The sequence below is a fragment of the Streptomyces sp. NPDC001663 genome, assembly GCF_042893105.1.
Taxonomy (GTDB): domain Bacteria; phylum Actinomycetota; class Actinomycetes; order Streptomycetales; family Streptomycetaceae; genus Streptomyces.
Window position 1 is genome coordinate 504289 of sequence record NZ_JBIAUR010000007.1, and the last position, 56533, is coordinate 560821.

Sequence of the window (56533 nt, forward strand, 5' to 3'; positions counted from 1 at the left end):
CGGCGAGACCGAGGACGTCACCATCGCCGACCTGGCCGTCGCCACCAACTGCGGCCAGATCAAGACCGGCGCCCCGGCCCGCTCCGAGCGCGTCGCCAAGTACAACCAGCTGCTGCGCATCGAGGAGATCCTCGACGACGCGGCGGTGTACGCGGGCCGTTCGGCCTTCCCCCGCTTCAAGGGCTGACCCAACCTGGGGTAAGCCTTAGCCAGTCGTACGTACGTCCCCGTACTCGGTCCCGTACCGTGTGCGGGGACGTACGCGCGTGTGAAAGGGGAAGCGGAGATGGCCGTGAAGGACCGGGACCGTTTCTCCACCGCGACCAGGATCAGGCTGCTCGGCGAGCAGACCGCGGCCCGTGTCTACCGCTCCCAGACCAAGCGGCAGGCCCGGCGCTCCCGGCTGACCGGCCGGGCCGCGCTGCTCGTGCTGGTCCTGTGCTCGCTCGTCGTGGCGCTCGCGTACCCGATAAGGCAGTACGTCTCCCAGCGCGCCGACATCGCGGACCTCCAGCGGCAGAAGGAGCAGGCCAGACAGCGGGTCGAGCAGCTGCGCGACCTCAAGGCGCGCTGGCAGGACGACTCGTACGCCGAGCAGCAGATCCGGCTGCGGCTGCACTATGTGATGCCGGGGGAGACGGGCTACATCGTCATCGACCCGGACGCGGCCAAGAAGGCGCGCGCCGACCACACCGCGGCCGACCGCCCCTGGTACGCCAACGTCTGGGACGGGGTCGACAAGTCCGACGCCTCCGACCAGTGAACCGACCTTTTCCTTTGAACAGACACAGCATCAGCGAGACAGCAGAGAGACTTTCGTACGGCATGGAAACGCCCCCGCCGCCCACCCCGCGCACCGAGCCCACCGACGCCGACGTCGAGGCCTTCAAGCAGCAGCTCGGGCGGCCGCCGCGCGGGCTGCGCGCCATCGCGCACCGCTGCCCGTGCGGCCAGCCGGACGTCGTCGAGACGGCGCCCCGGCTGCCCGACGGCACGCCCTTCCCGACGACGTACTACCTGACGTGCCCCCGTGCCGCCTCGGCGATCGGCACGCTGGAGGCCAACGGCGTCATGAAGGAGATGACCGAGCGGCTGCAGACCGACCCGGAGCTCGCCGCCGCCTACCGGGCCGCGCACGAGGACTACATCGCGCGCCGTGACGCCATCGAGGTCCTGGAGGGCTTCCCCAGCGCCGGCGGCATGCCGGACCGGGTGAAGTGCCTGCACGTACTGGTGGGGCACTCCCTGGCCGCCGGTCCGGGCGTCAACCCGCTCGGCGACGAGGCGATCGCGATGCTGCCGGAGTGGTGGCGCAAGGGCCCGTGCGTGCAGCCGCTGGTGGCACCCGACCCGGCGGACGAACTCCCCGGCGAGGAGGGCGTGGTCTCCGACCCCGCCGAGGTCCGCAGCGGCTTCTTCGCGAACGCCCCGCTGGTCCCCGAAGGCTTCAGCCGGGTCGCCGCCGTGGACTGCGGTACGAACTCCATCCGCCTGCTCGTCGCGGACGTGAACCCGGCGACGGGCGAACTGCTGGAGCTCGACCGGCGCATGACCATCGTGCGGCTCGGCCAGGACGTGGACCGCACCGGCCGGCTGGCGCCCGAGGCGCTGGAGCGGACGTTCGCGGCGTGCCGGGAGTACGCGCAGGTGATCCGCGAACTGGACGCCGCGAAGGTGCGGTTCGTGGCCACGTCGGCCTCCCGGGACGCCTCGAACCGCGACGATTTCGTACGAGGCGTCGTGGACATCCTCGGCGTCGAACCCGAGGTCATCTCCGGCGAGCAGGAGGCCGAGTTCTCCTTCACCGGCGCGACCAAGGAGCTCAAGGGCCGTGACGACCTCGCCCGGCCCTACCTGGTCGTCGACATCGGCGGCGGCTCCACCGAGTTCGTCGTGGGCGAGGAGCACGTCCGCGCCGCGCGCTCGGTCGACGTCGGATGTGTACGGATGACCGAACGGCATCTCGTAACGGACGGCGCGGTCACCGACCCGCCCACCGAGGAGCAGATCGCGGCCATGCGCGCCGACATCGAGCGCGCACTCGACCTCGCCGAGGAGACGGTCCCGCTGCGCGAGGCCCGCACGCTGGTCGGGCTCGCGGGGTCGGTCACGACCGTGTCGGCGATCGCCCAGGACCTGCCCGAGTACGACTCGGAACGCATCCACCACTCCCGCATCTCCCGCGCCAAGGTCCGCGAGATCACCGAGTGGCTGCTGCACTCCACCCATGCCGAGCGCGCCGCGGTCGCCTCCATGCACCCGGGGCGCGTCGACGTCATCGCCGCGGGAGCCCTCGTACTGCTGTCGATCATGGACCGGATCGACGCGGAGGAGGTTGTCGTGAGCGAGCACGACATCCTCGACGGCATCGCGTGGTCGGTGGCATAGGTCTCCTTTGCTACCGAACAGTAGCCCTCTGCTGAGCAGGTCGGATAACGTATGAGCGCGTCCGGGGGGTCGTGTCGGGGGTCGTGAAAACGCCCTCTGAAGGCCCCTCGGAGAGCCCTCTCGGACGCCCCGCCGAGAAAGTTCGTGAAGTTCTTCACAAGGAATTCGGCCCTGTCGAGGGACGAAAGTGGCCCGGTTGGCCCTTCCGGGGGTTCGAGTGGTCGGTGAACGTGTTCAAACCGGCGGGTCGAGGGCGTTTCGGAAGGGTGTTGCGCGGGGTCGTTTCGGACGGCTCGCCGGTGGTCCGGAGACCAAGAGAGGCAGCTCACGCGGCATTGACAACGGGGCGTACCGGACCCGGAGTTCCTCGCCGGATCATGACCTGCGTCACGCGGGTCGCGGAGGATAGCACACCCCCTGCAAGAGCTTGTGAAGGGGCGCACGAGCGACCCCCCTGGGGCGGGTGGATACTCGATGGCATGAGCACCACGGAGCGTCCCAGGATCCTCGTAGTAGGCGGTGGGTACGTAGGCCTGTACGCAGCTCGGCGCATCCTCAAGAAGATGCGCTACGGCGAGGCGACCGTCACGGTCGTCGACCCCCGGTCGTACATGACCTACCAGCCCTTCCTCCCCGAAGCCGCCGCCGGCAACATCTCCCCGCGCCACGTCGTCGTCCCGTTGCGACGCGTGCTGCCGAAGGCGGAGGTTCTCACCGGCCGGGTCACCACCATCGACCAGGACCGCAAGGTCGCCACGATCGCCCCGCTGGTCGGCGAGGCGTACGAGCTGCCCTTCGACTACCTGGTGATCGCGCTCGGCGCGGTCTCCCGCACCTTCCCGATCCCCGGCCTCGCCGAGCAGGGCATCGGTATGAAGGGCGTCGAGGAGGCCATCGGCCTGCGCAACCACGTCCTCGAGCAGCTCGACAAGGCCGACTCCACGAAGGACGAGGAGATCCGCCGCAAGGCGCTCACCTTCGTCTTCGTCGGCGGCGGCTTCGCCGGCGCGGAGACCATCGGTGAGGTCGAGGACCTGGCCCGCGACGCGGCCAAGTACTACAACAACGTGTCCCGTGAGGACATGCGGTTCATCCTCGTCGACGCCGCCGACAAGATCCTTCCCGAGGTCGGCCCCAAGCTGGGCGCCTACGGCAAGGAGCACCTGGAGAGCCGCGGTGTGGAGATCTACCTCTCCACCTCGATGGACTCCTGCGTCGACGGCCACGTCGTCCTGAAGAACGGCCTCGAGGTCGACTCCAACACCATCGTGTGGACGGCCGGCGTCAAGCCGAACCCGGTCCTTTCCCGTTACGGCCTCCCGCTCGGCCCCCGCGGTCACGTCGACTGCGCGCCGACCCTCCAGGTCCAGGGCACCGACTACATCTGGGCCGCCGGCGACAACGCCCAGGTCCCGGACCTCGTCGGCCGCAAGGCGGGCAACGAGAACGCCTGGTGCCCGCCGAACGCCCAGCACGCGCTGCGTCAGGCCAAGGTCCTCGGTGACAACGTGATCTCCGGTATGCGGGGCTTCCCGCAGAAGGACTACAGCCACGGCAACAAGGGCGCCGTCGCGGGTCTCGGCCTGCACAAGGGCGTCGCGATGATCGTCATGGGCAAGATGAAGATCAAGCTCAAGGGTCGTCTCGCCTGGTACATGCACCGTGGCTACCACGGTCTGGCCATGCCGACCTGGAACCGCAAGGTCCGCGTCTTCGCCGACTGGACCCTCGGCATGTTCCTCAAGCGCGAGGTCGTCTCCCTCGGCGCGATGGAGCACCCGCGCGAGGAGTTCTACGAGGCCGCGAAGCCGGCCCCGGTCGCCTCGGCCCCGAAGGAGAAGACCGAGGAGAAGGCCAAGGCCTCCTGACCTCAGGTCGTCCGACAGCCCGAAGGGGCCGCCCGCCATCCGTGGTGCGGGCGGCCCCTTCGGTGTGTCCGGGGGCGTCCGTGGCTTCCTGACCGGTCGTCACAACCCTTACGCCCGTAGGTGATGGAGCGGATACTCATCGGTGCGCTCGGTGCGGCCCAACGGGGGGTCGGGGGAGGGGGCGGCGCGGTGCCCGAAGAGCTGGACGTGATCCACAGCAGGATCCGGGACGACGTCGTCCGAGCCCTGTCCGCCATCCAGGTCCTGGCGCACCAGGCCGCCAGGATCCTGCTGCTCGACGTGTTGCGGGACGAGGCCGGACGCTCGCTCGAACTGGTCGAGACTCCGACGACGCGGCTGTGGTGCCTGTCGCTCGGCAGGACCTGTACGCAGCATTTCGGCGGGCCGTGTCTACTGCCCGAGCTCGCGAGGGCCCTGGACCAGGTGGACCCGGGCAGTTATCAGACGCTGGCCGTGCACCGGCTGGCCGACGAGTGGAACGCCGCGGGTGCCCTGGTCCTGTTCGGCCGCAAGTGGGCCTGGCTGCAAGAGAAGTTGAGCGGGGACGCCACGGACGCCGTCCGGTTCGCCACCGAGGAGCGGGTCACCGCCGCACCGCTGCACTGCGACTCGGCGTGGGACGCGCTGCTCCACCTCGTCGGGCACACAGCCCCGCCGGGAGGGGTGCCGCCGTGGATGCTGCTGATGGTGCGGCTCGGCAAGGAACTCGGCGGCGCGGATGGGCGTGAACTGTTCGCCCTCACCCGCAAGACCGCCCTGGAGAAGGAACAGAGCCCGGAGCTGGCCGCCCGGTTGGACGCCCTGGCCCCCCGCGTGCTCAGGACAGCGCACGTTCCGTCGCAGGCCAGCGACTACCTGATCATCGGTGTCACCCACGAGGACCGGTCCGTCGAAACGTATCGGGTCTCCTACTGGCTGCAGTTACCGGGCGACCCCGAGCCGATCCCCGGGCGCGGACACCGCACCGCCGACCGCGAGCATCTGGAGATAGCGGTCGACGAGGTGGTCTCGCTGGCCGAGGAGGAGGAGGGCGCCGGGCAACGCAGAGGGGAACTCCAGTTGGAGATCGTCCTCCCGTTGGAGCTGCTCAACCTCGACGTGCACGGTTGGTTCGTCGGCCGGCCCGGGCCACAGGCCGAACTCGCCGCCCACTACCCCTTCGTCGTCCGGAGTCTGGACCGGCTGCGCAACCACAGCTGGCACCGGGTCTGGCGGCAGCGCTGGGACCAGCTCGAAGAGCCGGGGTCCAAGCACAAGTTCATGGACCCGGTGGACTTCCCGCCCGGCACCGGGGATCTGACGCGGCTGGTGGCGCAGCTCAAGGAGGAGCCGTATGTCGCTGTGGTGCTGAGCGGACCGCCGGAGCACGAGCGGTCCCGCGGGTGGCGCGAGGCCGAGGCCGCCCTGCGGACCGGGACACCGGTCCTGGTGTGGCACCGCACCGAGGAGACGAACGAGGAGATCAGGAGGTACGTCCGCCGTCTGATCCGCCCCCGGCTGGCCGAACTGCCCACCAAGGTCACCGTCGCCCGCCGCAGACACCTGGCCCAGGCGCAGGACTCCCCGAGCCGCCATCTGGCCGTCCTCTGGGACGACCCCGACCGCAACCCCTACGCACCGCCGCGCACACCGTTCGCCCCCGACGACCCCCTGGGCTCGGGGGCCCTGTAGAAGGGAGCCCGCGTTGGAAGCCGAGTCCTGGTGGATGTACCGGGGAGAAGCGCAGCCGCCGGCCTCCGAGGAACGTGCGCCCTGGCCGTCGCCCCCGCCGTGGCGCCGCTTCGGCGGCGGGCCCGTACGACCCGCCCCGCCGGACGAGGACCCCGGGGCCGCCCGCTATCTGGGCGTGGGCGAAGCGGCGCCGGCCGGCCCGGACCTCGACGCGGACGGGCTCGCCGTGGTGAACGCCGCCGTCCTGCTGCGCCGCCCGCTGCTGGTGACCGGTCCGCACGGAGCGGGCAAGACCAGCCTCGCCCACCGGATCGGCCGCGAACTGGGCCTCGGCCGGGTGCTGCGCTGGTGGATCAGCAGCCGTACCACGCTGCGCGAGGGACTGTTCTCCTACGACGCGGTCGCCCGGATCTCGGCCGGTGCGGCCGGGCAGGCGGACGCCGACCCCGGGAGGTTCGTCCGGCTGGGCCCGCTCGGCACCGCCCTGCTGCCGTACGAACGGCCCCGGATGCTGCTGATCGAGGGGCTGGACCGCAGCGATGTGGCTCTCGCCGACGAACTGCAGGGCGTCTTCGAGGACGGCGGCTTCTGCGTCCCCGAGCTGCGCTCGACCCCGTCGGCCCGGGTCGCGGCCGACGACGGGCCCGGCGCCGAGGTGGCCGAAGGCCGCGTGCAGTGCCTGCAGTTCCCCGTCGTGGTGATCACCGCCGAGGACGAGGAGAGCCTGTCGCCCGCCTTCGTGGAGCGCTGCATGCCGCTGCGATTACCCGGTCCACCCGAACCCGAGCGGCTGGCCGCGTCGTGGCTGCCGCCCGAAATGGTCGAGCCGGCATGGCGGACGGCGCTTCGGGTGGTGGAGGGGATGGAACCCGGCCGGGTCCCGTCGGCCGGGGCGCTGCAGGACGCGATGTGGCTGGGAGCGGTCCGGGCCCAAGGGGGTGGCTGGAACTCGGAGGGGGAATACCCGGGGCAGGCGGCCCTTGACGCGCTGTGGCGGCGGGGCGGGGGGAGGGGCGAATGAGCGCCTGTCGGGGTCATCCTGCGGGTGGGCTGTCCGACCGGCGTGCCGTGCTGCGCGCGCTGCGTCGGTTCGCCGTCCTGCCGGGCCGCCCCGATGCCGTGGTCGTGCTGGACGACGGGCCCGCCGCCGACGTATGGCGGCAGACCGCCCGGGAGCTCACCGAACTCGTGCGCCGCTGCGGGGCGTTCGGCCGGGTCGCGCTGCGCGAGGGAGGCGACGGGCGGGCGCTGCCGGGCGGGCCGGGACGGGTGCTCCTGCTGCTGACCGACGGCTGGGGGGAGGGATGGGCGTCCGGGCGTACCCAGACCGCACTGGCCCGCTGGGCGGCGCACGGCCCGGTGGCCGTCGTCCATCTGCTGCCCCGGAGCCTGTGGGACCGGGGCGCACTCACCACCTGGCCGGCGTTTCTGCGGCCCGCCGGACGTGGCGCCCCGGCACACCGGCTGCGTTGCCGGGTTCGCGGCATCGCCCCCGACGCGGCCGGACCACCCGGCGCCGGTGCCCTGATCCCCGTACCGGTGCTGGCGCTCGACGCCGGGGAACTCGCTTGCTGGGCCCGGCTGTTGACCGCCGAGGAGACCGGCCCCGCCCCCTTCCCGGTCACCTTCGCCGGCCGCGCCGCGAGCGGCATGGCGGCCGCCTTCGCGTCCCCGGCCCCACCCGTGCCCGTGCGGCCGTACGAACTCGCCGAGGGCTTCCGGCGCTGGGCGCCGCCCGAGGTCTTCCAGCTGGGGGTGCTGCTCGCCGCGATCCCGCTGACCTGGCCGCTGATCGACCGGGTGCGAAGGCTGTGCCTGCCCAAGGCGGGGCCGGACAGCCTCGCCCAGTTGTTCGCGTACGGCCTGGTGCGGCCGGTGGACCGGGTCCGCACCGACGCGCAGCGGGTGCGCTGGGACTTCGTCACCGGCGTGCGCGAGGAGCTGCTGGCGTATCTGCGCAAGGACGAGCTGCGCCGGCTGGTGGCGACGGTCACGGACGGCCTGGGCCCGGTCTCGCGGCGGCTGTGGGAGCTGCCACGCCTGATGGCCGAACCGCACACGTCCCCGAGCGTTCGGGTCGACGAGGAGACCTTCCCGTGGCTCACCGCCCAGAAGGCCGTTCTCGGCGCTCTTTCCGGCCCGGGGCTGGAGCCCGCCGCCCGGATGGGCCAGGCTCTGGCCGAACACATGGTCGCCCGCCGGCTGCGCCGCGCGCACGTCCGGCCGCCCGAACGCAGACAACCACCGTCATCGACGCACGCGGTCACCGAGGAAAGGGGTCCGGAGATGGTCGAGGCCAGCCGCCCGCAGAGCGGTACGCGGTCCGGGAGCACCCCCGCGGTGTGGGGCAATGTGCCGCCGCAGAACGCCAACTTCATCGGCCGTGAGGACCTGCTGGACAGCCTGCACCGCCGCCTCCAGCGCGAACGCGCCACGGCCGTCCTGCCGAACGCCCTGCACGGCATGGGCGGCGTCGGCAAGTCCGCCCTGGTCGTCGAATATCTCTACCGGCAGCTCAGCGACTACGACGTGGTGTGGTGGATTCCCGCCGAACGCACCAGTCAGATCGTCCGCTCGCTGGCCGAACTCGCCCTGCGCCTGGGACTGAAGACCAGCGGCGAGGCGGGCACCGCCGTGCCGGCCGTGCTGGAGGCGCTGCGCCGCGGGGAGCCGTACGAGGACTGGCTGCTCGTCTTCGACAATGCCGAGAGCCCCGAGACCGTACGGGCCTATTTCCCGGCCGGCGGCACCGGCAACATCCTCGTCACCTCCCGCAACCCCCAGTGGTCCAGCATCGCGCGGCCGCTGGAGGTCGACGTGTTCGCCCGCACGGAGAGCATGCAGCTGCTGCGCCGCCGCACCCCCGAGCTCACCGACGACGAGGCCGGCCGGCTCGCGGGCGCCCTCGGTGACCTTCCGCTGGCGGTCGAGCAGGCGGCCGCCTGGCTGGCCGAGACCGGTATGTCGGCGGACGAGTACTTACGGCTGTTCGAGGAGAAGCGGCTGGAGCTGCTGGACGAGACCGAGTCCCCCGACTACAAGGCGCCCGTGATCGCCGCCTGGAACGTCTCCCTGGACCAGCTGGAGGCGAAGAACCCGGCCGCCCTCCAGCTGCTCCAGGTGTGTTCGTTCTGCGCCCCCGAGCCGATTCCCCGGAACCTCTTCAACATGCTCCGGGAACGCTCCATCGCGCCCGAGCTGGACCAGGCACTGCGCGATCCGATCCGGCAGGCACAGGTCATCCGGGAGATCGGCCGCTTCTCGCTGGCGCGTATGGACCACCGGGCGAACGCGATCCAGATGCACCGACTGGTCCAGATGGCGCTCCAGGCCAGGATGACCGACGAGGAGCAGGAGCGGATGCGCCGCGGTGCCCACCAGCTCCTCGTCGCCTACGACCCCTCCAACCCGGAGCACGCCGGCCACTGGGACCGCTACGCCGAGCTGACCCCGCACGTCATGGCCTCCGGCGCGGTGCACTCCGACGACCAGTGGGTGCGGGAACTGATCATCAACGAGGTCAAGTACCTGTGCCGGTGGGGGGATTACGACACCGGCAGCGAACTGGCCACCGAGGCGCACCAGATCTGGAAGGACAGGTTCGGCCCCGACGAGGAGCAGACGCTCCTGGTGGCGAAGTGGCTGGGCGTGCTGAACTTCAGCAGCGGCCGCTACGAGGACGCCGCGCGGCTCAACGCCGAAGCGCTGGAGGCCTACCGGCGCCGGCTCGGCGAGGATCACCCCGAGACCGTGGACGCCCTGGGCAACGTGGCCATCGACCGGCGGGTGCAGGGGAAGTTCGGCGAGGCCCTCGAACTCTCCGAGTCCGTCCACGAGCGCCTGGTGCGGCTCAACGGCGACGAGGACCCGGACACTCTGCGGGCGGCCCACAACGTGGGCGTGAGCCTGCGGCTGGCCGGGCTGTTCGACCGGGCCCGGCGGCTGGACGAGGACACCTGGTCCCGCAAGGTGCAGATGTTCGGGCAGGACCACGCGGTGAGCCTGGTCACCCGGCTGGGGCTGATCGTGGACATCCGCGAACTCGGCGACTACCACCAGTCGCTCACCTTCCAGGAGGACATCACCTCCCAGTGCCGTCGCGCCCTCGGGAGCGAGAACCCGCTCACCATGTCCTGCCTGCGCCACCTCGCCGTCGCCCGCCGCAAGGCCGGCCGTCACGACGAGGCCCGGCAGGCGGCGGACGGCGCCCTGCGCCGGCTGCTCTCCCGCTACGGCGAGCACGACCCGGAGTCGCTCGCGGCGAACCTGGAGGTGACGGTGAACATGCGGCACTCCGGCGAACTCGACGCGGCCTTCGAACTGGGCACCCGTATCCACGGCCAGTACGCGGCCACGTTCGGCCCGACCCACCCGCACACCGTCGCCTCCTGGGTGAACCTGGCGGTGACCCTACGGCTGGCCGGGGACCTGGAGAAGGCACGCGAGATCGACGAGGAGTCCCTGCAGCTGCTGCGTGAACGGCTCGGCGGCCGGCACCCGTTGACCCTCGTGTGCGCCACGAACCTGGCGAGCGACCGCTTCGCGCTGGGGGATGCCGAAGGAGCCCGGGACCTGGACACCGAGACCCTCGCCTGCACGGTGGAGGTGTTCGACGAGAACCATCCCTCCGCGCTGGCGTGTGCCGCGAACCTGGCTCTCGACCTGAGGGCGACCGGGGCGGTGCAGCAGGCCCAGACGCTGCATGCCGAGACCACCGACCGGCTCGGCACCACGCTGGGCTCCGAACACCCCGCCGTCCTCCAGGCCCTGGACTGGGACCGCCGGGCCAACTGCGACATCGATCCGATGCCGCTGTGACCCGGCGGCCGGTCAGTCCCGTGCCGGCCCGGCGGCCAGCGACACGAGCTCCCGGGAGGTGACACGGCCGCCCAGCTCGGCGGCGACGGCACGCATCAACTCGGGCTGGTCGAGCAGCAGTCGGGGCGCGGGCGCCCCCTGCGCCCGCAGGGTCAGGCCGAGTCCCGCCCAGGCGCTGGGGCGGGCGGTCCGGCCGGGACGGTCGAGCTCGGCGGCGTACAGCGTCTCCGCGCGCGCCAGATCGCCGGTGACCAGGGCGAGGTCGGCGGGCAACGACCCGGGCAGGTGCTCGGCGCCGTCCCGGAGCCGGCCGAAGGCCGCCGGGTCGGTGAGCCGGAGCCGGGCGAGCAGGGCGAGGACGTCCAGCCGGCACCCCTCGGGGTCGGTGCTCACCGTGGGGCCGCTTCGGCCGGCGTTCCCCGGCACGGCTCCGGAGGTGACGGCCGCGGCCGCCTCTTCGACGGCGGACCGTTCGGGACGTACGTGATACGCCCGCCAGGAGGCGCGATGGTGCACCGCGGCCAGATCGGCGAGTGCGGCGGCAGGTTCCGGTACGGGCTCCACCAGCCACGGGTCGAGCTCCTGGGTCAGGCCGTCGACCAGCCGTCGCCCTGCCGTCGTCAGCCCGGGCCGTTCCCTGAGTGTGTCCAGGACGGCCCGGGTCTGGCGCCGCCACAGGGCGAACTCGAAGTGGGCGAGCTGTCCGGCCGGCCCTTCGTCGAGCTGCCGCCGGGTGCGCCAGAAGGCCGTGACTCCCGCGAAGGCATATGCCCCGTGCAAGAGCCCGACCAGTGGGCGTGGATCGTCCCGCCACGGTGCGTGGTAGAGGTCGCCGTCCGTGCCGTCGTGCAGCGGGGCCAGTCGCATGAGTCCGTTGAGCACCGAGTGCCGGAACTCGTGGATGAGCGTGACCGCCAGCTCCGCCGCGGCGGCGGTCTCGTCGTCCGGATGCGGGGCGGACAGCACGACGCAGCCGAACGCATCGGACGACGTGGCGCTGTGCGGTCGCAACCGCTCCCCGTGCGGCAGCGGCGCCAGTGACAGCAGCCCTGCCGAGAGGGCGGCGGCACTGTCCGGATGGTCGCGCACCAGCATCGTCCAGGCCTGCTCGACGCGCAGCTCCCAGTCCGCGTACTCCTTGTCGGTGAGCCGCTCGGGAGTGCCGGTGCCACCGGTGGGCGGCCACCCCAGGTCGTCCAGGGCGACGTCCAGGACCTGACCGTCGCACCCGGCCCGTAGCCGCCGGAGCCCCGACCATCCGGGAGCGGAAGCCTCGGGGTTCGCGGGGACGCGTACGCCGCCCACCTCCAGGCCGTTCGGTCCGCCCTGCACCGCGGCCGTCGAGTACGGCTCCGTGGGCGTCAGTTCGACCCGGCCGAGGCGCGGCAGCAGCACCTGGCCGGACGCGACGGGCACCTCGATGCTGAACTCGAGACCGGCGAGTGCGGCGGCCGAGACGGCGAGCCGGTGCAGACCGCCGAACTCGACCCAGAACGGTACGGCGTCGGCCGTCTCCGCTTCCTGGTGCTGTGCCATGGCGCGCAGTGCGCGGGCGGCCCAGGCGCCGGTCTGCGGGTCGAGCAGCACCTGCCGGAAGCGCTCGGGAGCCTGTCGCTGGGCCCGGGCCAGCAGATCCCAGGCCTCCTTGCCGATCGGCAGCCGCCCCGCGGAGTCGGCCGCGGCGGCGCCCCGCTCCAGCAGGATCCTCAGCAGCAGCAGACGGCGGCTGTACTCGGCCGACAGCAGTTCCCCCACCGACGGCGCACTGTCCCCGGCCGAGCCCAACGCCTCCAAAGTCGTTGCGGACAGCCGGTGTTGCCTTGTCACGTCGGATTCAGCTTCCCTGGCTGCCTGCCACGGTACTGAGGGGACGTGCGACGTCGTGCAGCACAGCCGTGACGGCCGGCGCGACGGCCGGGTCGTCCAGGGGCGGAAGCTGGTCGAGGGGCATGTCCGAAAAGTCAGGCAAAATCGGGTCGGTGATCGACGCCGCTGCCGCCACGTGCTGTCTCGTCATGGGCGAATCGTAGAGCCCGATCCCCGGCCTGACATCAGGAGGGCGTCGACCGCCTGAAACAGCGCCTTGACCTCGGGCGCGTCCCCGGCGCAGAGGCGAACCGCCTCCACCAATTCCTGCAGCGCACCGGCGTAACGCAGACAGGTGCGGACGACGGCGAACGCCGTCAACCGGGGCGTGGGCTGTTCGGGAACCACGGCCCACAGGCCGATGTCTCCCCGGACCAGGCCGATCAACTCCTGCCTGGCGGCCGGTGAACGCCACTCGGGGACGGCGAGCAGGGCCTCCACGACGGCGCCGACCGCCGCGTTGGACGGTCGCGCCTCGGCAGGGGCCGCAGGTGTGCCCGTGGCCAGCAACTGACCCTCCGAACCGTCCCAGCCCCGTGACCACAGATGAATGGGCGTCTGCCGGGCAAACCCCCGCGCCCGCAGGTCGGTGAAGGTGTCACGGAGCGAGGCGTGCAGGGCGTCCGCGTCGGGAGGCCAGCGGGTGGGATCGGTGTCGGCGAGCAGGCGCAGTACCTCCCGGCTGAACAGGCCGGTGCGTTCACCCGAGAGGTTGAGGGCACGCTCGCCCGCACGGACGGCGAACAGGGCCGACTGGTCGTGCCGGGCGGCGGGAGAGCCCGCGGCGAAGGTGGAGCGAGGAAGCGCACGGCGGGCGCGCCGTACGTCGGTGATCGTTTGGCAGGCGTCGACCAGCCACAGCTGCCGGCGGAACGCCGCGACGGCGTTCGAACGGAAGAACACGAGTGCCTCGTCAAGATCCAGATTGACGCGGTCGCCGTCAAGGGCGTCGGAACAGAACACCCGTCGGTGTCCGGCGGCATCCACCACCCCGTGCCCGCCCCACACCACCCACAGCAGATCCCCGTCCTCCCCCGCAATCCGGCGCAGCAGCTCGCGGTGCACGGTCGCCTGGTCCGCGGGGTGCACGGGGTGCGGGCGCTGCCGCCAGACCGCCGCGTTGCGCTCGAGCGGCGAGACCAGGACGCTCACCCGGTCCGGGGGAACGCCACGCTCCAGGAACCAGTCGGCGAACCGGCGGGCGTCCTCGGCGGGCCCGTCGAGGTCCCAGTCCGGGCCGGCCTCGTAGGACTCGACGCCGACCACGATCGCGCTGGTGCGGGAGGGCGGGACGGAGAACGGCGTCACGGCAGCTCCCGGGCGAGCAGGGTGTACAGGCCGGGATGGGACCAGTAGGCGCTGTGTGCGTACGGGAACGGTTGACGGCTGTCCAGCGGGATGTCGCGAGCCTGGTCCGGAAAGAGGGGCTCGGCGACGAACGCGAGCAGGTCGCGGCGGTCGTAGACGTTGATCCACGGTGGGAAACCGGGTCGCAGCGCAGCACCGAACGGAAGGCCGGGCAGGGCGCCGATCTCGTAGAGGAACGGGGCCTGTGAGCCCACGGTCACCAGGCGGGCCACTTCCGGTTGCGGCCCGGCGGCCAGCAGGTCGACCGCCGCGATGCCGCCCAGGCTGTGACCGAGCACGGTCACCGGACCGCCTCCGTCGGCCGCGCACTGCGCGATGCGCCGGGCGAGGACGGCGCGGATGCCGTCGCCGCGGGCCAGGTAGCGCAGGATGTCGCCGGCGGCCGGATGGCCGGCGTCGGTCAGGGCGCCCCGGCGGCGTTCCACGGACCGGGCCGCACCGAGCCGGAGGGCCGTACGGGCGGTCAGGAGGCCGACCCGGGAGGCGATCGAGCGCGGCTCCGTGCCCGGCTTCGGCCCGCCCAGGGCCTCGGCGAGGGCGTCGACCAGTTCGTCACGGGCCCGGCCGTCACCCTCGACCGCACCCGCCTCCGGTGACCCCTTGCGGCCGCCCGGTTCGGCCGACAACTGCCGCGCCGCTTCGGCCACGGCCGCGCGGGCCAGCAGCAGTGGCAGCCCGGGATCGTCGGCGAGCTCGGTGCGGGCGTCCGCCCAGGAGTCCGTGTCCAGTACGGCGGCCAGGGCGTCCGGCAGCCGGTCGGTCAGGCCCGCCGTGTCCGCCAGGGTGCGTAATCGGCCCAGACCGCCGGGTGCCAGCAGCGACCGTACGGTCTCCTCGGCGTACTCCCCGGGCAGCACTGCGCCCGGTGGCGGATCCGCCGCCTCCCCGACGCCTGCGAGGCGCAGCTCGTACAGCGGATCGGCGTACAGCAGCAGCCAGGCGTCGACCGGATCGGGCTCGGCCTCCTCGTCCGGGGCGCGGGTGCGCTCGTAGTCCGGCACCGAGGCACCGCCCGCGTTCAGCCGCGCCCCTTCCTCGGCACCCCAGGAGCAGGCGGCGACGGTCACGTCCGGCCGCAACGGTGCCAGGCGCCGGGCGAGCACGTCGACCACGGCGAGTACACCTGCCTCGCGGACGCCCGTCCCATGCACGAAGAGCAGCGTCGACATGCCGCCAGTGTGCGGGTTGCGGGGATACGGGAACAGAGGGCCGCAGGACCGCGGGCGCCCGCCCGGACACGTGGCGTCTACATGTGTTTTGCCCAGCTGTAACGCCCCTGGGGGACTGCGCGGACCTCGCTTTTTTGTTTACGTGGTGTTGGACATTCCGGGATCGGTCGTCATGGAGGTGTGCGCCATGGCTGACGCCGCGCTGCGGCTGAAGAGCCTCGTCGAACAGTTGCTGGGAGTGCCGCTCCCGCTGCGCATCCGCGCCTGGGACGGTTCGCAGGCGGGGCCGCCGGGCGCGCCGGCCCTGGTCGTGCGCAACCGCCGGGCCGTGCGGAGGCTGCTGTGGAAGCCGGGGGAGCTGGGGCTCGCCCGGGCCTGGGTCGCGGGCGACCTGGACATCGAGGGGGATTTCTATCTCGCCCTCGACCTGTTGTCGGAGCTGGTGTGGGAGCGCGGGGAGGACGCCAGGAGCCTGGTCCAGATGGTGCGGGACCCGGAGGTGCGCCGGGCCGTGGGCGGGCTCGTGAAGGTCGCCGGGATTCCGCTGCCGCCCGCCCCGCCGCGCGAGGAGGTCCGCAGATCCCGTGGCCATCTGCACACCAAGCGCAGTGACAAACGCGCCATCAGCCACCACTACGACGTCGGCAACGACTTCTACGAGATCGTCCTCGGCCCGTCGATGGTCTACTCGTGCGCCTACTGGCCCACCGCCGACGCCACCCTCGAGGACGCCCAGCGCGACAAGCTCGAACTCATCTGCCGCAAGCTGGAACTGACGCCCGGTCAGCGACTCCTCGACGTCGGCTGCGGCTGGGGCTCCCTGGCCATCCACGCCGCCCGTGAGCACGGCGTGAGCGTTGTCGGCATCACGCTGTCGCAGGAACAGGCCGCGTACGCCCGCAAGCGCGTCGCCGGCGAGGGCCTGACCGACCGGGTCGAGATCCGGGTGCAGGACTACCGGGACGTCGCCGACGGCCCGTACGACACCATCGCGTCGATCGGGATGGCCGAACACGTGGGCGCGGACAAGTACTTGGAGTACGCCGAGGACCTGCACCGGCTCCTCAAGCCCGGCGGGCGGCTGCTGAACCACCAGATCGCCCGTCGCCCGCAGCGCGACGAATCCTCGTACAACGTCGACGAGTTCATCGACGCCTACGTCTTCCCCGACGGTGAACTCGCCCCCCTCGGCACCACCGTCACCCAACTGGAGCGCGCCGGGTTCGAGGTGCGGGACGTCGAGGCCATCCGCGAGCACTACGGGCTCACCCTGCGCCGCTGGGTGGCCAATCTGGAGGTCGACTGGGCGCGCGCGATGCGGCTGGCAGGGCCCGGCCGCGCTCGCGTCTGGCGGCTGTACATGGCCGCCTGCGCCCTCGCCTTCGAGCGCAACCGCATCGGCGTGAACCAGGTGCTGGCGGTGCGCACACCCGACGGCGGGGACTCCCGGATGCCGCTGCGCGCCCGCACTTGGGGTGCGTGAGTCCCGTACGTACGAAGGGGCCCCGTTCGGTCACCGAACGGGGCCCCGACTCGTGTACGGCTACTCCGACTTGATGGCCGCCAGCATGTTCAGCCTGGCTGCCCGCCGGGCCGGCCACAGGGCCGCCAGGACGCCGACCGTCGCCGCCAGGAGGAGGAAGACGGCCATCCTCGCCCAGGGCAGGACCAGTTCGTACGTCGCCATCTTCGTGCCCAGCAGCTGGCCGGCCGCCCAGCCGAAGAACACGCCCAGGCCGATGCCGAGCACACCGCCGAAGAGCGAGATGACGAGGGACTCCAGGCGGACCATCCGCTTGATGCCCTTGCGGTCGAGACCGATCGCGCGGAGCATGCCGATCTCCTGCGAGCGCTCGAACACCGACATGGCCAGGGTGTTGATGACGCCGAGGACCGCGACGATCACCGCCATGGCCAGCAGGCCGTAGAGCATGTTCAGCATCAGCGTGAACATCTTCGCGATGTCGTCGGACAGATCCTGCTTGCTCTGGATCTTGATGGCCGGGTTGGTGCCGAGGGCCTTCTCCAGCCTGTCCTTGGTCGCGCTGGACGCGCCGTCGGCCGTCTTCACCAGGACCTGCATGTCGGACGCGTCGGTCAGGTGCGGGGTGAGAGTCGTGTTGTCGAGGAGGATGCCCCGGATCAGCTCGTTGCCCTCGTAGACGCCGGAGACCGTCAGCCGGGACGACTTCCCGTCCTCGTAGTGCGCGGTGAAGCTCGAACCCGCCTTCCAGCCATAGGACTTGGCGGTGTCGTCGTCGACGACGACCTTTGTGCCACCCACCTTGAAGGTGCCGTTGTCGACCTTCAGGTCGGTGAGCTTGCCGATCGCGGAGCCGTTCACGCCGGTCAGGAACTCCGTCGTGCCGTCGATGCGCGAGGCGGCGTTGCGCAGCGGGCTGGTGTCGGTGACGCCGTCGGTGGCGTTCAGCTTCTTGTCGACGTCGGGCGAGAGGTCGTTGCCGTTCGCCATCGACACCACGTAGTCCGCGCGGATCGCCGAACTCGCCATCTTGTCGATGGACTTCTGCAGGCTGCCCGCCATCACCGTCATGCCGGTGATGAGGGTGAGCCCGATCATCAGCGCGGAGGCGGTGGCGGCCGTACGGCGCGGGTTGCGCACCGAGTTCTGGCGGGCCAGCTTGCCCGAGACACCGAAGACGCGCAGGACCGGGGCCGCGGCGGCGATCAGCGGGCGGGACAGCAGGGGCGTGAGGATGAAGACGCCGATGATGAGGAGGACCGCGCCGAGCCCCATCGGGGCCTGGCCGTCCGAGCCGTCCATCGTCGTGGCCGCCAGGACGGTCGCGACGCCGGCTGCGCTGAACAGCGCGCCCAGCGTGTTGCGCAGCACCAGCGACTTGGTCGTCGCCTTCGCGTGCACGCTGCCCATCGCGGCGACCGGCGGGATCTTCGCCGCCCGGCGGCCGGGCAGCCACGCCGCCAGCATGGTGATGACGATGCCGACCGCGAGGGCGCTGGCGACCGTGCCGGGCGAGACGACCAGCGGCCCGTCCGGGACCGTGGCGCCCAGCGTGCCCATGAGGGAGCGCAGCCCGGCGCCGATCCCGATGCCGGCGACGAGACCGCTCACACCGGCGACCGTGCCGACCACGAACGCCTCGATGAGCACCGACCGGGTGACCTGGCGGCGGGAGGCGCCGACGGCCCGCAGCAGCGCCAGCTCCTTGGTGCGCTGGGCGACCAGCATGGTGAAGGTGTTGGCGATGATGAACGTGCCGACGAAGAGCGCGATGCCCGCGAACACCAGCAGCCCCTGCTTCATCCCGCTCATCTGCGAGGAGATCATCTCGGCCTGGTCGTCGGCGAGTTGCCTGCCGGTGGTGGTCTCCACGAGCTTCGTGCCGAGCGCCTTGTCCAGCTGCGCCTTCAGCGCGGTCTGGGAGGTGCCGGAGGCGGCCTTCACGTCGATCTCGTCGTACGTGCCCGCCTTGCCGAACAGCTGCTGGGCGGTGGCCGTGTCGAAGAGGGCGAGGCTGCCGCCGGCCGCCACATTGCCGTCATCCGTCGTGAAGATGCCGGAGACGGTGGGCGTGAGGACCGGTCCGTCGACCGAGAGCCGCACCTGGTCGCCGACCTTGTACCCGGCGCGCTCGGCGGTCTCCGAGTCGATGGCGACCTGGTCCTTGCCGTGCGGCGCGCTGCCGGACTTCAGCGGGTACCGGGCGTCCTTGTCGCCCCAGTAGTTCCCGCCCTCCGAGCGGAAGCCGCCGCCGATGAGCTTGCCGTCCTTGTCGGCGATCGCGGTGAAGCCGTTGACGGCGCCCACGGCGGACGCGGCCCCCGGCACCTTGGCGCTGGTGTCGAGCATCGCCTGGGTCAACTCGGGCTTCTTGCCCACCTTGTTGCCCGTGTCGTCCTGGTACTTGGCTTCCACGGCCACGTCGACCTGGTCGAAGCCCTTGGCCGAACTCTGCTGGTAGGCGTCCGAGATGGTGTTGGTGAAGACCAGCGTGCCCGACACGAACGCGACGCCGAGCATCACGGCGAGCACGGTCATCAGCAGCCTGGCCTTGTGCGCGAATACGTTGCGCAGGGCGGTGCGGAACATCAGCTGGTGCGGCCCTTCGCGTCGAACTGCTTCATGAAGTCCAGGACCGATTCCGCCGTCGGCTGCAGCATGTGGTCGACGATCCGCCCGTCCGCGAGGAACACGACCCGGTCCGCGTACGCCGCCGCCACCGGGTCGTGGGTCACCATGACCACCGTCTGCCCCAACTCCCGTACGGAGTTGCGCAGAAAGCCCAGCACCTCGGCGCCGGAGCGGGAGTCGAGGTTTCCGGTCGGCTCGTCGCCGAAGATGATGTCCGGCTTGGAGGCGAGCGCGCGGGCGACGGCGACGCGCTGCTGCTGGCCGCCGGAGAGCTGCGCGGGCCGGTGACCGAGCCGGTCCCGCAGGCCCACCATGTCGATCACGGTGTTCAGCCACTGCTTGTCCGGCTTGCGACCCGCGATGTCCATCGGGAGGGTGATGTTCTCCAGGGCCGTCAGCGTCGGCAGCAGGTTGAAGGCCTGGAAGATGAAGCCGATCTTGTCCCGGCGCAACTTCGTGAGCTGCTTGTCCTTCAGCGAGCCCAGCTCGGTGTCGCCGATGCGCACGGAGCCGGAGGAGAAGGTGTCGAGGCCGGCCACGCAGTGCATGAGCGTGGACTTGCCCGACCCGGAGGGGCCCATGATCGCGGTGAACTCGGCCTGCCGGAAGTCGACCGAGACGCGGTCGAGCGCGACCACCTGGGTCTCGCCCTGTCCGTAGATCTTCGAGAGATCCGTGGCTCGTGCGGCCACGGTCGCGGTGGACCGGTCGGCGACGGGTGTGGTGGTCACGGAAAGGGGCTCCTCGCGGGACGACGTCTTGAAGGGACGTGTTCCATCGTGGTGTCCGTCTGCCGCCGTGTAGTCAGCCGCTGTTCCGGTTCCAGGGGCAGACTTCGGACGGACCCCTCGTCGCCGTGTCATACCTGGGGATGACGCTCACCCCTGACAACACGGGTCTGTGGCCCGGCCGTCGGGGCGGTCGTCGAGAACCGGTGGAGCACCCTCGTTCGGGCGGTGAAATTCCGTCATTCCGCATGCGCCGCCGACCGCCGCACGCAAGGCTATTGGCAAGTGCGGATGGCTCGTTCCGCGGGCTGATGCACCCTCAGACCTCAATAAAATAAGACAACATCGGTCCGCCGTTCCGCTGTTCGGGGGATGTATCCCGATAGGCTCGGAACCTCGACGCGGAGCCCATGGCCTGCCCGGATGGTGGAATGCAGACACGGCGAGCTTAAACCTCGCTGCCCCTTCGCGGGCGTGCCGGTTCAAGTCCGGCTCCGGGCACCTCCACGTCGTCGTATCCCTGCATCCTTCATTGAAGACTTCACCGCGAGACCGTTGACAGTGGCCAAGTGCGGGCGCAAACTCGCGTCCAGAAGTTGGTGAATAAAACTTCACTACACGAACAACATGCACCACTGTCGCACCGCGACTCCACGGCAACGACGCCCACCCGAAGGGAACGCCCGATGCGCACCACCGTCGGCATCATCGGAGCCGGCCCGGCCGGCCTCCTCCTCGCCCGGCTGCTCCACAACGCCGGCATCGACTCGGTCGTACTCGAGAGCCGCGACCGTGCCTACGTCGAGCAGCGCCAGCGCGCCGGGATCCTGGAGCAGGGCACGGTGGACGTGCTGCGCGCGGCCGGTGCCGGGGAGCGCATGGACCGGGAGGGCCTGCGGCACGACGGGATCGAGCTGCGGTACGCCAAGAAGCGGCACCGGGTCGACTTCCCGGACCTCACCGGCGGCCGGTCCGTGATGGTCTACGCCCAGACCGAGGTCTGCAAGGACCTCATCGCCCTGCAGCTCAAGGAGGGCGGGCCGCTGCTGTTCGAGGCGGAGGCGCTGGCGGTGGAGGGTGCGGACACCGACAGCCCGTCCGTCCGGTTCCGGCACGAGGGGCGCGAGGACGTCCTGGAGTGCGACTACGTCGTCGGGTGCGACGGCTCCTGGGGAGTGGCCAGGAAGGCGATCCCCGAGGAATTGACCAGGGTCTTCGAGCGGACGTACCCCTTCGGCTGGCTCGGCATCCTCGCCGATGTGCCGCCCTCGCACGACGAGCTCGTCTACGCCCGCCACGACCGCGGCTTCGCCCTGCTGTCCATGCGCTCGCCGTCCGTCTCCCGCCTCTACCTCCAGGTGCCCGAGGGCACGGACGCCGAGGAGTGGGGGGACGAGGAGATCTGGGACGAGCTGGAGCGCCGCTTCGAGACCGAGGACGGGTGGCGCCTCGAGCGCGGGCCGATCACACAGAAGTCGGTGACGCCCATGCGCTCCTACGTCCAGGAGCCCATGCGGTACGGCCGCCTCTTCCTGGCCGGCGACGCCGCGCACATCGTGCCGCCGACCGGTGCCAAGGGGCTGAACCTCGCCGTGGGTGACGTCGTCACGTTCGCGCGGGCGCTGACGTACCAGAAGGAGAGCGGGTCGGCGAAGCTGCTCGACGCGTACTCGGAGACCTGTCTGCGCCGCGTCTGGCAGGCCGAGCGGTTCTCCTACGACATGACGACGCTGCTGCACCGCGCCCCCGACGCCACGCCCTTCGAGGACCGGCTGCAGCTCGCCCGGCTGGAGCGGATCGCCTCCTCGCGGGCGGCCGAGACCGACCTGGCCGAGGGATACACGGGCTTCCCGCTGGACTGACATACGGACGGCGTAAGCCGGTGATCTCCGGCCGGTTCCGGACGTGTCGCAGGTTGGTCATGAATGGGCCCCCGCGGTCAGGGGAATCACCGACCCGCGTAGCGTGTTGCGCACCACGACGAGGGAAAGATCCTCCCCAAGCACTAGGGTCAATCCTTTGCCTACCTATTACTCTTGAGCCAAGGTCCACGCACCGTGGCCATGGAGGAGTGAAATGAGGAGCAGAAACCCGGTCTTCTCGCGACGGGGGTTCAGCCGCGACAACGGCTACGCGGGCTTCAACGCCACGCCGCAGGCCGGGGGCCCCGCAGTCGGTACGCAGGCCAACCCGTACGCGCAGGGCAATCCGTACGCCCAGCAGGCGGGCAACCCCTACGCGCAGAACCCCTACGCGCAGCAGGACCTTCAGTACGGCGCCCCGCCGCAGGCCCCGGCCACCACCGGCCGGATGACGATGGACGACGTCGTCCTGCGTACGGCCACCACCCTCGGAACGCTGATCGTGACGGCCGCGCTCGCCTGGGCGCTGCTGCCGGTCGACGACGCCAACATCAGCCGGTCCTACGGCTTCGGCATCGGCGCCGCGCTGATCGGCATGGTCCTGGCGTTCGTGCAGTCCTTCAAGCGCAAGGCCTCGCCGACGCTGATCCTGTCGTACGCCGCGTTCGAGGGTGTCTTCCTCGGCGTCATCTCCAGCATCGTCGACAACCGCATCGCGAGCGGCGCGGCCATGCAGGCCGTGATCGGCACGATGGCGGTGTTCGCCGGTGTCCTGGTCGCCTACAAGGCGGGCTGGATCCGCGTCAACCGCCGGTTCTACGGCTTCGTGATGGCGGCCGCGATCGGCTTCGTGCTGCTGATGATGGTGAACCTGCTGTTCGCCGTCTTCGGCGGCGGTGACGGCCTCGGCTTCCGCAGCGGCCCGCTCGGCGTCTTCTTCGGCGTCGTCGGCATCCTGCTCGGCGCGTGCTTCCTGGCCCTGGACTTCAAGCAGGTCGAGGACGGCATCGCCTACGGCGCGCCGAAGGAAGAGGCGTGGCTGGCGGCCTTCGGCCTGACGCTGACGCTGGTGTGGATCTACATGGAGTTCCTGCGGATCATCGCGATCCTCAACAGCAACGACTAGTCCGCGACGGTCGTGAAATGAAGGGCCCCGGTTCCGACCGGGGCCCTTCGTCGTCTGGCGTTCATACGCGGTGCGCGCCTAGGCGAATTTACGCGCGGCCCTCCTCAGGTCGTACTCGTGGACGATCGCCTTCGCGTGGCCGTACGCGAGGTTGTGCTCGTGGCGGAGCCAGCTGACCTTCTCCTCGAAGCGGAAGAGAGCCGGGCCTTCTTCGACGGTGCGGAGCCAGTCGGAGACTTCACGACCGGTGCAGTGGGGGATGCGGGCGAGCATGTTGCGGTGGGTCTCCTCGGAGAGGACGTGGGACATCGGCGCCTCCGGACGCAAAGGGGATGTAAGCCGGTCCTTCAGGTCACGGTGCCTGAGCGTTCGCCCGTTGGCAACAGTCCTGCGGCGCCGCGTACGCTCGTTCTGTGGTTGATACGACGCCCTTGACTCGAGCCGTGGATCACTTCGCCGACCGTTTGAGGGCGGCACCGCAGAGCCGGTTGCAGCGGGGCGCTGCCGCGGAGGCGCTGGCGTTGGCCAGGGAGTTGGCTCGGCGGGCGCAGGCTGTGGAGGAGCCCGGGGTGGAGCCTCGGGAGATGCCGGACGCCGGGATGTTCGCCGCCGCCGATCAAATCACCGTCGCCGTACACGACTTGGCCCTCGTCCTGACGGACGAGGGCCAAGTCGAAGAAGTGGTGGAACTGGTGGCTCAGGCACAGAAGCGCGCCGGGGTGTGAACCCTAGAGGGACGCTATGACCCTGTCCGCCAGGATGTAGACGTTCTCCTCGCCGCACTCGAAAGTCAGCGTGTAGGCGCCGGAGATCCCGGAACCGCCCAGCAGCACCGGCGTCTCGCCCGCCCGCAGGGCCGCGGCGAGACGTTCCGCCGTTTCGCGGTGGCCCGGGGTCATGCACAGGGTGGTGCCGTCGGCGAAGACGTAGACGTCGAGGGTGCCCAGCGGGCCCGGGCGGACGTCGGCCAGTTCCACGCGGGAGGCGGCCAGTTCCTCGAGGGTGGCCACCGTGCGCTCGTGGTCGTTCACGACCGGTGACTGGACCGGGACGAAGTCCGGGTGGGAGGGGTGGCGGCGGCGGGCCGCGGCCAGTTCGGCGGACTCTCCCGCGAACTCGTCGGCGTCGGCGCCCGTCTCGGTCACCGGCTCCAGGCCCGCGAAGTCGGCCTGCCGGGGCAGGAACAGCTCGCTGTCCGGGAGGCCGAGCAGCGAGGGTGCGTCGGAGGCGTCACGGGCCTCCTGGGCGGCCCAGAAGGCGCGCGCCTCGGCCAGCTCCCGCTCGCGCTCCTCGGCGAGCGCCTCGGCGACTGCGGCGCGTATCTCGTCGGCCTCTGAGGAGGGGCGGGCGGCCGGCACGAGACCGCGCGCGGTGCGGTTCTCGGCGAGCTGGGTGTGCAGAGCCGCGACCTCACGGCGCAGCACCATGAGCGTGCGCAGGACGGCGACGCCCACGGCACCCGTGGCGGCCGTGGTGACCAGCAAGGCGATCGGCATGGCGCTCACTGACGTACTCCCGGTTCAAAGTCGACCCCCGACTTCCTACATCAGCTTGAAGGGCGGACTAACCAGCTGTCAGTGCGTAACGTCACGAAACGGACAGGAACTTGGGTCCGGGGTTTGGTGTCGCAACGTCGCTGACCTGCGTAGTTCACTCCCGTAAGGGAGATAGGTCACATCCTGGGGGAGATTGGATCACAAAATGGCCCGGAGGCCCGAGGTTTCCCGGACTCCGGGCCATTGGCTCACGGCCTGTGCCTCGGTGGTTACGGAGGGCTCAGCTGAGGCGCTCGATGACCATCGCCATGCCCTGGCCGCCGCCGACGCACATCGTCTCCAGGCCGAACTGCTTGTCGTGGAACTGGAGGGAGTTGATGAGCGTGCCGGTGATGCGGGCTCCGGTCATGCCGAAGGGGTGGCCGACGGCGATGGCGCCGCCGTTGACGTTCAGCCTGTCGAGGTCGATGCCGAGGTCGCGGTAGGACGGGATCACCTGGGCGGCGAACGCCTCGTTGATCTCGACCAGGTCGATGTCGTCGATCGTCAGGCCGGCGCGCTGCAGGGCCTGCTTCGACGCCTCGACCGGGCCGAGGCCCATGATCTCGGGGGAGAGGCCGGAGACGCCGGTGGACACGATGCGGGCGAGCGGGGTGAGGCCGAGCTCGCGGGCCTTGGTGTCGGACATGATCACGACCGCGGCGGCGCCGTCGTTCAGCGGGCAGCAGTTGGCGGCGGTGACCAGGCCGTCGGGGCGGAAGACCGGCTTGAGGCCCGCGACGCCCTCCATGGTGACGCCGGCGCGCGGGCCGTCGTCCTTGCTGACGACCGTGCCGTCGGGGAGGGTCACCGGGGTGATCTCGCGCTCCCAGAAGCCGTTCTTGATGGCTTCCTCGGCCAGGTTCTGCGAGCGGACGCCGAACTCGTCCATGTCCTGGCGGGTGACGCCCTTGATGCGGGCCAGGTTCTCGGCGGTCTGGCCCATCGCGATGTACGGGTCCGGGACCAGGCCGTCCTCGCGCGGGTCGTGCCAGGTCGTGCCCTCCTGCTGGGCGACCTCGGCGGTGCGGGCCTCGGCCTCGGCGAACAGCGGGTTGTGCGTGTCCGGGAGGCTGTCGGAGTTGCCCTTGGTGTAGCGGGAGACCATCTCGACGCCGGCCGAGATGAAGACGTCGCCCTCGCCGGCCTTGATGGCGTGCAGGGCCATGCGGCTCGTCTGGAGCGACGAGGAACAGTAACGGGTGACGGTGCAGCCCGGGAGGTGGTCCATGCCCATCTGTACGGCGACGATGCGGCCGAGGTTGTTGCCCTGCTCGCCGCCGGGGAGGCCGCAGCCGAGGTGCAGGTCGTCGATGTCCCTCGGGTCCAGCTCGGGGACCTTGGCCAGGGCCGCCTGGATGATCGTGGCGGTGAGGTCGTCCGGGCGCAGGTCCTTGAGGGAGCCCTTGAAGGCGCGGCCGATGGGGGAGCGGGCGGTCGAGACGATCACGGCTTCGGGCATCACGGCTCCATTGGCGTACGGGGTTTTTCAGGGCAGGGCTGGTTGGGAAGTTACCCGCACGTACCTCCAGGGTCACCGGTGTAGGGGTGTGACCCTGGCCGCAATTTTCTAAGCGCTTGCTTTTTCAGATGCCGGGCGAGCGGGAGGGTGCGGACGCCGGCTTTGACGGGGCCGTCGATTCCGGTTCCTGGACCCGGCGGCGGCGCCGCCGCTTGAGCAGGGCCCATGGACCCCGTGGACCCGTCGGCATTGCCGCGGTGACCTCTGTGCCGGGCTCCGAGGCGGCTTCCGCTGCCGCGCGTGCGACCGGGAGGAAGCCCTCGCGGCGCGACACGTCGGGCCGTTCCTCTTCCGCCGGCCAGAGGGCGAGGGCCGCGCAGACCGTCGGCAGGACCGCCATCGCCGCTGTGGCGTAGCCCTCGGCGGAGGGGTGGTAGTTGTCGGGGCCGAAGAGTTCTCGGGGGTTGGCCTCGAACTCCGGGCCGAGCAGGTCGCCCAGCGACACCGTGCGGCCGCCCTGTTCGACCGCGCCGATCGTCTGGGCGGCCGCCAGCTGGCGAGAGGCGCGGCGGGCCAGCCAGCGCAGGGGCTGCTGGACCCGCTCCACGGTGCCCAGATCGGGACAGGTGCCGACGACCACCTCCGCACCGGCCGTACGCAGCCGCCGTACCGCTGCCGAGAGATGGCGGACCGAGCGGGTCGCCGGCATGCGGTGGGTCACGTCGTTCGCGCCGATCATGATCACACAGACGTCGGGTGCCCGGGAGGGGTCGGCGAGGACCAGCGCGACCTGGCGGTCCAGGTCGTCGGAGGTGGCGCCCGGGAGGGCCACGTTGTGCAGTTCCACCGGGCGTTCGGCCACCGCGGAGAGGCCCGAGGCCAGCAGCGCGCCCGGCGTCTGGCCCGCGCGGTGGACGCCCTGGCCCGCGGCCGTGGAGTCACCGAGCATCGTCAGGCGCAGGGGCGGTTCGTCGGCGGTGGAGTAGGCGTTGCCGTACAAGCCGTCCGCCACCGGGACGCGGCCGCCGGAGCCGTTGCCCACATGGCGCTTGGCCATCTGCACCTCGGCCAGCAGCAGCCCGACGGCGGCCGCCCCGGCCAGCCCGATGCCGCCACCGCCGTACGCAGCACCGGCCGCGATCCGCCGAGCCACCCTCGCCCTCGACATACTCGTCATACCTCGCCGCCACCTCCTCTAGCCGTACATCCACTCCTTGCCCCGCACGGACCGTCGCCCAATCCCAACAGCGAGTGAACGGCCGTCATGTGCCCCGTACAGGCCATAGGCTGGCGGAACCAATCACGACCACTTCTTGTGCAAGCATCCGGAGACAACGGTGCAATTCCACGACTCGATGATCAGTCTCGTCGGCAACACCCCGCTGGTGAGGCTCAACAACGTGACCAAGGGCATCAAGGCGACTGTCCTGGCCAAGGTCGAGTACTTCAACCCGGGCGGTTCCGTGAAGGACCGCATCGCCCTGCGCATGATCGAGGCGGCGGAGGAGAGCGGCGCGCTCAAGCCCGGCGGGACGATCGTCGAGCCGACCAGCGGGAACACCGGGGTCGGGCTGGCCATCGTGGCGCAGCAGAAGGGGTACAAGTGCATCTTCGTGTGCCCCGACAAGGTGAGCACGGACAAGATCAACGTGCTGCGGGCGTACGGCGCCGAGGTCGTCGTGTGCCCCACCGCCGTGGACCCCGAGCACCCGGACTCGTACTACAACGTCTCCGACCGGCTGGTGCGCGAGACGCCGGGCGCGTGGAAGCCCGACCAGTACTCCAACCCCAACAACCCCCTCTCCCACTACCACTCCACCGGCCCCGAGCTGTGGGAGCAGACGGAGGGGAGGATCACCCACTTCGTGGCGGGTGTGGGGACCGGAGGCACCATCTCCGGCACCGGGCGGTATCTGAAGGACGTCAGTGACGGCAAGGTGCAGGTCGTCGGTGCCGACCCGGAGGGGTCTGTGTACTCCGGCGGGTCCGGGCGGCCGTATCTCGTCGAGGGCGTCGGTGAGGACTTCTGGCCGACGGCCTACGACCGCACGGTCGCGGACGAGATCGTCGCCGTCTCCGACAAGGACTCCTTCCAGATGACCCGGCGGCTCGCCAAGGAGGAGGGTCTGCTGGTCGGCGGTTCCTGCGGCATGGCGGTCGTGGCGGCCCTGCGCGTCGCCGAGCGGCTGGACGAGAACGGCGTGGTGGTCGTGTTGCTGCCCGACAGCGGGCGCGGCTACCTCTCCAAGATCTTCAACGACGAGTGGATGGCCGACTACGGCTTCCTCGAGGACGAGGGCCCCAGCGCGCGCGTCGGCGACGTGCTGAGCGACAAGGAGCACGGCGCCATCCCGTCCCTCGTCCACATGCACCCGGACGAGACCGTCGGGGAGGCCATCGAGGTGCTGCGCGAGTACGGCGTCTCGCAGATGCCGATCGTGAAGCCGGGCGCCGGTCACCCCGACGTCATGGCCGCCGAGGTCGTGGGCTCCGTCGTCGAACGGGAGCTGCTCGACGCCCTGTTCACCAAGCGGGCCTCGCTCGACGACCCGCTGGAGAAGCACATGTCCGCCCCGCTGCCCCAGGTCGGTTCCGGAGAGCCGGTCGGCGACCTGATGTCCGTGCTCGGCGGCGCCGACGCGGCGATCGTCCTCGTCGAGGGCAAGCCGACCGGGGTGGTCAGCCGGCAGGACCTGCTGGCCTTCCTCGCCAAGGGCGGTAAGTAGAGGGAAACCTGCGGTGAACTGCCCGTGCCGGCGGCGAACTTCCGGTTGCCCACCGAAGCGGTGGACTTCGCGGAAGTGGTACGAGGGCGTCACGTCCACGCAGCACACGCTTAACACGGGTCCGGCACATTAGTGGGTGTCGGCAGGGCGGGAGCGGCTCCCCGCCCCGGCCGACGCCGAACGTCCAAGGACCTCCGGAGCGGCTCCCGGACCTCCATGGACGCCGGACGTCAGACCTGGCCTGACCCGGTCGACGTCCCTCGCGGGGACCGCCGTCGTCCCGCCCCCCGGCAACGGGGGTGCGGCGGTCCCCGCGCATATCCTTTTCAGCGGGAGTGCGTGCCAGTGGTCGCCCAACTCGCCAGCAGCGCCAGCCGCTCCGCCGTCTCCGAGCCCGGCTCCGGCGTGTAGACGAGAACCGTCTGGTCGCCGTCGCCGGGCACGGACAGGGTTTCGTACGGGAAGACGAGCAGGCCCGCGACCGGGTGCCGGATGCGCTTCACACCGTACGCGCACTCCTTGACCTGGTGGTCGGCCCACAGCCGGCGGAAGTCCTCGCTCTTCAGGGAGAGTTCGCCGACCAGGGAGGTCAGTTCGCGGTCGTCCTGGTGGTGGCCGGCCAGGACCCGCACGTGGGCGACGCACATGGCCGCCACCGCCTGCCAGTCCGGGTAGAGGTCGTGGGCGACGGGGTCCAGGAAGACGTGGCGCGGGATGCTGCGCTGCTCGGCTGTCGTACCGCTGTGGCCGAAGACCGCGTCGGCCAGGGCGTTCCAGGCCAGGACGGTCATACGGTGGTCCAGGACGACGGCCGGGGTGCGTTCCATGCTGTCGAGCAGGAGCTGGACGCCGGGGCGGACGCGGGGTTTCGACGGGCGCTCGGCCTGTTTGGGCGGGCGGGCCACCGCGTACAGGTAGGCGTGCTCGGTGTCGTCGAGGCGCAGTACGCGTGCGATGGCGTCCAGGACCGCGTCGGACACGCTCGGGCCGCGGCCCTGTTCGAGGCGGATGTAGTAGTCGACGCTCACTCCGGCCAGCTGCGCCACCTCCTCCCGGCGCAGGCCCGGTACGCGGCGCCGCCCGTACGAGGGCAGCCCCACCTCCTCGGGCTGGATGCGAGCACGGCGCGAGCGCAGGAAGTCTCCGAGGTCCCCGTCCATGCATTCGATCGTAGGGGAGGGACGGGATTCCAACCTGGTTCTGCCAGACCCAGGAAAAGCTCATCCCTGGGTAGGGCCTGCGGGGCGGCGCACGGTGGTGGATGTCGCCGGGAGAGCCCCGGAGACGTCCTTGCCAAGGAGCACTCATGTCGTACGAGAACCTGGCCGGCCGTACCGCCGTCGTCACCGGGGCCGCGAGCGGGATCGGGGAGGCCGTGGCCGTACTGCTGGCCGCGCAGGGGGCGAAGGTGGCCCTGCTGGCGCGGCGGCGGGAGCGGCTGGACGCCCTCGTCGAGAAGATCCGGGCGAACGGCGGACAGGCCCTCGCCGTCGTGGCCGACGTGACCGACGACGGGTCGGTGGACGCGGCCGTCGAGCGGATCCACGCCGCCTACGGGACCGTCGACCTGGTCGTGAACTCGGCGGGCGTCATGCTGCCGAACCCCGTGGACGACCGGCGGATCGACGAGTGGCGGCGGATGATCGACACGAACGTCACCGGAGTGCTGCGGGTGACCGGCGCCTTCACCGCCGACCTGGTGGGCGCGGCCGCCGAGGGTCGCCCCGCGGACCTGGTGAACATCTCGTCCATCGGCGCGCACATCGTGTTCCCGAACTACGCGGTGTACGGGGCGACCAAGGCCGCGATCACCCATCTCTCCGAGACCCTGCGTGCCGAGTTCGGGCCGCGTGATGTGCGGGTCACCAACATCGAGCCGGGGTTCACGGCGACCGAGCTGGCGCAGCACATCGACAGCGACGGGCTGCGGGAGCAGGTCGACGGGATGCTCGAGGCGGTGGGCTCGCTGTCCTCCGAGGAGGTCGCCGACGTGGTGGCCTACGTCGGCAGCCGTCCCCGGCACGTCAACCTGCGGCAGATCATGGTGCTGCCGACCCGGCAGGCGTGAGAGGTCAGTCCTCCCAGCGGTCGTCGTCCTTGGCCGACCTGTGGTGCCGGCGGCCGCTGAAGAGGCCGGGATTGGCGCGGACCGCCTGGAAGGCGTTGACGCCGACGATGCCGGCCCAGGTGACGAACAGGCCGGGCAGGTGGGCGATGCCGCCGCCGATCGCGGACAGCGGGATCGCCAGGACCATCGAGACGATGCCGAAGCCGAATCGGTCGCCCCAGGTGTCCGTCGGCTTCGGCGTGCGGGAGCCGCGGGCCACCACCATCTGCTGCTCGGCCATCTGCCGGCGCACCCGGCGCTCCACCGCGCCGTCGATGCGCTGGTCGACCTTCTCCAGGAACGAGTCGACCAGTGCGGACTCGTACTCCTCACCCAGCTCCCTGCGGGCCTGCAGGGTGGCGTTGAGTTCCTTCTTGAGCTCGGCGTCCCGCGCGTCCATCCCGGTCTCCGTCCACATTCCCGTCATGGCAGTCCACGTTAGGGAGCCGGGGCGCCCGCCGCACTGGGGATAGCCCCCCTGTTCGAGCTGGGGTTCTCCGGGAGGACGCCGAAGGACTCCAGGACCCTGCGGTGGTCCTGGTCGACGCCCGTGATGTTGACCTCGATGCCGCGGCCGCGCAGGTCGCCGACCGCGTCCTTCAGCGCCAGCGCGCCCGTCGCGTCCACCGCCGTCAGGCCCGACAGGCGCAGGTCGACGACCGCGACTCCTTCCACGTCGGCGAGGGTGCGGCGGATGCGGTGGGCGGCGGCGAAGAGGAGCGGACCCGCACAGTGGTATGTCACATTGCACACGCCGGGGAGCTCGTCCGCGGCGGCCGGGGTCAGTCGGGTGTTGCGGACCGCCGCGCGCAGGGCCAGGAGGACGGAGACGGCGAGGCCGATCAGGACCGCCCGGACGAGGTCGAGGGCGAGGGTGGAGGCCGCGGTGAGGGTCAGGACCAGGGCGTCGCCCCGGGTCGCCCGGGCCATGGCGCGGACCGCGTCCGTCTCCACCATCCGTACGGCCGTCGCCAGCAGTACGCCCGCCAGCGCGGCCAGCGGGATGCGGCCCACCAGCGGCGCGGCGAGGGCGACGATCCCGGCCAGGATCACGGCGTGCGCGAGGGCGGCCAGGCGGGAGGCGGCTCCGGTGCGGACGTTGACCGCCGTACGCGCGATCGCGCCCGTCGCCGGGACGCCGCCGAAGAGCGGGGCCGCGAGGTTGGCGATGCCCTGGCCGAAGAGTTCCTTGCCGGGGTCGTGGCGCTCGCCCGGGCGCATTCCGTCGGCGACCGAGGCGGAGAGGAGGGATTCGAGGGCGGCCAGCGCGGCGACCGCGGCTGCGGGCGCTAGGAGGGTGGGGATGCGGGAGACGTCGAGGAAGGCGAGGGAGGGGGCCGGGAGCGAGGGCGGGAGCGAGCCGATGCGGGTGACGTGGAGGTGCAGGGTCTCGGCCACGACGGTGGCCGCGGCGACGGCCGCGAGGGAGAAGGGGACCGTCGGCTTCCAGCGGGCGCCCGTCAGCATCAGCGCGGCCGAACCCAGGGCGAGCAGTAGAGCCGGCCACTGCGGGGTCGCTTCGAACTCCTCCGCCGCCCGCGCCGCGACCACCGCGACCTGCTCGCCGTGCGGGAGGGGGACGCCGAGGGCGTTCGGCACCTGCTGGAGGGCGATCACCGCCGCGATGCCGATGGTGAAACCCGCGATCACGGGCGCGGGCACGTACGCCATGGCGGCGCCCGCGCGGGCGAAGGCCAGGGCCAGCAGCATGAGGCCGGCGAGCAGACCGACCGAGAGGACGCCGTTGGCGCCGTAGTGATGGACGATCGGCACGAGGACGACGGTCATCGCGCCGGTGGGCCCGCTGACCTGGCGTGCGCTGCCGCCGAACAGTGCGGCGAGCGCCCCGGCGACGATCGCGGTGGCCAGCCCGGAGGCGGCACCCAGTCCGGACGTGACCCCGAAACCGAGGGCGAGGGGGAGGGCGACCACGGCGACGGTCAGGCCGCAGAGGAGGTCGCGGCGCGGGGCGCGGGTCATGGAGCGGAGGTCGGCGAGGGAGGGCAGGACGGAGAGGGCCGAGCGAGGGGGGTTCATGGGTCTCTTCAGGTGGTCTTCAAGTGGGGGGTTTCAAGCGGGGGTTGAAGCGGGAGTTGAAGCGGTTCAGGGCAGCAGGGAGACCAGGCCCGTGTCGAGGTCGAAGCGCGCGGCCGTCACCTGGGCCGAGGTGAAGCTCGGGTCGGCGCGGATCGCGTCCCGTACCCAGATCGTGTTCGCCCGCATGGTGTGTTCGGCCCAGTCGCCGGGGGACGCCCGGGTGCGGCGGGCCGCCGGGGCGATCTCGTCGACCAGCAGTTCCAGGTGGCCGGGCACCTGGGCGCCGGTGCGCAGGTGGTCCAGCGTCGCCGCGACCGCCCCGCAGCGCTCGTGTCCGAGCACCAGCACCAGCGGGATGCGCAGTTCCTCGACGCCGTACTGGATGGATCCGAGGACCGCCTCGTCCAGCACCTGGCCGGCCGTCCTTATGCAGAGCAGGTCCCCGAGGCCCTGGTCGAAGACCAGCTCCGGCGGGACGCGGGAGTCGATGCAGCCGACGACCACCGCGAACGGGTGCTGGACGGTCGCCAGGGCGTGCCGCCGCCTCAGGCCCTCGTCGGGGTGGCGGGGGCGGCCGGTGGCGTAGCGCCGGTTGCCGGCGAGCAGTTCGGCCAGGGCGGCTCGGGCGGTGGTCGGGCGGGGGTGGCCGTCCGGTCCGGCGGGGGCCGCCGGCGCGGTGGCGGCGGCCAGCGCGCCGACGGCGGCCGTGGCTGTCAGAAAGGCCCTGCGGTTCGAGGCCATGACGGTTCCTCAGGTGGTGTGCCAATAGCGCGTATTCACCGTATGCACGCGATCAGTCACCCTGAGTGCCCGTTTAACGACACTTGGTCGATTCGTCGTCAGATCATCGACGCCGCGATACCCCTGCTTGATCGGGACCTCGATCAGGCCAGCCCGTGCTGCTTCGCGTACGCGTTCGCCACGTCCTCCGGGTCCTTCTTGTCCTTGTCGACCTGGCGGTTGAGCTCGGTGAGCTGCTCGGTGGTGAGGACATTGCCGAGCTTGGCGAGGGCCTTGCGGACGGTGTCGTCGGCCTTGCGGTCGGCGATGAGTGGGACGATGTGCTGGCTGGGGATCAGGTTCTTGGGGTCGGACAGGATCACCCAGTCGTTGGCCTCGATGTCGGTGTCGGTGGTGAAGAGGTTCGCCACGTCCACGTCGCCCTTCTTCAGGGCACCCTTGACCAGGGGGCCGTCGGAGTCGAGCGACTTGAACTCCTTGAACTCCACGCCGTAGACGTCCTTCAGGCCGACCGCGCCCACCTGACGCTTCTTCACCTCGGGTGCCGCGCCGATGACCAGCTTGCCGTTCTGCTTCGCCAGGTCGGCGAGCGTGGTCAGGCCGTACTTCTTCGCGGTCTCCCGAGTGACGACGAAGCAGTCGGAGTCGGCCGCCTGGCCGTACGGCAGCACCTGGAGGCCCTTGGGCATCGCCAGGGTGAGCGCGTTCTGCATGGTGCCCGGCTCCGCGGACGCGTCCTTCGGGGCCAGGTAGTTGAGGAGGGCGCCCTGGTACTCGGGCAGCAGGTCGATGTCGCCCGCCTTCAGCGCGGGGATCACGATCTCGCGGGTGCCGAGGTTGGGGCGGACCTTCACCTTCACACCGGCCTGCTGCAGGACGGCCGCGTAGAGGTAGCCCAGCACCTGGTTCTCGGTGAAGTTGGCGGTGCCGATGGTGACTCCGCCCTTGCTGGAGCCGCCGCCACCGGAGGAGGAGCCCTGGCTGTCGAGGGAGGTGATGCCGCTCGCGCACGCGGACAGGGCGGGGACGGAGGCGGCCGCGAACAGGCCGCCGATGAGGGTGCGTCGGTTCATGGTCTGTGTTCCCTAGGCGGTGCGGTGGCGGAAGAGGAAGCGCTGGAGGCTGCTCAGCAGCAGATCGAGGGCTACGGCGACCACGGCGACCAGCACCGCGCCGCCCAGCACCTGCACGAGGTCGCGCTGGGCGAGGCCGTCGAAGACGTAGCGGCCGAGGCCGCCGAAGGAGACGTATGCGGCGATCGTGGCCGTGGCGACGACCTGGATGAGTGCCAGGCGCAATCCCGTCATGATCAGGGGAAGTGCGAGGGGCAACTCGACCTGGAACAGGACCTGGTGGCCGCGCATGCCCTGCCCGCGAGCCGCGTCCTTCACGTCGGGGTCGACGGCCGTCATGCCGGCGTAGGTGTTGGTGACGATCGCCGGGACCGCGAGGGCGACCAGGGCGACGTACACCGGCAGCATCGACAGGCCGCCCGCCAGGAAGACCAGGACCACGAGGCCCACGGTCGGCAGGGCGCGGCCGAAGGACGAGAGGTTGATCGCGACGAAGGCGCCCTTGCCGGTGTGGCCGATCAGCAGGCCGAGCGGGAGGCCGATCGCGGCCGCGATGAGGGTCGCGAGGAGCGAGTACTGGAGGTGCTCGGCGAGGCGGTGGGCGATGCCGTCCGAGCCGGACCAACTCGCGCCGCTGGTCAGCCACTTGCCGAGGTTCTTGAAGAGTTCGAACATGTCAGGCTCGCCGCCTCCGCCACGGGGTCAGGACGTATTGGACGGCGACCAGCAGCGCGTCCGCGACCACCGCGAGCAGGATCGTCAGGACCACGCCCACGATCACCGGGGTCGGGAAGTTGCGCTGGAAGCCGTCGGTGAAGAGCTGGCCGAGGCCGCCGTCGCCGATGTAGGTGGCCACCGAGACCAGCGAGATCGACATGACCGTCGCGATCCGGACGCCCGCCATGATCACGGGGAGCGCGAGGGGGAACTCGACGGTGAGCAGCGTGCGCAGGGGGCGCGTGCCCATCGCCTTGGCCGCCTCCTTGGTCTTCGCGGGGACCGAGTCGAGGCCCTCGACCGTGTTCCGCAGCAGCACGACCAGGGTGTAGACCGTCAGGCCGATGACCGTGGTGGTGCGGGTCAGGCCGCTGATCGGCAGCAGGAGCACGAAGATCGCGATCGACGGGATCGTGAACAGCACGTTCGAGAGGCCGAGCAGGAAGCCGCGCAGGGGGCGGACCCGGTGCGCGACCACCGCGAGCGGCAGCGAGATCAGGACCCCGAAGAAGACGGCGGTCAGCGCGGCCTGGAGATGGGAGATCGTCAGGCTGGTCAGGTCGTCGGTGTGGTCGCCTATCCACGACCAGTCGATGGTCATGCGGCCACCCGCGCTTCGCTGTGCGCCTGGCCCGCGTGCTCGTGGATGTCGTCGCGGGAGGTGACGCCGGTGAGGACGCCGGCCGCGTCGACGCGGGCTATCAGTCCGGTGGGGGAGGCGACCGACTCGTTGAGCGCCGAGAGGAGGGAGTCGCCGTCCTGCAGAGGCCGTACGGGGATCTCGGCGTCCTTCGACGCCCAGTGCAGCGGCTTGTTCGCCTCGTCGAGCACGAGGGTCCAGGCGCCGCCCTCCGGTGCCGGGCCCTGCGGGACGTCCGCGAGGGTCTTCAGCGAGAGCAGCTTCAGGCCGCGCTCGGCGCCCAGGAAGTCGGCCACGAAGTCGTCGGCCGGGCGGGCGAGGAGCTCGGCGGGCGAGGCGCACTGGACCAGGTGGCCGCCGGTGCGGAAGACCGCGATCTGGTCGCCGAGCCGTACGGCCTCGTCGATGTCGTGGGTGACGAAGACGATGGTCTTGCTCAGCTCCTTCTGGAGCCGGAGCAGTTCGTCCTGGAGCTGGGCGCGCACGACCGGGTCGACCGCGCCGAACGGCTCGTCCATGAGGAGCACCGGCGGGTCGGCGGCGAGCGCGCGGGCGACGCCGACGCGCTGCTGCTGGCCGCCGGAGAGCTGGTGGGGGTAGCGCTTGCCGGCGTCGGCGGTGAGGCCGACGGTCTCCAGCAGCTCGGCCGCCCGTGCCCTGGCCTTGCGACGGCCGTGGCCCAGCAGCAGCGGCACGGTGGCGATGTTGTCGAGCACCGTGCGGTGCGGGAAGAGGCCCGCCTGCTGGATGACGTACCCGATGGAACGGCGCAGCTCGGCGGCGTCCTGGCGCGTGACGTCCTTGCCGCCGACCTGGATGGTGCCCGAGGTCGGCTCTACCATCCGGTTGATCATCCGAAGGGTGGTCGTCTTGCCGCAACCGGAAGATCCGACGAGGACGGTCACGCCGCCTTCCGGCATCTCCAGGGAGAGATCGTGGACTGCTGTCGTGCCGTTGGGGAAGCGCTTGTGGACCGCATCGAACTGGATCATGAGATGTCCCTTGCCCGGCTGTATAACGTCATGCAGAGTTCTTCCTAGCTGAATAGCTTGTCAACGGTTTCGCGTTAATCCGAGGTAACGGATGCTCGCAGTGCAAGATCGGATGTCCGGATTGAGGGGAGTTTGAAGCCTTATGTCGTCTCGGATCGTGGACGCACCGCGAAGTGCGTTCTCCGGGGGCACCGGTCTCGTCGTCCTCGACGGCATCGGTCTCGGCGTCGAGGACGTCGTGCGCCTCGCCGAGGGGAGTGCGCGGGCGGTCCCCGGGACCGACGCGATGCGGCGGGTGGCGGAGTCCTGGGACGCCGCCCGGCAGATCGCCGCGACCGGACGCGTCTACGGCCGCTCCACCGGCGTCGGCGCCAACCGGAACGAGGACGTGCCCACCGAGGCGGCCGCCGAGCACGGGCTGAGGCTACTGCGCAGCCATGCCGGCTCGATCGGCGACGAGCTGCCCGCGCGGGAGGTGCGGGCGATGCTCGCCGTCCGGGCCAACCAGCTGCTCGCGGGCGGCGCCGGCCTCAGGCCCACCGTCGTCACCGCGCTGTGCGAGGCACTGGAGAGCGGGGCGCATCCGGTCGTCAACGAGTTCGGCTCGGTCGGCACCGGCGACATCGCGGCCCTGGCGCAGGCGGGTCTCGCGCTCGCCGGTGAGCACCCCTGGCGGGGGCCGGGCGCGCCCAAGCCGCAGTCCCTCGACAACAACGACGCGCTGGCCTTCATCAGCAGCAACGCGCTCACCCTCGGCCAGTCCGCCCTCGCGCTGCACGAACTGCGGGGGCTGGTGCAGGCCACCCAGGTCGTGGGCGCGCTCTCCCTGCTGGCCGTCGACGGCTCGCACGAGGCGTACGCCGCGCCCGTGCACGCCGCCCGACCGCACCGCGGATCCAGCGAAGTCGCCCGCCGGATGCGGGAGTTGATCGGCGCGGCGGACCGGCCGACCCCTCCGCTCGGCCGGATCCAGGACCCGTACGGCTTCCGCTGTCTGCCCCAGATCCACGGACCCGCGCTGGACGCGGCGGACGCCCTGGAGGAGATCGTCGCGATCGAGATCAACGCGGCCGCCGAGAACCCGCTCATCTCGCCCGAGGACATGGCCGCCTACCACCACGGCGGCTTCTACCAGGCCCAACTCGCCCTCGCCCTGGACCACTTCAGGCTGGCGCTGACCCAGGTGGCCCGGCTGTCGACCTCACGGCTGTCCACGCTCAACGAGCCCGCGTTCACCCGTCTGCGCCCGTTCCTCGCCGACGACGAGCCCGCCTCCTCGGGCGTGATGATCCTGGAGTACGCCGCCGGGGCCGCCCTCGGCGACCTGCGGGCCTTCTCCGCCCCCGCGTCGCTCGGCCACGCTGTACTCTCCCGGGGCGTCGAGGAACAGGCCAGTTTCGCCTCGCTCGCCGCACGCCAGACGCTGCGCGCCTGTCGCGCGTACCGTCTCGTCGTCGGCTGCGAACTCGTCGCCGCCGTACGGGCGCTGCGCCAGCGCGATCTGCGGCCCGATCCGGAGCTTCCGGTGGGCCGCGCGCAGGAGCTCGCCGAGTCGGTGCTGGCCGAGGAGCAGGCCGACCGGCCGCTCACGGACGACGTGACGGCGGCGGCCGCACTGCTGGACCGGTTCACGGAGATCTGGAGGGGGAGCGGGACATGAGGGCGGAGAGGAGCACGGGTGTGGGCACGGATGCGAGTCCGGGCGCGGGCTCGGGTGCGGGATCGGGCGGCTCGGGTGTGAGCTCGGGTGTGGGTCCGGGTGTGATCGACAGCCCGGCCGCACGGCTGCAGGCGCTCTTCGAGGGGCACCGGCTGACGCCGACCCAGCGGCGCATCGCGCACAGCATGGTGCGGCGGGCCGCCGACGTCCCCTTCCTGTCCAGCGTGGAGCTGGCCGAGCTGGCCGGGGTCAGCCAGCCGTCCGTGACCCGCTTCGCCGTCGCCCTCGGGTTCGACGGCTACCCGGCCCTGCGCAAGCACCTGCGCGAGGTCGCGCCCGCGGAACAGGCTGCGGACTCGGGCTCGTACAACGAGTACCAGCAGGCCGTCGAGGCCGAGATCGAGAACCTCCGGCACCTCGCCGAACTGCTCGCCGACCCGCGGCCCCTGCAGAAGGCGGGCCGGCTGCTGGCCGCCTCCCGCCCGCTGCCGGTCCTCGGCCTGCGCGCCGCCGCCTCCCAGGCCTACGGCTTCTCGTACTTCGCCGCCAAGGTCCATCCGGACGTACGGCTGCTCAACGAGGGCGGCACGATGATCCAGGACCGCATCGAGGCCGCCGTGCGCGCCGGGGCGAGCGCCCTGCTGTGCTTCGCGCTGCCCCGGCATCCGCGCGAGGTCGTGGACACGCTGGCGTTCGCGAAGGAGGCGGGGCTGACGGTGGTGACCGTCGCCGACTCGGCCTTCGCACCCGTTGCCAAGGTCTCCGACCTGCTGCTGCCGGCCGCCGTCGGTACCGGCCTCGCCTTCGACACCGCCTGCGCGCCGATGCTGCTGGGCCGGGTCCTGCTGGAGGCGATGTGCGACGACCTGCCGGACGCGCAGGCCCGCCTGGAGGAGTTCGACGCACGGGCGGCGGCGCGGGGGCTGTTCGTCGAGTAGGCGGCCATTTTCAGACTCGTCTCACGTTGCCTCGTTAGCGTGCGTCTCACGGATGCCGCACAGACGTGAGACGGGAGACGGACGTGGCACGCGGAGAGGGCAGGGCTCAGGGTCTGGCCAGGGTGGCCGTCGTCGTACGGGCCGGAGCCGCACCGCTTTGGTGGGCCGGGGTGTTCGCGGCGGGAGTCGGGGTGCTGGTGCCGGGCTTCACGGGCCGGCGGATCGGCGTGATGGCGGGGGCGGCGCTGTTCATCGTCGCCGCGGCGGTCGTGTCGTACACGCGCCGGGGGCGGTACACGGAACTCGCCCGCTCGGCCGCCCGCGCGGGCAAGCACGACGTGCTCCAGGACCGTGCGGTGAGCGTGCGCAACTGGCGCCGCGGGCACCGCTGGTGGCTGCTGCTGGCCTTCGTGGTCGCGCTCGGCGGCTCCTTCGCCGTGCCCGCGGCGGGCGGGATGCTGCTCGCCGGCTGCGGCACCGGGCTGCGGCTGAAGGCCGCCTGGCTCGGGCGGCGCGAGCGGGCCGAGGACGCGCTGCTGTGGGTGCGGGTCGACTGGCTCGCCGGGAACGGCGGCCGCCCGGCCGGCAAGGCGGTCAGGGCCTACCGCAGCACGGGCATCGCGGCGGGCGACGCGGCCCCTGGCGGGGCACGCCGCCGCACCGCGGCGCTCGTCTAGGGCCCGTCCGCCGGACAGGCCATGGCTCAGACCTCCAGGTCCGCCTCGATCGTCTTCAGCTGATGGCGGGCCATCGCCAGGTTGGACCTCTTGGCGTCGAGCACCAGGTAGAGGAAGAGGCCGTTGCCACCGCGGCCGCTGATCAGGCGGATCAGGTGGTACTGGTCGGACAGGGTGATCAGGATGTCCTCGATCTGGCCCTTGAGCCCGAGGTGTTCCATGGTGCGCATCTTGGCGCGGACGACATCGGTGTTGCCGGCGGCGGCGACGTTGAGGTCGAAGCTCTTGCTGCCGCCCATCGTGCCGAGCGCCATGCCGCTGGTGTAGTCGACGAGCGCGACGCCGGTGGCGCCCTCGATGGAGGCGAGCGCCTCTTTCAGTGCGGTTTCGGTATTGGCCATGACTGTGCTCCTCGGTTCCTCTCAACTTTCCGTGGTGGTACGCGCGTTGGTGGTCGTGGTGCGGGGCGCGCGCGGGGTTCTGGTCCGTGTGGCGGCCGTCTTGGCGGCCGGTTTGGTCTCCGGTTTGGGTTCCGGTTTGGCGGCCTGCTTCGCGGGTCTCGTACCGCTCTCGGCGAGCTCGCCGATGCGGGCGGCCGCGCGGCGGCCCTCCAGGAGGAGGCGGCCCAGGTTCACCCGGTCCTGGGCGAGCAGGGTCAGCACGGTGCTGCCGCCCGCCGCGAAGGTCGCCGCGTAGCCGTACATCCCGCGGACGAGCAGTTCCTGGAACTCGCCCTGGCCCGTCGCGTCCGCCAACTTCTGTGCGGTCCCGTGCGCGGTCGCGGTGAGCGCGGCCATGGCGTCGGGGTCGACGCCGGGGGTGTCCTGGGCGAGGACGCGTCCGTCGGCGCCGCTCACGAGCGCGCCGGTGAGCTGGGGGACGCGGGCTCTCAGACGGCGCAGCTCGTCGAGCACGTGGGGGTCGGCTGCCATCCGGTGTCTCCTCTCAAAGGGCCTCCAGCGCATCTCTGAGCCTCTTCAGCAGGGTGATGTGGGGATCGAGCAGTTCTGCGGTGGCTGCCGAGGTCTCGTCGCCGGACGGTGGTTCGCGCCCTGTGCGCGGCGCTACGACGCCGGCCGCCGCCAGCCGCCGTACGTCCACCAGGGTGTGGAACGCCAGATGGCCCAGTGCGCGGGCGATCTCAGTGGCTCTGCTGGCGCCGTTCACCTGTGCCAGGACCGTCCGCTGGCGGCGGGTGAGGGCGGGGGCCGCCACGGGGTCCGCGCGGATCAGGGGGGCCTCGTCCGCGGCCGGGTCCGGCCAGATCCGGTGCAGGAGGTCGCGGCGGCGCAGCGTCTCGCGCTCCAGGGCGGCCACCGGCACGGGGTGGACGGGGCCGAGCCAGTGGACGGCGCCGTAGCGGAAGCGCCCCGGGGCGCTGCTCGGGGCGAGGGCGAAGTACGCGGCGTCGTACAGGGCCGCGAGATGGCACACCTCCAGCGCGCCGGCGGTGATGCCGCCGCTGTCGACCAGGTGGCGGCCGACGCGATGGGCCTCGCCGGCCTCCGCGCGCGCCTGCTGCCAGGCCTCGGGGGTGAGCGTGCCGTGGGTCATGAGGAGGGTTTCGAGGCCCGGTGCGTACGGGCTCTCGGCATGCACGACCAGGCCGTCGGCGAGGTGGAGTGTGCCGCGCTCGCGGACCAGGACGCCGGTGGCCCGCTCGGCGGCGAGCCGTGTGAGCATCGGCGAGACACCGCCCCACCCCCGCTCGCCGGCCGCCGTCTTGCTCCGCACGGGCAGGCGCGGGGGCTCGGTCATTCGGACGGTGGTCATGCCAGCACCAGCCGTTCGGCCATCTCGCCGAGCCGGATGCGGGCCATCGCCAGGTTGCCCTCCGCACGGGCCAGCCACAGGTGCAGGAACACGCTGCCGTCGAAGGACGCCCCCACGAACCGCAGCACGTGATAGCTGTCCCGGTTGCTGACGATCAGGTCCTCGACCGGCGGATCCGCGTCGGCGGCCGCACCGTCGTCGGGATCGTCGTCGGGCGCGAACGCATGCTGCTCGGCGGCCAGCCGGGCGATCTCGGCGGCCTCCACCGCCGCCGTCTCCTGGTCACCGCCCGGGGACTCGCCCACGGTGCCCAGGGCCAGCCCGCTGGTCCAGTCGATCAGCGCGGCGCCCCGCGCACCGGGCAGTCGCATCGCTTCCAGCAGGCACTCGTCGATTCCGGGCACCGTTGTTCCCCTCCCGCCTCGGGGTTCGGCTGAGTGACGCCGAAACTACGCAACGTGTGCGTGGGGGGTGAGGGATCTGGCAATTTCCGGTGGAACATGCTCCGGGGGACTAAGGTGGGTCGACTTGCCTTGATTTCACGCCAGTTGGGCAGCAGATCCACCGGTGTGCGTCAACGGCTGTCGGGCGCCCGGAGGGTGGTGAGCGAGCCCGCGTGCGCCCCTCCCGACTCGGCCACGATCTCGTCGAGATTCTGCGGCTCGCGGACCGTGGCGAAGGCGATGCCGCCTTCGCCGTCCGGGGCGAAGCCGTAAATCCCGGGCCGGGCAAGGGAGTTGTACGCGTAGTGGTGCGCGAAGTAGTACGCGCCCGTGTCCAGCGCGGCCGCGTAGTCCCCCTGTTCCAGCAGTGGCAGCGCGCGCCCCTCGGCGAGCAGATCGCCGGCGAAGCAGGCCGGCCCGGCGACGTCCTGTACGACGGCGGGACCCTCCTTGGGGCGCCCCTTGCCGTCGTACGCGGCGATCCTGAGCGGCCACGCCCCCGGCACGTACACCGTCCGCGTCGCCACCTGCACGCCCGCGTGCGTCACCGCGACCGGCCGCCCGCCCGCGCTCTTGGCGTACTCCACCCGGGCCACCACCGTCCCGTGCTTGCCCAGCAGCGACCGCCCGAACTCGGTGACCAGCCCGTACCGCCCGTCGAACAGCCCCGGCACGGCCTCGCCCAGCAGGCGCGCGTACTGCGCGTACGTCGGTGTCGTCTCGTCCGAGCCGAAGTTCACCGGCAGCCCGCCTCCGATGTCGAGCGTGTCGATCTGTCGTCGCCCGAGCCGGGAGTTGATCTCCTCCGCGAGCGCGTACACCTCCGCCACACCCTGCGCCATCAGCGACAGCGGGATGCCCTGGGAGCCGGTGTGCGCATGCAGCCGGGTCAGCCACGGCCGCTCGGCATACGCCCTTACGACCCACTCGCGCGCCCCCTCGTCGCGCAGCGCCACCCCGAACTTCGAGGTCGCCGTCGCGGTCGAGGTGGCCCCGATGGAACCCCCGCCGACCTGCGGGTTCACCCGGATTCCGAGGGGGGAGCGGCTGGTGGCCGAGCGCATCAGGCCGTCAATCCGCTCCAGCTCCTGAGGGTTGTCCGCGTTGACGGCGATCCCCAGCGCCAGCGCCTCGCGCAGCTCGGCCGGTGTCTTCGCGGGCGAGTCCAGCACCGTCCGGTGCGGCGGCACCCCCGCCGCCCGCGCCAGCGCCAGCTCACCCGGGCTCGCCACCTCGGCGCCGATCCCCTCCGCGCGCAGCAGCCGCACCACCGGCACCAGCGGGGTCGCCTTCACCGCGAAGGCGTGCAGTACGGGCGTGCCGGGCGCCGTCACCGCGTCGAACGCCGAGCGCAGACTCGCCGCCGACTCCCGGATGCCGGTGACGTCGAGCAGGCCCACGATGGGGGTGCCGGGTCCCAGCAGCCCCTGTTCCACGGCGGCCCGCACCGCCTCGTCCCGCCGGGCCGCCCGGTCGACCCCGTCCCCGTGTATGCCGTTCACGTCGTCCCCGTTCCTCGCTGTCCGCGCTTGTGCATCCAGCCAAACATCTGCGGCGGGCGCATGCTGGCCCACGGATGTATTGACTAGTTCTATTCAGGACGTCAGGATGTGAATAACCGGAGTAACAGTCGCTGGGAGCAATCCGCTAGGAGGCAGACCATGTCAGGACCCCGCCCCGTACGAGCGCCGCGCGGTACGGAACTGAGCGCCCTGGGATGGCAGCAGGAAGCCGCGCTGCGGATGCTGCAGAACAACCTCGACCCCGAGGTCGCCGAACACCCCGACAAGCTCGTCGTCTACGGCGGCACGGGCAAGGCGGCCCGTGACTGGCGCTCCTTCGACGCGATGGTGCGGACGCTGCAGACCCTGAAGCAGGACGAGACCATGCTGGTCCAGTCCGGCCGCCCGGTCGGCGTCATGCAGACCCACGAGTGGGCCCCGCGCGTCCTCATCGCCAACTCCAACCTGGTCGGCGACTGGGCCAACTGGGAGGAGTTCCGCCGCCTGGAGGCCCTCGGCCTGACCATGTACGGCCAGATGACCGCCGGCTCCTGGATCTACATCGGCACCCAGGGCATCCTCCAGGGCACCTACGAGACCTTCGCCGCCGTCGCCGCCAAGAAGTTCAACGGCACGCTGGCCGGCACCATCACCCTCACCGCCGGCCTCGGCGGCATGGGCGGCGCCCAGCCCCTTGCCGTCACCATGAACGACGGTGTCGCCATCTGTATCGACTGCGACCCGCGCGCCATCGAGCGGCGCATCGAGCACCGGTACCTGGACGTGAAGGCCGACAGCCTGGAGCACGCGCTGCAGCTGGCCACCGAGGCCCGCGACGCCCGCCGCCCGCTCTCCATCGGCCTGCTGGGCAACGCCGCCGAGCTGCTGCCCCGCATGCTCGCCGAGGGCGCCCCCATCGACATCGTCACCGACCAGACCTCCGCGCACGACCCGCTGTCGTACCTGCCGCTGGGCGTCGACTTCGAGGACATGGCGGCCGCCGCGGCCAAGGACCCGGCCGGGTTCACCACCCGCGCCCGCGAGTCCATGGCCAAGCACGTCGAGGCCATGGTCGGCTTCATGGACGCCGGTGCCGAGGTCTTCGACTACGGCAACTCCATCCGTGGCGAGGCCCAACTCGCCGGGTACGAGCGGGCGTTCGCCTTCCCGGGCTTCGTCCCCGCCTACATCCGGCCGCTGTTCTGCGAGGGCAAGGGCCCCTTCCGCTGGGCGGCGCTCTCCGGCGACCCGGCCGACATCGCCAAGACCGACAAGGCGATCCTGGACCTCTTCCCGGAGAACGAGTCCCTCGCCCGCTGGATCAAGATGGCCGGGGAGCGGGTCCACTTCCAGGGCCTGCCCGCGCGTATCTGCTGGCTCGGCTACGGCGAGCGGGACAAGGCCGGCGAGCGGTTCAACGACATGGTGGCCTCCGGCGAGCTCGCGGCGCCGCTCGCCATCGGGCGCGACCACCTCGACTGCGGTTCGGTGGCATCTCCCTACCGTGAGACCGAGGCCATGCTCGACGGCTCCGACGCGATCGCCGACTGGCCGCTGCTGAACGCCATGGTGAACGTGGCGTCCGGTGCGTCGTGGGTCTCCATCCACCACGGCGGCGGTGTCGGCATGGGGCGGTCCATCCACGCCGGCCAGGTGACGGTGGCCGACGGCACGAAGCTCGCTGGGGAGAAGATCCGGCGGGTGCTGACGAACGACCCCGGTATGGGTGTCATCCGGCATGTCGACGCCGGGTACGACATCGCCGAGTCGGTCGCCGGTGAGCGGGGCGTGCGGGTGCCCATGCGTGAAGGTGACGACGCGTGACGCAGCCTGGACTGACTGCGGGTCAGCCTGGAGCGACTGTGGATCGGCCTGGTGGTCCACAGCCTGGTGGCGGCAGCTCCTTCCACGCCATGTGGCGCGAGCTGCTCCCCATCGGACAGCACTCCGACTCCCGCGGCTACCGCCGGTTCGCCTGGACCGGTGCCGACATCGAGTGCCGGGCCTGGTTCAAGGAGCAGGCCGAGGCTCGGGGGCTGGGCTACGAGGTCGACCGGAACGGGAACCAGTGGGCCTGGCTCGGGGATCCCGCCGCCGGGGACGCCGTCGTCACCGGGTCGCATCTGGACTCCGTTCCGGACGGTGGCGCCTTCGACGGGCCCCTCGGCGTCGTGTCCTCCTTTGCCGCGCTCGATGAACTGCGCCGCAGGGGAGTGCAGTTCGGCAAGCCTCTTGCCATCGTGAACTTCGGTGACGAAGAAGGCGCCCGGTTCGGGCTCGCCTGTGTCGGGTCGCGGCTCACCGCCGGGCAGCTCACCGTCGAGAACGCCCACAGGCTGACCGACGGGGACGGGGTCAGCCTGCCCAAGGCCATGGAGGCCGCCGGGTACGACCCCGACGCCATCGGCGCGGACCCTCAGCGGCTGGCCCGCATCGGCGCCTTCGTCGAGCTGCACGTCGAGCAGGGCAGGGCGCTGGACCTGTCCGGCGACCGCGTCGGCATCGCCAGTGCCATCTGGCCGCACGGGCGCTGGCGGTTCGACTTCCGGGGCGAGGCCAACCACGCCGGCACCACCCGCCTCGTGGACCGGCGCGACCCCATGCTGTCGTACGCCGAGACCGTGCTGGCAGCCCGTCGTGAGGCCGAACTCGCCGGTGCCGTCGCCACCTTCGGCAAGATCGCCGTCGAGCCGAACGGCGTCAACGCCATCCCCTCGCTGGTGCGCGGCTGGCTCGACTCCCGCGCCGAGAACCAGGCCACCCTCGACACCGTCGTCGGCGGCATCGAGAAGGCCGCCCGCGAGTACGCCGAGGCGCACGGCATCGACCTCGACGTCGTCCGCGAGTCCTTCACGCCCGTCGTCGAGTTCGACCACGCCCTGCGCGACGAACTCGCCGGCATCCTGGGCAAGGACACCGACATCACGGTCCCCGTCCTGGGTACGGGTGCCGGACACGACGCCGGAATCCTCTCCGGGAGCATCCCGACCGCCATGCTGTTCGTGCGCAACCCCACGGGTGTCTCGCACTCCCCGGCCGAGTTCGCCGCCGAGGACGACTGCGTGGCCGGGGTCCTCGCACTCGCCGACGTACTGGAAGGGCTGGCCTGCAGGTGACGCACCCCCACACGCGGACGTACTGGCTGGAGCACGCCTGGCTCGACACCCACGTCGAGCCAGGGGTGGCCGTCGAGGTTGCGGACGGCCGCATCACCGCCGTCCGCACGGACGTGCCCACCCCGCCCCCCGGCGCCGAGATCCTGCGCGGTCTCACGCTCCCGGGCCTGGCGAACGCCCACTCGCACGCCTTCCACCGTGCCCTGCGCGGCACCGTCCAGGTCGGCTCCGGCACCTTCTGGACCTGGCGCGAGGTCATGTACTCCTTCGCCGACAGGCTGACCCCGGAGACGTACCACGCACTCGCCCGCGCCGTGTACGCCGAGATGGCCCTGGCGGGTGTCACCTCGGTCGGCGAGTTCCACTACGTCCACCACGCCCCCGGCGGCACCCCCTACGCCGACCCGAACGCCATGGGCGAGGCCCTGATCGCCGCTGCCGCCGACGCCGGTATCCGCATCACCCTCCTCGACACCGCCTACCTCTCCTCCGGCTTCGGACAGGCGCCCAACACCCACCAGCTCCGCTTCTCCGACGGCAGCGCGGAGGCCTGGGCCGAACGCTGTTCAGTTCTCAAGGAACGGGATCACGCGCGGATCGGGGCGGCCATCCACTCCGTACGGGCCGTGCCCGCCGACCAGTTGGCGACCGTGGCGCAGTGGGCCGAGGAGCGGCGGGCCCCGCTCCATGTGCACCTGTCCGAGCAGACCGCCGAGAACGACGCCTGCCGGGAGGTCCACGGCTGCACCCCGACGCAGCTCCTCGCCCTGCACGGGGTGCTCGGGCCGCGCACCACCGGCGTCCACAACACCCACCTCACCGCCGAGGACATCTCGCTCATCGGCGGCAGCGGCACCGGCACCTGCATGTGCCCGACGACCGAGCGGGACCTCGCGGACGGCATCGGACCCGCCGTGGCCCTGCAGAACGAGGGCTCCCCGCTCTCCCTCGGCTCCGACAGCCACGCCGTCATCGACCTGCTCGAAGAGGCCCGGGCGATGGAGCTGAACGAACGCCTCCACAGCCGCACCCGCGGCCACTGGACAGCCTCGGCGCTGCTGCGCGCCGCCTCCGCCGACGGCCATGCGGCCCTCGGCTGGGACGAGGCGGGCACGATCGAGGAGGGTGCGCTCGCCGACCTCACGACGATCGCGCTCGACTCGGTCAGGACAGCGGGGCCGCTGCCCAGGCTCGGCGCCGAGACGGCCGTATTCGCCGCGACGGCAGCGGACGTACGGCACACGATCGTGGGCGGGCGGCACGTCGTACGCGACGGGGCGCACGCGCTCGTACCGGATGTGCCACTGGCCATCGCCCAGGCCGTAGAAGCCCTGCGCGGCTGAGACCACCCACCGAAGCCCCCGAGGACACGACGATGAGCAGCACGACCGTCATCACCAACATCGCCACGCTGGTCACCAACGACCCCTCCCTCGGTGACGGCTCCCCCCTCGGACTGATCCAGGACGCGGCCGTCGTCATCGACGGCGACCGCATCGCGTGGACCGGTGAATCAAGCAAAGCACCCGCCACTGACAACCGGGTCGACGCCGCCGGCCGTGCGGTCCTGCCCGGCTTCGTCGACTCGCACTCCCACCTGGTCTTCGCGGGCGACCGGACGCAGGAGTTCAACGCCCGGATGTCCGGGCGCTCGTACACCGCGGGCGGCATCCGCACGACGGTGGCGGCGACCCGCACGGCCACGGACGCCGAACTCGAGGCCAACCTCACCCGGTACCTGGCGGAGGCCCTCCGCCAGGGCACCACGACCTTCGAGACGAAGTCCGGCTACGGCCTGACCACCGAGGACGAGTCCCGCGCCCTGCGCATCGCCGCCGCGCACACCGACGAGGTCACCTACCTCGGTGCCCACATCGTCCCGCCGGACCACGCCGACGACCCCGCCGCCTACGTCGCCCTCGTCACCGGCGAGATGCTCGACGCCTGTGCGCCGTACGCCCGTTGGATCGACGTCTTCTGCGAGAAGGGCGCCTTCGACGGCGACCAGGCCCGCGCGATCCTCACCGCGGGCAAGGCAAAGGGCCTGCACCCGCGCATCCACGCCAACCAGCTCTCCTACGGCCCCGGCGTGCAGCTGGCGGTCGAACTGGACGCGGCCAGCGCCGACCACTGCACCCACCTCACGGATGCGGACGTCGACGCCCTCGCCAACGGCGACACGGTCGCCACCCTCCTCCCCGGCGCCGAGTTCTCCACCCGCGCCGAGTGGCCGGACGCCCGCCGCCTCCTCGACGCGGGTGTCACCGTCGCCCTCTCCACCGACTGCAACCCGGGCTCGTCCTTCACCTCCTCGGTCCCGTTCTGCATCGCACTCGCGGTACGGGACATGCGGATGACACCGGACGAGGCGGTCTGGTCCGCGACGGCGGGCGGTGCGGCAGCTCTCCGCCGCGACGACATCGGCCGCCTGACCCCCGGCGCATACGCGGACCTGATCACCCTCGACGCCCCGAGCCATGTGCACCTGGCCTACCGGCCGGGGGTACCGCTGGTCACGGACGTGTGGCGGCGGGGCGTGCACATGGCCTGACGCGGCGCCTGCCCTCGTCCGTTCGTCACTCCTGTCCGGCTGCCCAGGTGCTGAGGGCCGTGTGGAGTTCGGGAACCCGCTTCACTCTCCGCGTCGGCCCTTCTACGTGCTCAATGCGTGCGGCGGCGAGCGAGGCCATATTCGTCAGGTGGCCTTCGGCCTCGAGCTGCTCGAAGGCGACGGTGGCGGGCGAGCCGTCGCGGACGCCCGGAGCGCCGGGATTTCCGTAGCGAAGGCAGACTCTCCCCAGGAAATCGGCCACGGAATGCAGGGGCAGGTTGCGCAACAGCGCGCTGAAGAGGACGCGGCAGTGCTCTTCGCTCATGTCGTCCAGCGCGGCCAGAAGGCCAGGCATCGGCGACCGGGAGTTGCCGACCTGCGCGCAGAGCGATGCGGCCATGTCCTCCCGGCCGATCTCGACCATCCTCGGGACGAGCGCGAGGATGTTGAGCCTCTGAGGACTTGCGATGGCGGCCCTGAGCAGCACATTGGTGCGTTCGTCCGCGCTGTCGAGCGCCGCGATCACCTCTGCCACATCGTCCGGATTCCTGTCCGACCGGAGAAGGGCCAGCAGCGGATTGGCTGCGGAACTCTTGGTTTTGCGCCGGTAATCCCAGTAGGGGGCCCAGCTGTTCAGCAGAGTCACGATCTCCTGGGGTGATCTGACCGCGCTGGACTCCTCGTTGAGGATCGCCTCCAGTGACGCCCCGGCTCGGGAGTTCCTGGGCCGAGCGGTGCGGGCGTCACGTCGTCTGATCGCGTGCCCGAACTCCACTACGTCCCCGATCGGGCGAGCGTGGACGACCTCGGTCGCGAGGCGGTCCCTACGGGTGAACTCGCCTCGATCCCAGAGCCAGAAGGTGAGTTCGACGACATCCTCGATGGGACGCTCCCATGCAGCCTCCGCGAGTTCCTGCGACGCCTCGCGCTGTTCGCCGGCTTCGAGATGTGTCGCCAACAGCCGCTGCAAGGCGCCAAGGGGAAGCTGTGAACCGCTCCCCGTGCCGTAGCGGGCGCCCAACTCCTCCTCCATCTCTCTGATCCGGGATGCGAGGTCCTCGCAACGGCGCTCGGCGTCGGCCCGCTGCGCGACCACCGCCGAGAGATCGGCCTTGAGCTGTGCGATCTCCTCGATGAGACGTTCCCGTTCGGAGGAGTCGCGCTCCACGCGTTCACGGAGTGCGATCTCGGCGCGGTCCGCGCGCAGGAGGTCCTCGGTCCAGTCCTGACGTATCTGCTCCAGCTCCGCCCGGACAGCGCCGACTTCGGACTCCTTCTTGTCCAGCAGATCGTGCAGGGCTTCCTGTTGCCGGGCCAGGACGAGGACCTTCCTCTGCGACCGCGCCATCTCCGCCCGGAGGGTCTCGAGTTCGTGCGTCTCGGGATCGCACACCTTCAGCGCGTCGAGCCGCAGCTGCGAGATACGGCTCCTCACTTCGGGTTGCACCGAGGCGCCGCGCCGGCTTTCGGCCTCCCGGATGAGGCGGTCGACGAAGTCCTGCGGAGGGACGCGCCTGCCCCGGAGATAGCGGGAGACGATCGACTTGTCCATGGAGATCCGCACGGCGTACGCGTTCTGAGAGATCCCCAGCGTGTTGAACAGCGCGGTCAATGCGTTGCCGAGCGCCGCAACCTGAGGGATCTCACCCCGTTCGAGTTCGCCCGAGCGCCATGGTGTGGGGGTCGTTTCGGCCACCGGTGTCTCCCTGGAGCATTGACATCGCGTTGGCAACAGTTGCTGCTTTCGCAACGTACCCGACGCTGCCGACCGTGGACGGGATCCAAGTCACCTCGTCCGAAAGGAACATGTCCGGTCATGGCATCGTCGTCGTGGTCATCCGTCGTCACCGGGGCTCGCTGGGCCCAGCGAGCGCTCATCGTGCTCTTTGCTCTGCTCCCGCTGTTCGTGGTGACGTTGGCCTCCATCCCCGCTCTCGCCCTGCTGCCGTTCTTTCCCGAGCACAGCCCCCGGGCCCGTGTGATCGTCCAGCAGCTCATCACCTGGACACGCACGACTCTGGTCTCCAGCAGGAATCAGTGACCGGCTTGCGTGTCACAGGGAGCAATCACCGCGCCCCGGCCCGCCACCGCTGCTCCGGGCCCCCGCTCAGCGGCCGCAGTGACAGGCCGTCGCCGCCGTCCGGAGTCACCGCCGTCTCGATGGCGATTGCCGGCCGGATCACTCCGTCCGAATCCACGGTGAACCTCAGGTTCTGGCCGTTGCTGCCGTCCACCGAGTCGCACTCCCAGATGCCCACGCCCTTGCCGACGGCGCCGCGGCTGTCCAGGCAGTAGTTCGAGTCTGCGTACGACTGCACGATCCCGCGCGCGGAGTCGACCCGCCAGCGCTGGGTGCGTGAGGAGGAGCAGGGCGCCGTCACCACATCCGTGCCCTTCTCGAAGTCGCCGTCGCGGACGTCCAGGCACAGGCCCGAACTCACGTTGACCACCTGGGCGTACGTGCCGTTCGGGGCGTGCGTGGGCGAGGGCTTGGGCGACGGCCGTGCCGACTTCGAGGCCGACTTCGAAGGGGAGGGGCTGTTCGTACGGGTCCGGGTCGGCGTCGGGGAGGGGGACGGTGACCTGTTGGTCGCCGACGGCAGCGGGGTGGCCGACAGCGTCGGCGTCGGCGGCGTGCTGACCGCCCCCGCCGCCTGCTGGGACGGCGAGGACGACGAACCGCCCTGCGTCAGCAGGAAGATCAGCAGCGGCGTCAGGGCCACCCCGAGGGCGACCGAGGTCAGCAGGACGCGCCGGGACGGCGGCCAAGTCGCCGGGAGGGCAATGGCCCTGGGGCGTGCGGAAGTCCTGGTGCGCGCAGTCCGGGTACGGGACCCGGGGTGCGGGGAGGCGCCGTCGCCGCGCGTGACGTATGCCGTGCCCGCCCACGGCAGCAGGCCCTCGGCGAGTGCGGTGCGCGGGGAGTCGCGGAGGGCGGACAGCTCCTCGTAGGCCGCCGTGCAGTGGGGGCAGTGCACCATGTGCGCGCGTAGATCGCTGCTGCTGCGCGGGCTGTCGGGCCGTACGGACTCCTCGATGAGCCGGCCGAAGTTGCCGCAGCGCGGGTCGTCCGAGGCGGTCAGGCGGGTGCGCAGACAGGCCTGGCTCATGGCCTGGAGGGCGGAGGCGGTCTCGTGGGCGACGTCCTCGCGGGTGAGGCCGAGCAGGACGGCGGTCCGGTCCGTCGGCTCCTGCTCCATCACGCCGTACCAGACAAGGCCCTGCGCGCGGGACGGGAGGGACTGGAAGGCGGCCAGCATCGGCGGGGTCGGGCCCTCGGGGCCCGCCGTGCTCAGGACCAGCAGCAGACCGGGGTCGAGGCCGCCCGCCCGCTCGTCGCCCGCCCAGGACGCTGCCAACCGGCCGGTCAGCAGCAGGAGTTGCAGCCGCAGCGGAACGAGTGGCTCGGTACCGCGCGCGGTCTGACGGGCCGCCAGGGTGAAGGCCTGCGCAGCCAGTTGCCGGGCGGCGGAGTCGCCCCCCGTGCACAGACGGGCGTAGCGGAGGACCGCGGGCTGGTGGCGGGCGCGGACCTCCTGCAGGGCCGGGTAGGCGGTGGAGGTGCTGGTGCGCAGCAGTTCGACCAGTCGCACGTCGGACGTGCTCGCGTGAATCCCGCCCCCGGTCTCGGGGATCCCGCCTCCGGTCTCGACGCCGTTGTCGGTCCGGTCGGCCCGAGCCATCGCCACCCGCCTCCTTGCACCCTTGCCCCCGCCGGAGACCTGACCTACCGATGGGTATGGGGGCCCATAGTGATGGAAGCGAACCTCTGGGGAAAGGGTTTCTGTGGGTAACCACTGCGGCCACTGTGACCGCAGTGGTCACAGTGGCCGCCTGACGTGCTCGTAGCCAGGACGGAGTCGTCACTCCTCGACAGTCAGCCCCTTGCGCAATCGCACCAGCGTCCGCGACAGCAGCCGCGACACATGCATCTGCGAGATCCCGAGCTCCTCGCCGATCTCCGACTGGGTCATGCCCGCGACGAAGCGCAGGGAGAGGATCTTCCGGTCCCGGGACGGCAGTTCGGCGATCAGCGGCTTCAACGACTCGACGTACTCGATGCCTTCGAGCCCGTGGTCCTCGTATCCGATCCGGTCCGCGAGCGCGCCCTCGGCGTCGTCCTCCTCCGGCTGGGCGTCCAGCGAGGAGGCGGTGTAGGCGTTCGACGCCGCCATGCCCTCGACGACCTCGTCCTTCGACAGGCCCAGGCGCTCGGCGAGTTCGGGCACCGTGGGTGCCCGGTCGAGCTGCTGGGCCAGTTCGTCGCCGGCCTTGGCCAGGTCGAGCCGGAGCTCCTGCAGCCTGCGCGGGACGCGCACGGACCACGAGGTGTCGCGGAAGAAGCGCTTGATCTCGCCGACGATGGTCGGCATCGCGAAGGTGGGGAACTCCACGCCCCTCGCGAGCTCGAACCGGTCGATCGCCTTGATCAGGCCTATCGTGCCGACCTGGATGATGTCCTCCATCGGTTCGCTGCGGGAGCGAAAGCGGGAGGCGGCGAACTTGACCAGGGCGAGGTTGAGTTCGACGAGCGTGTTGCGCACGTACGAGTACTCGTGCGTGCCTTCCTCGAGGGATTCGAGGCGCTCGAAGAGGTTCTTGGACAGGGCCCGTGCGTCGACCGGTCCCACCTCGTCGTACGGGGGGATCTCCGGAAGTCCGTCAAGCCCGGCCGGTACGTCGGTGTCGCTGCTCTCGATGGGAGCCAGATGTTCCGGAAGGGGTGTCGACGTCGCCTCCTGGGTATGCGATGCGTCGAGCCGGGGTGACATGATGTCCTCCATCGTTCTCGGCATTTGGCTGCCGATGCCATTGCGTGCACTGCGGTGTGCGGCGCCTCCAAAGCCGGCCGTGTCGGTTACGTATCTCTACTAGCCCTACCCGTTTTCCCACACCCGCCGCAAGTGCGTTCTGTGGGGATATGTCCGTTTGTGGGCGGTTGTTCGGGTGTCGGAGAGTGTGAGGAAGGCGTAGTGTTCGAGGGCGTACGTCAGCAGCCACGACGTCGGGAGAGAGAGACGGCATGGACCGCGGGACGGTCGGCAGCGCACAGTCTGGCCGGCTACTGGTGGAGGTCAGGGAAGAGGGCTCCAGCGCCGTCGTGACCCCGGCCGGTGAGTTGGATCACCACACGGCCGATTTGTTGCGTGAGCCACTCGAGGACTGCCTCGACAAGGGATTCAGCCGGCTGGTCGTGGACTGCTCGCGACTGGAGTTCTGCGACTCCACCGGGCTCAACGTATTGCTGGGTGCGCGACTGAAGGCGGAGGCCGCGGGGGGCGGGGTGCATCTCGCCGGGATGCTGCCCGTGGTGGCGCGCGTCTTCGAGATCACCGGGGCGGAAGCGGTCTTCACCGTCCATGACACCCTCGAGGCCGCCCTGGCCGACGAGACCGGCTGACCCGGCGAGCCCGTCGACCCTGTGTGATGCCCCAGTCGCCGCTGTGTGACCGGCACTTTCCGGGCGTCACGCCGTCCGTGCCGAACAAGGGGGTGTTCGTCCGGTTCGGTCGGGCAGGAGACATCCTGAACATGTCGGCGGTACAGCGACGGATTTCCCGTCGATCCACGTACTGACCGTCGAGCCACGTACTGACTCTTGAATCGTGAACCGGTGAATCGGTGAGGTGAAGCGCTGATGAGCACGACCCGGCCTTACTCGCCGGGCGACCGCGGCCCGGAGCCCAGCGGCGCTTCCGGGGCGTCCGAGGGGGGCACGCCGAGCACGGGGGCGTCCGACAGGGGCGTGCCGGCGGCGGCCGGGGCGTCCGAAGGGGACGTGAGCCCGTCGTCGGCCGCGTCCGCGTCGTCCGGCGGGCCCCAGGTCCGCAGACTGAACTTCGACGGCGAGAGCGGCGTCGTCCCGCTCGCCCGCGACTTCGCCCGCCAGGCGCTGTACGCGTGGGGCTGGCTGCCCGCCGCGACCGCCGACCAGCGGGCCGCCGCCGAGGACGTGCTGCTCGTGGTCTCCGAGCTGGTCACCAACGCCTGTCTGCACGCCGAGGGCCCGGACGAGCTGTGGATCGCCTGCGACAGGAAGGTGATCCGCATCGAGGTCTCGGACAAGGGCTCGGGCCAGCCGGCCCCCCGCACCCCGCACCGTGCGGGCCGCCCCGGTGGCCACGGCATGTTCATCGTGCAGCGGCTCTGCCTGGACTGGGGGGTCGTACGGACACCGGGAACGGCGGGTAAGACGGTATGGGCGGAGCTGGGCGCACCGGCGTAATTCGCTTGGCCGGCCGGGCGCGGCTGCCTACCCTCGTCTGCAACGCGCTGACGGAGACAAGTAGCCGGGGCCCGCACGGGCCGGGGCGAATCCACTCCCGAGTGCGGGGAGGAAATGCCCCGCCGGCCGGCCCCCGTGATCGGGCCACAACGAGACCGCCGTACGGCCGTGAGGCTTCGTACGTACGACGGTGAAGGCGTGGTGGCACCGCGAGCACCCTCTCGCCCACGCCCCGAGGGACCCACCCCGGGGCGGCGCGTGCCGTTCCGGCACACCGGACGGAGCGCGCACCATGCTCGACGTCACCCTCATCCGCAACCACCCCGACCAGGTCCGCGACGGTCTGCGCAAGCGCGCGGTCGACGCCGACATCCCCGCCTTCCTGGCCCTGGACACCGCCTTCCGCGAGACCCGCACCGCCGTGGAGCGGCTGCGCGGCGAGCGCCGGCGGGTCTCGGCGGACATCGCCGTACGGCGGCGGGCGGGGGAGGCGGCCGGGCAACTCCAGGCCGAGGCCAAGACCCTCACCGGCCGGCTCGCCGAGGCCGAGGCCCGGCTGGCCGAACTGGCCGGGAAACACCAGGAGTTCCTGGACGCCCTGCCCAATCTCCCCGACGC

Annotated in this window: 50 protein-coding genes, 1 tRNA gene and 1 pseudogene (2 of these 52 running past the window's edge); 26 read left to right on the plus strand and 26 right to left on the minus strand. The window is 71.2% G+C overall.

The annotated features are described in order from the left end of the window. The 8 genes and pseudogenes from eno to fxsT form a co-directional block, all read left to right on the plus strand. Positions 1 to 187: the 3' portion of a phosphopyruvate hydratase gene (gene eno / locus ACFY1L_RS24855; RefSeq protein ID WP_388828417.1), read on the plus strand. The gene continues 1100 nt to the left of window position 1, outside the view; 187 of the gene's 1287 nt are visible here — the last part of the coding sequence; the start codon falls outside the window, past its left edge; it ends in the stop codon at positions 185 to 187. A 99-nt stretch (positions 188 to 286) separates the two neighbouring features. Beyond that, the gene (locus tag ACFY1L_RS24860; RefSeq protein ID WP_388828211.1) at positions 287 to 763 is read left to right on the plus strand and encodes a septum formation initiator family protein; all 477 of its coding nucleotides are present in this window, start codon (positions 287 to 289) and stop codon (positions 761 to 763) included. 62 nt (positions 764 to 825) lie between these two features. Then, positions 826 to 1227, plus strand: a pseudogene (locus ACFY1L_RS24865) (DUF501 domain-containing protein); the annotation flags it as partial. A 204-nt stretch (positions 1228 to 1431) separates the two neighbouring features. Beyond that, complete coding sequence (locus tag ACFY1L_RS24870) at positions 1432 to 2388, plus strand: exopolyphosphatase (protein ID WP_388828420.1); 957 nt, start codon at positions 1432 to 1434, stop codon at positions 2386 to 2388. Positions 2389 to 2867: 479 nt separating this feature from the next. Continuing rightward, entirely contained in the window at positions 2868 to 4256 is a 1389-nt protein-coding gene (locus ACFY1L_RS24875; RefSeq protein WP_388828214.1) for an NAD(P)/FAD-dependent oxidoreductase, read from the plus strand. Positions 4257 to 4379: 123 nt separating this feature from the next. Beyond that, positions 4380 to 5948 (plus strand): hypothetical protein, encoded by a 1569-nt coding sequence (locus tag ACFY1L_RS24880; protein ID WP_388828217.1) that lies wholly within the window; start codon positions 4380 to 4382, stop codon positions 5946 to 5948. Positions 5949 to 5961: 13 nt separating this feature from the next. Continuing rightward, a complete protein-coding gene (locus ACFY1L_RS24885) occupies positions 5962 to 6969 on the plus strand; it encodes a MoxR family ATPase (protein WP_388828220.1) in 1008 nt (335 codons plus the stop codon). Then, a complete protein-coding gene (fxsT, locus tag ACFY1L_RS24890; protein ID WP_388828223.1) occupies positions 6966 to 10766 on the plus strand; it encodes an FxSxx-COOH system tetratricopeptide repeat protein in 3801 nt (1266 codons plus the stop codon). Before ACFY1L_RS24885 ends, fxsT begins: the two co-directional genes overlap by 4 nt. 12 nt (positions 10767 to 10778) lie before the next feature. Here fxsT and ACFY1L_RS24895 read toward each other — a convergent pair whose 3' ends face one another. Genes ACFY1L_RS24895 through ACFY1L_RS24910 form a run of 4 tightly spaced genes read right to left on the minus strand, consistent with a single transcriptional unit; the run spans position 10779 to position 15169 of the window. Further along, positions 10779 to 12593: an HEXXH motif domain-containing protein gene (locus ACFY1L_RS24895; RefSeq protein ID WP_388828226.1), complete on the minus strand. Its 1815-nt coding sequence runs from the start codon at positions 12591 to 12593 to the stop codon at positions 10779 to 10781. A gap of 7 nt (positions 12594 to 12600) precedes the next feature. Next, a complete protein-coding gene (locus tag ACFY1L_RS24900; RefSeq protein ID WP_388828229.1) occupies positions 12601 to 12783 on the minus strand; it encodes a hypothetical protein in 183 nt (60 codons plus the stop codon). Beyond that, a complete protein-coding gene (locus tag ACFY1L_RS24905) occupies positions 12780 to 13940 on the minus strand; it encodes a hypothetical protein (RefSeq protein WP_388828232.1) in 1161 nt (386 codons plus the stop codon). The genes ACFY1L_RS24900 and ACFY1L_RS24905 overlap by 4 nt, the downstream gene beginning before the upstream one ends. Continuing rightward, entirely contained in the window at positions 13937 to 15169 is a 1233-nt protein-coding gene (locus ACFY1L_RS24910) for a hypothetical protein (protein WP_388828235.1), read from the minus strand. The genes ACFY1L_RS24905 and ACFY1L_RS24910 overlap by 4 nt, the downstream gene beginning before the upstream one ends. Positions 15170 to 15356: 187 nt before the next feature. On the opposite strand from ACFY1L_RS24910, the gene ACFY1L_RS24915 reads away from it, so the two are divergent. Beyond that, positions 15357 to 16652, plus strand: coding sequence for a class I SAM-dependent methyltransferase (locus ACFY1L_RS24915; protein WP_388828238.1), 1296 nt, complete (start codon positions 15357 to 15359; stop codon positions 16650 to 16652). A gap of 60 nt (positions 16653 to 16712) precedes the next feature. On the opposite strand, the gene ACFY1L_RS24920 is transcribed toward ACFY1L_RS24915, so the two are convergent. Next, positions 16713 to 19241 carry an ABC transporter permease gene (locus ACFY1L_RS24920; protein ID WP_388828241.1) on the minus strand — a complete coding sequence of 843 codons (2529 nt, stop codon included), beginning with the start codon at positions 19239 to 19241 and terminating at the stop codon, positions 16713 to 16715. Next, entirely contained in the window at positions 19241 to 20014 is a 774-nt protein-coding gene (locus ACFY1L_RS24925) for an ABC transporter ATP-binding protein (protein ID WP_388828244.1), read from the minus strand. The genes ACFY1L_RS24920 and ACFY1L_RS24925 overlap by 1 nt, the downstream gene beginning before the upstream one ends. Positions 20015 to 20428: 414 nt before the next feature. On the opposite strand from ACFY1L_RS24925, the gene ACFY1L_RS24930 reads away from it, so the two are divergent. The 3 genes from ACFY1L_RS24930 to ACFY1L_RS24940 all read left to right on the plus strand — a co-directional run bounded on the left by ACFY1L_RS24930 (position 20429) and on the right by ACFY1L_RS24940 (position 22999). Beyond that, a tRNA-Leu gene (locus tag ACFY1L_RS24930) sits at positions 20429 to 20512 on the plus strand. Between the two features lie 185 nt (positions 20513 to 20697). Continuing rightward, positions 20698 to 21873, plus strand: a complete 1176-nt coding sequence (locus tag ACFY1L_RS24935) for a 4-hydroxybenzoate 3-monooxygenase (protein WP_388828247.1) — start codon at positions 20698 to 20700, stop codon at positions 21871 to 21873. Between the two features lie 214 nt (positions 21874 to 22087). Next, a complete protein-coding gene (locus ACFY1L_RS24940) occupies positions 22088 to 22999 on the plus strand; it encodes a Bax inhibitor-1/YccA family protein (protein ID WP_388828250.1) in 912 nt (303 codons plus the stop codon). A 78-nt stretch (positions 23000 to 23077) separates the two neighbouring features. Here the strand turns inward: ACFY1L_RS24940 and ACFY1L_RS24945 are convergent, their stop codons facing one another. Then, positions 23078 to 23308: a DUF4287 domain-containing protein gene (locus ACFY1L_RS24945; RefSeq protein WP_388828253.1), complete on the minus strand. Its 231-nt coding sequence runs from the start codon at positions 23306 to 23308 to the stop codon at positions 23078 to 23080. 104 nt (positions 23309 to 23412) lie between these two features. On the opposite strand from ACFY1L_RS24945, the gene ACFY1L_RS24950 reads away from it, so the two are divergent. Next, a complete protein-coding gene (locus tag ACFY1L_RS24950; RefSeq protein ID WP_388828256.1) occupies positions 23413 to 23724 on the plus strand; it encodes a hypothetical protein in 312 nt (103 codons plus the stop codon). A gap of 3 nt (positions 23725 to 23727) precedes the next feature. Here ACFY1L_RS24950 and ACFY1L_RS24955 read toward each other — a convergent pair whose 3' ends face one another. The 3 genes from ACFY1L_RS24955 to ACFY1L_RS24965 form a co-directional block, all read right to left on the minus strand. Beyond that, positions 23728 to 24504: a hypothetical protein gene (locus ACFY1L_RS24955; protein ID WP_361260394.1), complete on the minus strand. Its 777-nt coding sequence runs from the start codon at positions 24502 to 24504 to the stop codon at positions 23728 to 23730. A gap of 271 nt (positions 24505 to 24775) precedes the next feature. Then, entirely contained in the window at positions 24776 to 25996 is a 1221-nt protein-coding gene (locus ACFY1L_RS24960) for an acetyl-CoA C-acetyltransferase (protein ID WP_388828259.1), read from the minus strand. A gap of 124 nt (positions 25997 to 26120) precedes the next feature. Further along, positions 26121 to 27173: an SGNH/GDSL hydrolase family protein gene (locus tag ACFY1L_RS24965; protein ID WP_388828262.1), complete on the minus strand. Its 1053-nt coding sequence runs from the start codon at positions 27171 to 27173 to the stop codon at positions 26121 to 26123. 160 nt (positions 27174 to 27333) lie between these two features. On the opposite strand from ACFY1L_RS24965, the gene ACFY1L_RS24970 reads away from it, so the two are divergent. Continuing rightward, entirely contained in the window at positions 27334 to 28722 is a 1389-nt protein-coding gene (locus tag ACFY1L_RS24970; protein ID WP_388828265.1) for a cystathionine beta-synthase, read from the plus strand. Between the two features lie 326 nt (positions 28723 to 29048). Here the strand turns inward: ACFY1L_RS24970 and ACFY1L_RS24975 are convergent, their stop codons facing one another. Next, positions 29049 to 29882, minus strand: coding sequence for a helix-turn-helix transcriptional regulator (locus tag ACFY1L_RS24975; protein ID WP_388828268.1), 834 nt, complete (start codon positions 29880 to 29882; stop codon positions 29049 to 29051). A gap of 146 nt (positions 29883 to 30028) precedes the next feature. Here ACFY1L_RS24975 and ACFY1L_RS24980 point away from each other — a divergent pair, with 146 nt between their 5' ends. Next, the gene (locus tag ACFY1L_RS24980; protein ID WP_388828271.1) at positions 30029 to 30790 is read left to right on the plus strand and encodes an SDR family oxidoreductase; all 762 of its coding nucleotides are present in this window, start codon (positions 30029 to 30031) and stop codon (positions 30788 to 30790) included. Between the two features lie 4 nt (positions 30791 to 30794). On the opposite strand, the gene ACFY1L_RS24985 is transcribed toward ACFY1L_RS24980, so the two are convergent. From ACFY1L_RS24985 to ACFY1L_RS25015, 7 genes are all read right to left on the minus strand, one after another. Then, positions 30795 to 31229, minus strand: coding sequence for a hypothetical protein (locus ACFY1L_RS24985; protein WP_388828423.1), 435 nt, complete (start codon positions 31227 to 31229; stop codon positions 30795 to 30797). A 38-nt stretch (positions 31230 to 31267) separates the two neighbouring features. Then, on the minus strand, positions 31268 to 32866 hold the full coding sequence (locus tag ACFY1L_RS24990) for a SulP family inorganic anion transporter (protein ID WP_388828274.1): 1599 nt from the start codon (positions 32864 to 32866) through the stop codon (positions 31268 to 31270). 66 nt (positions 32867 to 32932) lie between these two features. Beyond that, positions 32933 to 33607, minus strand: a complete 675-nt coding sequence (locus ACFY1L_RS24995) for a carbonic anhydrase (RefSeq protein WP_388828277.1) — start codon at positions 33605 to 33607, stop codon at positions 32933 to 32935. A 143-nt stretch (positions 33608 to 33750) separates the two neighbouring features. Further along, on the minus strand, positions 33751 to 34680 hold the full coding sequence (locus ACFY1L_RS25000) for an ABC transporter substrate-binding protein (protein ID WP_388828279.1): 930 nt from the start codon (positions 34678 to 34680) through the stop codon (positions 33751 to 33753). Positions 34681 to 34692: 12 nt separating this feature from the next. Further along, entirely contained in the window at positions 34693 to 35355 is a 663-nt protein-coding gene (locus tag ACFY1L_RS25005; RefSeq protein WP_388828282.1) for an ABC transporter permease, read from the minus strand. Between the two features lies 1 nt (position 35356). Beyond that, a complete protein-coding gene (locus ACFY1L_RS25010) occupies positions 35357 to 35998 on the minus strand; it encodes an ABC transporter permease (protein ID WP_388828285.1) in 642 nt (213 codons plus the stop codon). Then, positions 35995 to 37029, minus strand: a complete 1035-nt coding sequence (locus ACFY1L_RS25015) for an ABC transporter ATP-binding protein (RefSeq protein WP_388828288.1) — start codon at positions 37027 to 37029, stop codon at positions 35995 to 35997. Before ACFY1L_RS25015 ends, ACFY1L_RS25010 begins: the two co-directional genes overlap by 4 nt. A gap of 142 nt (positions 37030 to 37171) precedes the next feature. Between ACFY1L_RS25015 and ACFY1L_RS25020 the strand changes: the two genes are divergently transcribed. The 3 genes from ACFY1L_RS25020 to ACFY1L_RS25030 all read left to right on the plus strand — a co-directional run bounded on the left by ACFY1L_RS25020 (position 37172) and on the right by ACFY1L_RS25030 (position 40304). After that, on the plus strand, positions 37172 to 38689 hold the full coding sequence (locus ACFY1L_RS25020) for an aromatic amino acid ammonia-lyase (RefSeq protein ID WP_388828291.1): 1518 nt from the start codon (positions 37172 to 37174) through the stop codon (positions 38687 to 38689). After that, positions 38686 to 39627 carry a MurR/RpiR family transcriptional regulator gene (locus ACFY1L_RS25025; RefSeq protein ID WP_388828293.1) on the plus strand — a complete coding sequence of 314 codons (942 nt, stop codon included), beginning with the start codon at positions 38686 to 38688 and terminating at the stop codon, positions 39625 to 39627. Before ACFY1L_RS25020 ends, ACFY1L_RS25025 begins: the two co-directional genes overlap by 4 nt. An 83-nt stretch (positions 39628 to 39710) precedes the next feature. Beyond that, positions 39711 to 40304: a hypothetical protein gene (locus ACFY1L_RS25030; RefSeq protein ID WP_388828296.1), complete on the plus strand. Its 594-nt coding sequence runs from the start codon at positions 39711 to 39713 to the stop codon at positions 40302 to 40304. 26 nt (positions 40305 to 40330) lie between these two features. Here the strand turns inward: ACFY1L_RS25030 and ACFY1L_RS25035 are convergent, their stop codons facing one another. The 5 genes from ACFY1L_RS25035 to ACFY1L_RS25055 all read right to left on the minus strand — a co-directional run bounded on the left by ACFY1L_RS25035 (position 40331) and on the right by ACFY1L_RS25055 (position 44022). After that, positions 40331 to 40705, minus strand: coding sequence for a hypothetical protein (locus tag ACFY1L_RS25035; protein ID WP_388828299.1), 375 nt, complete (start codon positions 40703 to 40705; stop codon positions 40331 to 40333). A 21-nt stretch (positions 40706 to 40726) separates the two neighbouring features. Further along, the gene (locus ACFY1L_RS25040) at positions 40727 to 41236 is read right to left on the minus strand and encodes a roadblock/LC7 domain-containing protein (protein WP_388828302.1); all 510 of its coding nucleotides are present in this window, start codon (positions 41234 to 41236) and stop codon (positions 40727 to 40729) included. Between the two features lie 13 nt (positions 41237 to 41249). Beyond that, entirely contained in the window at positions 41250 to 42077 is an 828-nt protein-coding gene (locus tag ACFY1L_RS25045) for a transcriptional regulator (protein ID WP_388828305.1), read from the minus strand. Continuing rightward, positions 42074 to 42481, minus strand: a complete 408-nt coding sequence (locus ACFY1L_RS25050; protein WP_388828308.1) for a hypothetical protein — start codon at positions 42479 to 42481, stop codon at positions 42074 to 42076. The genes ACFY1L_RS25045 and ACFY1L_RS25050 overlap by 4 nt, the downstream gene beginning before the upstream one ends. Positions 42482 to 42651: 170 nt before the next feature. After that, positions 42652 to 44022, minus strand: coding sequence for a diaminopimelate decarboxylase (locus ACFY1L_RS25055; protein WP_388828311.1), 1371 nt, complete (start codon positions 44020 to 44022; stop codon positions 42652 to 42654). A 159-nt stretch (positions 44023 to 44181) separates the two neighbouring features. Between ACFY1L_RS25055 and hutU the strand changes: the two genes are divergently transcribed. The 4 genes from hutU to hutI all read left to right on the plus strand — a co-directional run bounded on the left by hutU (position 44182) and on the right by hutI (position 49689). Next, complete coding sequence (hutU, locus tag ACFY1L_RS25060) at positions 44182 to 45846, plus strand: urocanate hydratase (RefSeq protein WP_388828314.1); 1665 nt, start codon at positions 44182 to 44184, stop codon at positions 45844 to 45846. An 89-nt stretch (positions 45847 to 45935) separates the two neighbouring features. After that, a complete protein-coding gene (locus tag ACFY1L_RS25065) occupies positions 45936 to 47138 on the plus strand; it encodes an allantoate amidohydrolase (protein WP_388828317.1) in 1203 nt (400 codons plus the stop codon). Next, on the plus strand, positions 47135 to 48481 hold the full coding sequence (locus ACFY1L_RS25070; protein ID WP_388828320.1) for a formimidoylglutamate deiminase: 1347 nt from the start codon (positions 47135 to 47137) through the stop codon (positions 48479 to 48481). Before ACFY1L_RS25065 ends, ACFY1L_RS25070 begins: the two co-directional genes overlap by 4 nt. 32 nt (positions 48482 to 48513) lie before the next feature. After that, positions 48514 to 49689: an imidazolonepropionase gene (gene hutI / locus ACFY1L_RS25075; protein ID WP_388828323.1), complete on the plus strand. Its 1176-nt coding sequence runs from the start codon at positions 48514 to 48516 to the stop codon at positions 49687 to 49689. 25 nt (positions 49690 to 49714) lie between these two features. On the opposite strand, the gene ACFY1L_RS25080 is transcribed toward hutI, so the two are convergent. Continuing rightward, positions 49715 to 51439 carry a helix-turn-helix domain-containing protein gene (locus ACFY1L_RS25080; protein ID WP_388828326.1) on the minus strand — a complete coding sequence of 575 codons (1725 nt, stop codon included), beginning with the start codon at positions 51437 to 51439 and terminating at the stop codon, positions 49715 to 49717. A gap of 66 nt (positions 51440 to 51505) precedes the next feature. Between ACFY1L_RS25080 and ACFY1L_RS25085 the strand changes: the two genes are divergently transcribed. Further along, positions 51506 to 51730 (plus strand): hypothetical protein, encoded by a 225-nt coding sequence (locus ACFY1L_RS25085; protein ID WP_388828330.1) that lies wholly within the window; start codon positions 51506 to 51508, stop codon positions 51728 to 51730. 25 nt (positions 51731 to 51755) lie between these two features. On the opposite strand, the gene ACFY1L_RS25090 is transcribed toward ACFY1L_RS25085, so the two are convergent. Both ACFY1L_RS25090 and ACFY1L_RS25095 read right to left on the minus strand, forming a co-directional pair. Beyond that, a complete protein-coding gene (locus ACFY1L_RS25090; protein ID WP_388828333.1) occupies positions 51756 to 53372 on the minus strand; it encodes an RICIN domain-containing protein in 1617 nt (538 codons plus the stop codon). Between the two features lie 180 nt (positions 53373 to 53552). Beyond that, positions 53553 to 54461, minus strand: a complete 909-nt coding sequence (locus tag ACFY1L_RS25095) for an RNA polymerase sigma factor SigF (protein ID WP_388828336.1) — start codon at positions 54459 to 54461, stop codon at positions 53553 to 53555. A 251-nt stretch (positions 54462 to 54712) separates the two neighbouring features. Here ACFY1L_RS25095 and ACFY1L_RS25100 point away from each other — a divergent pair, with 251 nt between their 5' ends. The 3 genes from ACFY1L_RS25100 to serS form a co-directional block, all read left to right on the plus strand. Continuing rightward, positions 54713 to 55090 (plus strand): STAS domain-containing protein, encoded by a 378-nt coding sequence (locus ACFY1L_RS25100; protein WP_388828338.1) that lies wholly within the window; start codon positions 54713 to 54715, stop codon positions 55088 to 55090. A gap of 237 nt (positions 55091 to 55327) precedes the next feature. Further along, the gene (locus ACFY1L_RS25105; protein ID WP_388828341.1) at positions 55328 to 55915 is read left to right on the plus strand and encodes an ATP-binding protein; all 588 of its coding nucleotides are present in this window, start codon (positions 55328 to 55330) and stop codon (positions 55913 to 55915) included. A 292-nt stretch (positions 55916 to 56207) separates the two neighbouring features. Beyond that, positions 56208 to 56533, plus strand: the beginning of a protein-coding gene (gene serS, locus ACFY1L_RS25110) for a serine--tRNA ligase (protein WP_388828344.1). 937 nt of this gene lie beyond the right edge of the window; 326 of the gene's 1263 nt are visible here — the first part of the coding sequence; the start codon lies at positions 56208 to 56210; its stop codon lies off the right edge, out of view.

Excerpts from the sequence above, each read along its gene's own strand:
- ACFY1L_RS24975 (WP_388828268.1), bottom strand. The coding sequence starts at position 29,882 with ATGGACGGGGACCTCGGAGACTTCCTGCGCTCGCGCCGTGCTCGCATC.
- ACFY1L_RS24920 (WP_388828241.1), bottom strand. The coding sequence starts at position 19,241 with ATGTTCCGCACCGCCCTGCGCAACGTATTCGCGCACAAGGCCAGGCTG.
- ACFY1L_RS25105 (WP_388828341.1), top strand. The coding sequence starts at position 55,328 with ATGAGCACGACCCGGCCTTACTCGCCGGGCGACCGCGGCCCGGAGCCC.
- hutU (WP_388828314.1), top strand. The coding sequence starts at position 44,182 with ATGTCAGGACCCCGCCCCGTACGAGCGCCGCGCGGTACGGAACTGAGC.
- ACFY1L_RS24875 (WP_388828214.1), top strand. The coding sequence starts at position 2,868 with ATGAGCACCACGGAGCGTCCCAGGATCCTCGTAGTAGGCGGTGGGTAC.
- fxsT (WP_388828223.1), top strand. The coding sequence starts at position 6,966 with ATGAGCGCCTGTCGGGGTCATCCTGCGGGTGGGCTGTCCGACCGGCGT.
- ACFY1L_RS25020 (WP_388828291.1), top strand. The coding sequence starts at position 37,172 with ATGTCGTCTCGGATCGTGGACGCACCGCGAAGTGCGTTCTCCGGGGGC.
- ACFY1L_RS24945 (WP_388828253.1), bottom strand. The coding sequence starts at position 23,308 with ATGTCCCACGTCCTCTCCGAGGAGACCCACCGCAACATGCTCGCCCGC.
- ACFY1L_RS25015 (WP_388828288.1), bottom strand. The coding sequence starts at position 37,029 with ATGATCCAGTTCGATGCGGTCCACAAGCGCTTCCCCAACGGCACGACA.
- ACFY1L_RS25000 (WP_388828279.1), bottom strand. The coding sequence starts at position 34,680 with ATGAACCGACGCACCCTCATCGGCGGCCTGTTCGCGGCCGCCTCCGTC.
- ACFY1L_RS25095 (WP_388828336.1), bottom strand. The coding sequence starts at position 54,461 with ATGTCACCCCGGCTCGACGCATCGCATACCCAGGAGGCGACGTCGACA.
- ACFY1L_RS25090 (WP_388828333.1), bottom strand. The coding sequence starts at position 53,372 with ATGGCTCGGGCCGACCGGACCGACAACGGCGTCGAGACCGGAGGCGGG.
- ACFY1L_RS24960 (WP_388828259.1), bottom strand. The coding sequence starts at position 25,996 with ATGCCCGAAGCCGTGATCGTCTCGACCGCCCGCTCCCCCATCGGCCGC.
- ACFY1L_RS25040 (WP_388828302.1), bottom strand. The coding sequence starts at position 41,236 with ATGGCAGCCGACCCCCACGTGCTCGACGAGCTGCGCCGTCTGAGAGCC.
- ACFY1L_RS25065 (WP_388828317.1), top strand. The coding sequence starts at position 45,936 with ATGTGGCGCGAGCTGCTCCCCATCGGACAGCACTCCGACTCCCGCGGC.
- ACFY1L_RS25005 (WP_388828282.1), bottom strand. The coding sequence starts at position 35,355 with ATGTTCGAACTCTTCAAGAACCTCGGCAAGTGGCTGACCAGCGGCGCG.
- ACFY1L_RS25025 (WP_388828293.1), top strand. The coding sequence starts at position 38,686 with ATGAGGGCGGAGAGGAGCACGGGTGTGGGCACGGATGCGAGTCCGGGC.
- ACFY1L_RS24880 (WP_388828217.1), top strand. The coding sequence starts at position 4,380 with ATGGAGCGGATACTCATCGGTGCGCTCGGTGCGGCCCAACGGGGGGTC.
- ACFY1L_RS25100 (WP_388828338.1), top strand. The coding sequence starts at position 54,713 with ATGGACCGCGGGACGGTCGGCAGCGCACAGTCTGGCCGGCTACTGGTG.
- ACFY1L_RS24935 (WP_388828247.1), top strand. The coding sequence starts at position 20,698 with ATGCGCACCACCGTCGGCATCATCGGAGCCGGCCCGGCCGGCCTCCTC.
- ACFY1L_RS25045 (WP_388828305.1), bottom strand. The coding sequence starts at position 42,077 with ATGACCACCGTCCGAATGACCGAGCCCCCGCGCCTGCCCGTGCGGAGC.
- hutI (WP_388828323.1), top strand. The coding sequence starts at position 48,514 with ATGAGCAGCACGACCGTCATCACCAACATCGCCACGCTGGTCACCAAC.
- ACFY1L_RS24980 (WP_388828271.1), top strand. The coding sequence starts at position 30,029 with ATGTCGTACGAGAACCTGGCCGGCCGTACCGCCGTCGTCACCGGGGCC.
- ACFY1L_RS24995 (WP_388828277.1), bottom strand. The coding sequence starts at position 33,607 with ATGGCCTCGAACCGCAGGGCCTTTCTGACAGCCACGGCCGCCGTCGGC.
- ACFY1L_RS24985 (WP_388828423.1), bottom strand. The coding sequence starts at position 31,229 with ATGGACGCGCGGGACGCCGAGCTCAAGAAGGAACTCAACGCCACCCTG.
- ACFY1L_RS24940 (WP_388828250.1), top strand. The coding sequence starts at position 22,088 with ATGAGGAGCAGAAACCCGGTCTTCTCGCGACGGGGGTTCAGCCGCGAC.
- ACFY1L_RS25010 (WP_388828285.1), bottom strand. The coding sequence starts at position 35,998 with ATGACCATCGACTGGTCGTGGATAGGCGACCACACCGACGACCTGACC.
- ACFY1L_RS24900 (WP_388828229.1), bottom strand. The coding sequence starts at position 12,783 with ATGACGAGACAGCACGTGGCGGCAGCGGCGTCGATCACCGACCCGATT.
- ACFY1L_RS24860 (WP_388828211.1), top strand. The coding sequence starts at position 287 with ATGGCCGTGAAGGACCGGGACCGTTTCTCCACCGCGACCAGGATCAGG.
- ACFY1L_RS25085 (WP_388828330.1), top strand. The coding sequence starts at position 51,506 with ATGGCATCGTCGTCGTGGTCATCCGTCGTCACCGGGGCTCGCTGGGCC.
- ACFY1L_RS25035 (WP_388828299.1), bottom strand. The coding sequence starts at position 40,705 with ATGGCCAATACCGAAACCGCACTGAAAGAGGCGCTCGCCTCCATCGAG.
- ACFY1L_RS24915 (WP_388828238.1), top strand. The coding sequence starts at position 15,357 with ATGGCTGACGCCGCGCTGCGGCTGAAGAGCCTCGTCGAACAGTTGCTG.
- ACFY1L_RS24965 (WP_388828262.1), bottom strand. The coding sequence starts at position 27,173 with ATGACGAGTATGTCGAGGGCGAGGGTGGCTCGGCGGATCGCGGCCGGT.
- ACFY1L_RS24990 (WP_388828274.1), bottom strand. The coding sequence starts at position 32,866 with ATGAACCCCCCTCGCTCGGCCCTCTCCGTCCTGCCCTCCCTCGCCGAC.
- ACFY1L_RS24910 (WP_388828235.1), bottom strand. The coding sequence starts at position 15,169 with ATGTCGACGCTGCTCTTCGTGCATGGGACGGGCGTCCGCGAGGCAGGT.